A 57,671-nucleotide genomic window follows, 5' to 3' on the forward strand; every position below is an offset into this window, starting at 1 on the left:
TCACTCCCCCACTCCCCCCACCCCACCCACCCCCCCCCACCCTCCTCCCCCCCGCCCCCCCACCCCCCCATAGCCAGGAGGCGGGCGGAGCGTGTCACGCGTGCTCTCCGCCGCCCAGGTGATGCACCCGGACCATGTTCGTGGTGCCCGGGACGCCGGGGGGCGAGCCGGCCGTGATGACCATCGTGTCGCCCTCGCTGTAGCGCTGGAGCTTCAGCAGCTCCGCGTCGACGATGTCGACCATCGCGTCCGTGGTCTCCACGAACGGGACGAGGAAGGACTCCACGCCCCAGCTCAGCGTCAGCTGGTTGCGGGTGGACTCGTCCGTGGTGAAGGCCAGGATCGGCTGGATCGTGCGGTAGCGCGAGAGGCGGCGCGCGGTGTCGCCGGACTGGGTGAAGGCGATCAGCGCCTTGCCGCCCAGGAAGTCCGCGATCTCGCAGGCCGCACGGGCCACCGAACCGCCCTGCGTGCGCGGCTTCTTGCCCGGCACGAGCGGCTGCAGGCCCTTGGAGAGCAGCTCCTCCTCGGCCGCGGCGACGATCTTCGACATCGTCTTCACGGTCTCGATCGGGTAGGCGCCCACGGAGGACTCGGCCGAGAGCATGACCGCGTCCGCGCCGTCCAGGATCGCGTTGGCCACGTCGGAGGCCTCGGCGCGCGTGGGGCGGGAGTTGGTGATCATCGACTCCATCATCTGGGTGGCGACGATGACCGGCTTGGCGTTGCGACGGCACATCTCCACGAGGCGCTTCTGCACCATCGGGACCTTCTCCAGCGGGTACTCCACGGCGAGGTCGCCACGGGCCACCATGACGGCGTCGAAGGCGGCGACCACGTCCGCCATGTTCTCCACCGCCTGCGGCTTCTCCACCTTGGCGATGACCGGGACTCGGCGGCCCTCCTCGTCCATCACCTTGTGGACGTCCTTGACGTCGTCGGCGTTGCGGACGAAGGAGAGGGCGACCATGTCGCAGCCCATGCGGAGCGCGAAGCGGAGGTCCTCGACGTCCTTCTCGGACAGGGCCGGGACGTTGACCGCCGCACCGGGCAGGTTGATGCCCTTGTGGTCGGAGATGACACCGCCCTCGATGACCACGGTCTTGACCCGCGAGCCCTCGACCTCGACCACGCGCAGCTCGACGTTGCCGTCGTTGATCAGGACCTGGTCGCCCTTGGAGACGTCACCCGGCAGACCCTTGTACGTGGTGCCGCAGATGGACTTGTCACCGGGGACGTCCTCGGTGGTGATGGTGAACTCGTCACCGCGCACCAGCTCGACGGGACCCTCCGCGAAGGTCTCCAGACGGATCTTGGGGCCCTGGAGGTCGGCGAGCACGCCCACGGCGCGGCCGGTGTCCGCCACCGCCCTGCGGAGACGGTCGTACCGCTCCTGGTGCTCTGCCTGGGTCCCGTGGCTCATGTTGAATCGGGCCACGTTCATACCGGCCTCGATGAGAGCCTTCAGCTGCTCATACGAGTCGACGGCGGGGCCCAGCGTGCAGACGATTTTGGAACGGCGCATGAGGCGGATCCTATCGGTTTGTTTCACTGCGGAATATTCCGTCTGGTGGAAAGTACAAATGGGCGCGAGGGCGCTCAGGCGTTCACTCCTCCGAGCGGTTCCCCGCACACCAGAGCGAAGGTCTGACGGGCGATCTCCAGCTCCTCGTCCGTCGGCACCACCGCCACCGCCACCCGCGCGTACTCCGGCGAGACGATCCGCGCCTCGTCGGACCGTACGGCGTTCAGATCGGCGTCCACCGTCAGACCCAGCTCCTCCAGACCGGCGATCGCAGCTTCCCGCACCGGAGCCGCGTTCTCGCCGACACCCGCCGTGAACGCCACCGCGTCCACCCTCCCGAGTACCGCGTAGTACGCCCCGATGTACTTCTTCAGCCGGTGGATGTAGATGTCGAAGGCGAGCGCGGCCCGCTCGTCACCCTCGTCGATCCGGCGGCGGATCTCCCGCATGTCGTTGTCGCCGCAGAGCCCGACCAGCCCCGACTTCTTGTTGAGCAGGACGTCGATCTCGTTCTCGTCCATCCCCGCCACCCGCTTGAGATGGAACGTCACCGCCGGGTCGATGTCGCCCGAGCGGGTCCCCATGACCAGGCCCTCCAGCGGCGTCAGCCCCATCGAGGTGTCCACGCACCGCCCGCCCCGGACGGCCGAGGCGGAGGCCCCGTTGCCCAGGTGCAGCACGATCACGTTCACCTCCTCGGGCGCCTTGCCGAGCAGCCTCGCCGTCTCGCGCGACACATAGGCATGCGAGGTGCCGTGGAAGCCGTACCGCCGGATCCGGTGCGCGTCCGCGGTCTCGACGTCGATCGCGTACCGGGCCGCCGACTCCGGCATCGTCGTGTGGAAGGCGGTGTCGAAGACCGCGACCTGCGGAAGGTCGGGGCGCAGCGCCATCGCCGTACGGATGCCGGTGAGGTTCGCCGGGTTGTGCAGCGGCGCGACCGGGACGAGCCGCTCGATCTCGGCGAGCACCTCGTCGTCGATCACGGTCGGGGCGGTGAACCGCAGCCCGCCGTGCACCACCCGGTGGCCGATCGCGGCCAGTTCGGGGGAGTCCAGGCCGAGCCCGTCCGCCGCCAGCTCCTCGGACACCGCCTTCAGCGCGGCCGCGTGATCGGCGATCGGGGCGACCTTCTCGCGCTTGACCCCGCCGCCTCCTTGCAGCGGCGTGTGGACCAGCCGCGAGGTCTCCTCGCCGATCCGCTCCACCAGACCGACCGCGAGCCGGGAGTGCTCCTTCATGTCGAGGAGCTGGTACTTCACCGACGAGGAGCCGGAGTTGAGGACGAGGACGCGCGTGGCGGTGGCGGTGCCGGTCATGCGGGGAGCTCCTGAGCCTGGGACTGGATCGCCGTAATGGCGACCGTGTTGACGATGTCGCTGACGAGCGCGCCGCGCGAGAGGTCGTTCACCGGCTTGCGCAGACCCTGCAGCACCGGGCCCACGGCCACGGCGCCGGCCGAACGCTGCACGGCCTTGTAGGTGTTGTTGCCGGTGTTGAGGTCCGGGAAGATCAGTACGGTCGCCTGCCCGGCCACCTCCGAACCCGGCAGCTTCGTCGCGGCGACGGACGGCTCGACGGCCGCGTCGTACTGGATGGGCCCCTCGATCCGCAGCTCCGGGTGCGACTCCCGTACCAGCTTCGTCGCCTCGCGGACCTTGTCGACGTCCGCGCCCGAGCCCGAGGTGCCGGTGGAGTACGACAGCATCGCGATCCGCGGCTCGACACCGAAGCGCGCCGCGGTGGCCGCCGACTGCACGGCGATGTCCGCGAGCTGCTCGGCGTTCGGGTCCGGGTTGACCGCGCAGTCGCCGTACACCAGCACCTTGTCGGCCAGGCACATGAAGAAGACCGAGGAGACGATCGACGCGTCCGGCTTCGTCTTGATGATCTCGAAGGCCGGGCGGATCGTCGCGGCGGTGGAGTGCACCGAACCGGAGACCATGCCGTCGGCCAGGCCCTCCTGCACCATCAGCGTCCCGAAGTAGTTCACGTCCGAGACGACGTCGTACGCCAGCTCCACCGTCACGCCCTTGTGGGCCCGCAGCTCCGCGTACTTCTCCGCGAACGAGTCGCGCAGCTCCGAGCTCTGCGGGTCGATCAGCTGGGTCGACGGAGAGGACAGGTCGATGCCGAGATCGGCGGCCCTCTTCCGGATGGTCTCGACGTCACCGAGCAGCGTCAGGTCGCAGACGTCGCGGCGCAGCAGGACGTCGGCGGCGCGCAGCACGCGCTCCTCGGTGCCCTCGGGCAGGACCACGCGGCGGCGGTCGGCGCGGGCCTGCTCCAGGAGGTCGTGCTCGAACATCATCGGGGTGACCCGGCCGGTGCGCGCCACCGAGATCCGCTTCAGCAGATCGGCGGTGTCCACGTGCCGCTCGAAGAGACCGAGGGCGGTCTCCGCCTTGCGGGGCGTCGCCGCGTTCAACTTCCCTTCGACGGAGAACAGTTCGGTCGCCGTGGTGAAGCTGTTGCCGGGGACCGACAGCACCGGCGTGCCGGGCGCGAGGCGGTGGGCCAGGGTCAGGATCTCCTCGCTGGGGCGCTCGTTCAGCGTGAGCAGGACGCCGGCGATGGGCGGGGTGCCGGCGGAGTGGGCCGCGAGCGCGCCCACCACCAGGTCGGCGCGGTCCCCGGGGGTGACCACCATGCAGCCGGGAGTCAGCGCGTTGAGGAAGTTCGGCAGCATCGCGCCGCCGAAGACGAAGTCCAGGGCGTTGCGGGCCAGACCCGAGTCGTCTCCCAGGACGACCGAGGCGCCGAGCGTGTGGGCGATCTGGGCGACGGTGGGGGCGGCGAGGGAGGCGTCGTCGGGGACGACGTAACAGGGCACGGGCAGCCGGGCCGTGAGCCGTTCGGCGATGGCCTCGCGGTCCTCGCCCGCCACCCGGTTGACCACCATCGCGAGGACGTCGCAGCCGAGCCCGTCGTACGCCCGGAACGCGTTGCGCGCCTCCGCCCGTACGGACTCGGCGGGCTGGCCCTTGCCGCCGACGACCGGTATCACCGAGGCGCCGAACTCGTTGGCGAGACGCGCGTTGAGCGCCAACTCGTCGGGGAGCTGGGTGGCCGAGTAGTCCGTACCCAGAACGAGTACGACTTCGTAGTCGCGGGCCACCGTGTGGAAGCGGTCGACGAGCCGGGAGACCAGCTCGTCGGTGCCCTGCTCGGCCTGGAGCGCGGAGGCCTCGTGGTAGTCCATGCCGTAGACGGTCGACGCGTCCTGGGAGAGCCGGTACCGGGCCCGCAGAAGATCGAAGAGACGGTCGGGGCCGTCGTGCACCAGGGGCCGGAACACCCCCACCCGGTCCACCTGGCGGGTCAGGAGCTCCATGACTCCCAGCTCGACGACCTGCCGGCCGTCCCCGCGGTCGATCCCGGTCACGTACACGCTGCGCGTCACGCCGTGGTCTCCTGTCCAGTCCTGTCCGCCCGGTCTCGTCAACCGAGTGCGTTCAAAAAACCCCGCAAGGGTGGCAATGCCCTCTTGACAATACCTCTGAGGGTGGGTAGGACGCCCGCCGGGCGAAGGGCCTGGAAAGGCGGGACGAAAGGCCCCTGGGGCCGGGCCGCGGAGTAGCAGGGAGCGCGGGGGTACTGCCGGGCGTGGGAGAATCGACAGAGCTCACATGTACCACTCACCGAGCAGGAGACACAGCACGATGCGCATCGGAGTTCTCACCGCAGGCGGCGACTGTCCCGGCCTGAACGCAGTGATCCGGTCGGTCGTGCACCGGGCCCTGACCGGCCACGGCGACGAAGTCATCGGCTTCGAGGACGGGTTCAAGGGTCTCCTCGACGGGCACTACCGGCCCCTCGACCTCAACGCGGTGAGCGGCATCCTCGCCCGCGGCGGCACCATCCTCGGCTCCGCCCGCCTCGAGCGCAACCGGCTGGCCGAAGCCGCCGAATCCGCCCAGGAGTTGGCGAAGCTGCACGGCATCGACGTGCTCATCCCGATCGGCGGCGAGGGCACACTGACCGCCGCCCGGATGCTCGCCGACGCCGGGATGCCCGTGGTGGGCGTCCCGAAGACGATCGACAACGACATCTCCTCCACCGACCGCACCTTCGGCTTCGACACCGCCGTGGGCGTGGCGACGGAGGCCATAGACCGTCTCAAGACCACCGCCGAGTCCCACCAGCGCGTGATGGTCGTCGAGGTGATGGGCCGGCACGCCGGCTGGATCGCGCTGGAGTCCGGCATGGCCGGCGGCGCGCACGGCATCTGCCTGCCCGAACGCCCCTTCCAGGTAGACGACCTCGTCAAGATGGTCGAGGAGCGCTTCGCCCGCGGCAAGAAGTTCGCCGTCATCTGCGTCGCCGAGGGCGCCCACCCCGCCGAGGGCTCCATGGAGTACGCGAAGGGCGCGATCGACCAGTACGGCCACGAGCGCTTCCAGGGCATCGGCAACCGGCTCGCGGTCGAGCTGGAGCGGCGCCTCGGCAAGGAGGCGCGGCCGGTCATTCTCGGGCACGTCCAGCGCGGCGGCACGCCGACGGCGTACGACCGGGTGCTCGCGACCCGCTTCGGCTGGCACGCGGTGGAGGCCGCGCACCGGGGCGAGTTCGGGAAGATGACGGCGCTGCGCGGCACGAACGTCGAGATGGTGCCGCTGGCCGAGGCCGTGACGCAGCTGAAGACCGTCCCGGAGAGCCGGATGTCCGAGGCCGAGTCGGTCTTCTGAGAGCCGGTCTTCCGGCCCGAGCGGCCGGGACCTCGGTCCCGACTTCGTCCCGACCGAGGGTTACGCCGGCGGGCGCAGCGCGCCCGACCCGCGAGAGGCCACCGACGCCGCCTCGTTCATCGCGCAGCTCCAGGCGCTCAAGGACTGGTCCGGGCTGACCTACCGGGATCTGTCGGCCCGCGCCGCCGCACTCGGCGACGTCCTGCCCCGCTCGACCGTGGCCAACATGCTCGCGCGCTCGACCGTCCCCCGCGAGGAGCTCCTGACCTCCTTCGTCCGCGCCTGCGGGGTGGACCCCGCAGCCCTGGAGAGCTGGCAGACGGTCCGCAAGGAGCTGGCGGCACGGGGCGTGTACGAGCCCTACGGGACCGACGCCACCGCAACGGACGACGAGACCTCCACCCTGTGGCCCACCGCGCCCGCGCCCGCTCCCGATCCCGCCGACGAGCTCCCACGCCCCCGGTCGCGCACGTACCGGACACTCGTCGGGGCCGTCGCCTTCACCGGACTCGTCCTCGCCGCGGTCAGCGTGGTCGTCGCCCTCGTCCAGGAAGGAGACGGCGACGGCGGTAGCAGGACGGAGAAGGGCATCCCGATCGCGCCCGCCGCCGGGGACATACAGATACGGGTGATCGGCTCGGACCTCTGCCTGAACGAGCGAAGGGGCGGCCGCAGCGGCCAGATCCACCAGCGGACGTGCGAGGGCGCCGACGTCCCCCGCTACTCCCTCATGGATCTCGGGGCCGGCACCTGGCGGATCGTCTCCGACCACCCCGACTACGGCCCCGGCTGCTCCGGCATCCCCACCGGCGGCCGTATCGCGGACGCCGCGTTCGAGGACTCGGAGTGCGGCGACCCGACCCGTGTCGAAAGGTTTCGCCTGGAGCCCCACGGCAGCCCCGTCGCGGGCTACCGCATCGTCCCCGTGGACTCGGCGACAGCCGGCTCCTGCGTGACCGTGACGGGCGACCGCACGGCGGAGTGGGCGAAGCTCGCCCAGGCACCCTGCCGCCCGGACGCCCAGGGCCAGCTCTTCAGCTTCGACCGCCGGACCTAGCGGACCCCGGCCGGTTGACCACCCGTACGGCCTAGGCGCCCGCCGGCTCCACCAGGCGCCGGCGGAGGGTCTCCACCACCGCCGGATCCAGGCCCACGTGCCCGGTGACGTACGCGTACACCGATCCGTACTGCGCCCTCAGGTCCGCGAGGAAGAGCCGCATGATCTCCGCGGGCGCCCGGCCGTACCCCGGCCAGCGCAGTTCCCGCCCCGGGTTGGCGGCGCGCCAGTCGGCGATCAGCCGCTCCGTGGCCAGTTCGGTCAGTGCGAAGTCGTCGAGGATCTGCTCGTCGGAGACGTCGAGGAGGGAGAGGACCACGGCGGCGAGCAGACCCGTACGGTCCTTCCCCGAGGCGCAGTGGAAGACGAGCGGCCCCTCCGCGGACGCGATCACCTCCAGGGCCTCGCGCAGCTCCACCGCTCCGTCGGCCGCGACCTCGGCGAACCGGTCGGCGAGATAGCGCCACGGGTCGATGCCCGGGTCGATCTCCGCTTGGTCGTACGGCCGGTGCTCGATGCTCAGGTTGTGCCAGATGATGCCGTCGGTCTCCGGTGAATCCGGCATACGGCCCTTGGCCGAGATCTCCCACGGGTAGCGCAGGTCGATCACGGCGGCCACGCCGAGCTCCTGGAAGCGGTCCAGGTCGGGACCGCGCAACTTGGCGAGGGAGTCGGAACGGTAGAGGACGTCCCAGCGGACGGTTCCTCCGTCGGCGGTCCGATAGCCGCCCAGGTCACGGAAGTTGTGGAGGTTCTCGAAGGCTATGTGTCGTCTCACGACAGCACCCTACGACCCGACCAACTCCCAGAAGCGCTCGACGATTCCGTCGAGGTAGGCGCGGCCCGAGTCCCCGCTGTCACCCGAGGCGCCCCAGCTGCTCGTCGCCGCCATCTTCGCGTGGTAGTCGGTGTGCAGCCGCTGGAGCGCGAACTCCAGCGTCCGCTTCTGTATCGGCAGCAGCTTCACGACCGGGCGCACGTACGCCTGCCAGCGGGTCGTGGCCGCGTCCCGCAGCAGCTGGGCCAGGTCGTCGTTCCTGCCCGTCACCGTGAGCAGGGCGCGCGGCCCGAGGCCGAGGGTCTCGGCGAGGGCGGCGGTCTGGCGTTCGTTGCCGCGCCAGCGGCCCGACTCCTCCATCCGCAGATAGCCGGGGGCGTCGAGGCCCAACCGCCGCGCCAGGTCGTCCGGGGCGAGGCCACGGGCCATCCGGTGCTCGCGCAGGGTGGTGGCGGCCGCGATCAGCTCGCCGGGTGCGCACCAGAGGACGCCCGCGAGCGCGGTGAGCTCCTGGGCGGTCGGGGCGAGCCGGCCGCGTTCCCAGGCGATGACGGTGTCGGGGGTGATCGCGAGGCCGTACTGCGCGCGGAGACCGTAGGCGACATGGCCCGGAGCCATGCCGAGGCCTTCGCGCAATCGGCGCGCGGCGAGGGCGTTGAAGGGTGGGGAGAGAGGGGAGGGTTGCACCCTGACACGGTAGATGCGGAACGTGACCATTGGCTACGGTGTGTTCACCCAAGGCCAGAGTCCGTAGAAACGTCGGAACCGGTCGGTAACAATCCGTATCGATCACGGTCGCGTTCGGTGACAGGTGGACGGTGTCCGATGGTCGGTACCCGATGGTCGGGCACGGTTCCCGCTCAGCGGCCGATCGTCGTGATCCACCGGTACTGGAGCTCCGGCCGGCCGATCTGCCCGTACTGCGGGGCCCGCGCGGCCCTCCCGTCCGTGACCAGGTGTTCCAGATAGCGGCGCGCGGTGATCCGGGAGATCCCGACGGCCGTCGCGGCCTCGGCCGCGGTCAGACCGTCAGGGGAGTCCCGGAGGGTACGGGTGACGGCCTCCAGGGTGGGGGCGCTCAGCCCCTTGGGCAGCGAGGCGGGTTGAGGGGTGCGCAGGGTCGCCAGGGCCCGGTCCACCTCGTCCTGCCCGGACGCCTCCCCGGCGGTGGCCCGGAACTCGGCGTACCGGGTGAGCCGGTCCCGCAGGGTCGCGAAGGTGAACGGCTTGAGGACGTACTGCACGACCCCGAGCGACACGCCTTCGCGGACGATCGCGAGATCGCGGGCGGAGGTGACGGCGATGACGTCGGCGGAGTGCCCGCCGGCGCGCAGCGACCGCAGCAGCTGCAGCCCGTGGCCGTCGGGGAGGTACAGGTCGAGCAGGATCAGGTCGACGGGCAGGCGGTCGAGGACGCGCATGGCGGCGGCCCGCGAGTGCGAGACCCCGACGACGACGAACCCGGGCACCCGCCCGGCGTAGAGCGCGTGCGCGTCGGCGGCGACGGGGTCGTCCTCGACGACCAGCACGCGGATGTCCTGGCTCATGCGGACACCTCCGCACCGGCGGAGCCGGTCGCAGCCGCCGAGCCCGAGCCGGAAGCGTCTTGCGGACCGGTCGCGGGGACCCGGGCGGTCGCGGGGGCCGGGTCGGGGGCGAGGGCCGGGGCGGACGCGGGCGCCGACGGGACCGGCTCCGGGGGCGCTCCCGCGGCCGGGCTCGGGCCGGGTGAGGGGACCGGAAGCACCGGACCCGGAGGCTCCGCCGCCCGTCCCTCCTCCGCCGTCAACGGCAGTCGTACGGTGAACTCCGCGCCCCCCTCCGGGGCCCGGGCCAGGATCACCGTGCCCGCGGCCCGCGTCGTCGCCTGACGGACCAGGGCGAGACCGAGGCCCCGGCCGGGCCCTCGGGTGGACCAGCCGCGGTCGAAGACCGCGTCCGGGTCGCCCGTGTCGATCCCCGGGCCGGTGTCGGAGACCCTGAGGAGGAGCTCCCCGTCGTGGGTGCGGGCCGTGACCGTGACCCGCCCCTGCGGCGTACCGCTCGCCGCCTCGACCGCGTTGTCGATCAGGTTGCCGAGGATCGTGACCAGGTCCCGGGACGGAAGCGCCGGCGGCAGCAGCCCGTCGTCGATGCGGCTGTCCTCGGTCAGGACCAGCTCCACCCCCGACTCGTTGGCCTGCGCCGCCTTGCCGAGCAGCAGCGCCGCCAGGACCGGCTCGCCGACCGCGTCGACCACCCGGTCGGTGAGCGCCTGCGCCAGCTCCAGTTCGGCCGTCGCGAAGCCCACGGCCTCGTCCACCCGCCCCAGTTCGATCAGCGAGACGACCGTGTGGAGGCGGTTCGCCGCCTCGTGCGCCTGCGAGCGGAGCGCCTGCGTGAACCCCCGCTCGGAGGTCAACTCGCCCGACAGCGCCTGGAGTTCCGTACGGTCCCGCAGCGTGACGACCGTACCCCGGCGCTCCCCGCCCACCACCGGACGGGTGTTGACCACGAGCACCCGCTCGGCCGTCAGATGCAGCTCGTCCACCCGCGGCTCCGAGGCCAGCAACGCACTCGTGAGCGACACCGGCAGACCCAGGTCCGCCGCCGACCGGCCCACCACCTCGGCGTCGAGACCGAGCAACTCCCGCGCGCCGTCGTTGATGAGCGCGATCCGTCGCCGCCCGTCCAGCATCACGAGCCCCTCGGACACCGCGTGCAGCGCGGCCTCGTGGTAGTCGTGCATCCGGCTCAGCTCGGACGCGTTCATGCCGTGCGTGTGCCGCCGCAGCCGGGCGTTGATGACGTACGTACCGATACCGCCGAGCGCCAGCGCCGCCCCGGCCATCCCGAGCAGGGCCGTCACCTGCTCCCGTACCTGCTCGCTGATCTTCTCGATCGTGATGCCCGCGCTGACCAGACCCACGACCCGGCCGTCGTCGAAGACCGGCGCGACCGCGCGGACCGAGCGGCCGAGCGTGCCCATGTGGGTCTCGGAGAAGGTCGTCCCCTTCAGGGCCGGCTCGATGTGACCGAGGTACGTACGGCCGATCTGGTCCGGCTCCGGATGCGTCCAGCGGGTGCCGTCCGGGGCCATGATCACCACGAAGGCGACCCCTGAGTGCCGCCGCAGCGACTCGGCGTACGGCTGGAGGCGCGCGCTCGGGTCCGTGGAGCCCGCGGCCTCCACCACCGAGGGGGACTCGGCGACGGCCGTCGCGAGCGCGGTGACCTGGCGGGTCGCGGTCTCCTCGGCCTGGGCACGGTCCGTGATGTACGCGAAGACGGCGCACCCGGCCACGATCGCGGCCACGAGCACGACCTGCATCGCGAAGAGCTGGCCGGCGAGGCTGCGGGGTCGGGGGAACGGTACGCGCATGTCGGTAAGTGTGCCCCGCCGGATTTGCGGCGGGGAATCCCGTTCCCGAATCGTTCTCCGTCACAGGGTTCGGTCGTGAACGAAAGGAACGTAAGGGTGACCCGGGTCACAGGCTGATGGATATTCGCTGAGATCCACCGGGACGTGGACACCCATCAGCACGAGGAGGACCCCGTGGCCGCAGCACAACGGGACCGTACCCACTACCTGTATCTCGCAGTCATCGCCGCCGTCGTACTCGGCATCACGGTCGGGTTCGTGGCGCCGGGCGTCGCCGTCGAGCTCAAGCCCCTGGGCACCGGCTTCGTGAACCTGATCAAGATGATGATCTCGCCGATCATCTTCTGCACGATCGTCCTCGGCGTCGGCTCGGTCCGGAAGGCCGCGAAGGTCGGCGCCGTCGGCGGACTCGCGCTCGGGTACTTCCTCGTGATGTCGACCGTGGCCCTCGCCATCGGCCTTCTCGTGGGCAACATCCTGGACCCCGGCTCCAGCCTCCACCTCACCAAGGAGGTCGCCGAGGCCGGCGCCAAGCAGGCCGACGGGGCGAGCGAGTCCACCGCGGACTTCCTCCTCGGGATCATCCCCAAGACCCTGGTCTCCGCCTTCACCGAGGGCGAGGTCCTGCAGACCCTCCTCGTCGCCCTCCTCGCGGGCTTCGCGCTCCAGGCGATGGGCAAGACCGGTGAGCCGGTCCTGCGCGGCATCGGGCACATCCAGCGGCTGGTCTTCCGCATCCTCGCCATGATCATGTGGGCGGCCCCTATCGGCGCCTTCGGCGCCATCGCGGCGGTCGTCGGCGCGACCGGCATCGACGCGCTGAAGTCGCTCGCGGTCATCATGATCGGCTTCTACGTGACCTGCGCGCTCTTCGTCTTCGTGGTGCTCGGCGCGCTGCTGCGGGTGGTCGCCGGGGTCAACATCCTCGCGCTGCTGAAGTACCTGGGCCGCGAGTTCCTGCTGATCCTCTCCACCTCGTCCTCCGAGTCGGCCCTGCCGCGGCTCATCGCCAAGATGGAGCACCTGGGCATCAGCAAGCCCGTCGTCGGCATCACCGTGCCGACCGGCTACTCCTTCAACCTGGACGGCACGGCGATCTACCTGACGATGGCCTCGCTCTTCGTCGCCGAGGCGATGGGCAACCCGCTCTCGCTCGCCGAGCAGGTCAGCCTGCTGGTCTTCATGATCATCGCGTCGAAGGGCGCGGCGGGCGTCACCGGCGCCGGGCTCGCGACCCTCGCCGGCGGCCTCCAGTCGCACCGGCCCGAGCTGGTCGACGGCGTCGGTCTGATCGTCGGCATCGACCGCTTCATGAGCGAGGCGCGCGCCCTGACGAACTTCGCCGGCAACGCGGTCGCGACCGTCCTCGTCGGCACCTGGACCAAGGAGATCGACAAGGCCCGGGTCTCCGAGGTCCTGGCCGGCCGGGTCCCGTTCGACGAGAAGACCCTGGTCGACGACCACGCCCCGGCGGACACCGTGCCCGACCAGCGGGCCGACGGCCCCGGGGAGGGCGTGGAGAAGGCGCGCGCCGGCGTCTGAGACTTCCCGAGTCCCGGGCCTTGAGCCGGATCCGGGCCTCGGGGAAAGGGACGACCCCGGCCGCCCGCGCGGCCGGGGTCGTCCTGTTCATCGCTTCTCAGGCCGCAGGGGCCATGGGGGTCGCTGGGGTCACGACAGTCGCCGGGGTCATGAGAGCCGCTGGGGTCACGAGAGCTGCCGGGTCACGGCAGTCGCCGGGGTCACGAGAACGGGATCCTGACCACCGACTGGTTGCCGACGCCGACCGTGCTCGGCCCGTTCCCGATCGCGTTCCACACCTCGATCCGGACCCGTCCGTTCACCAGGTTCCCGTGGCTGCCGGTCGCCGACCGCAGCCCCCTCGCCTGGGTGTAGTGCTCGTAGCCCGGTACGGGATCGGTCGCGAAGTACTGGTACGTCTCCACGCGCTCCCAGCTCCCGTCGCCCGTACGGTCGTAACTCACCCGCACCTGCTGCCCGTTGGCGACCACGGACCCGGCGTCCACGAACAGGTCGAACTCTGTCGACCCGCCGTTGTACGTCCGGGTGATCGGGCCCGAGGTGAAGACCTGCGCGTTTGCCGGGCTGCCGTCGTGATTGGCGCCGCCCGCCGAGGCCAGAGTCGCGGCGGAGGCGGCCGACTGGGCGTCGCCCGCGCCCGAGCCCGTCCGCAGGTAGAGCTGCGAGGAGCCCGAGGGCGGGGGAGTCGTCGGCGGGGTCGTGCCGGCGCCCTTCGTCCACACCGCCACATAGTCGACGAGCATCGGCCGCCCGGACACCGTCGCCGCCGTCGGCGTCTTCCCGGCCAGCGCGTCCGGGAAGGCTCCGCCCATCGCCACGTTCAGCAGGATGAAGTAGCCCGCGTGGCTGGTCATGTCGGCCCACGCCTGGGCCCCGACCCGGGTCTCGTTCACACTGTGGAAGAGCTGGTCGTCCACGTACCAGCGCAGCTCGTTGGGGGAGACCGAGCGGTCCCACTCGAAGCGGTACGTGTGGAAGGCCGACTGGCAGCTCGCGTCGGGGCAGGTACGGCTGGCGCCGATGCCGGTGGTCTCCCCGCAGGGGCCGCCCGGGTTCACCCCGCAGTGCAGCACGCCCCAGACCGAGTTGAGGCCGTTGACGTTCTCCATGATGTCGAACTCGCCGATGGCCGGCCAGTTCCAGTAGTTGCCCCGGTACGGCGCGCCGAGCGCCCAGAACGCGGGCCAGTAGCCGAGGGCCGCGTCGCCCGTCACGTTCGGCATCTGGACCCGGCCCTCGATGCGCAGGGTCCCGCCCTCGGGGGCCTTGAAGTCGGCGCGCTTCGTCTCGATCCGGGCCGAGGTCCAGTTGCCCGCGCCGTCCTTGAGCGGGGTGATCCGCAGGTTGCCGGTGCCGTCGAGGCGCAGGTTGTCGGGGCTCGAGGTGTAGTTCTGGATCTCTCCGGTGCCCCAGTTGGCGGGGCCGCCCGGGTAGCCGTGACCGGTGTCGATCTGCCAGTCGGCGGCGTTCGGCAGGGCGCGGTCGGGGCCGTTGAAGTCGTCGCTCCACTGGAGCGACCAGCCGGGCGCCGGGGGCGGAACGGCGCCGCTGGCGGTGCCGGCCCCGCTCAGGCCGAGCAGGGCGCCTGTGGCGAGGGCGGCGGCGAGGAGCGAGGCGAGCAGGGGGGTACGTCGGACGCGGCTCAAGGAGAACACCTCCGGTGGGGATGAGCGCCTGAGAGCGCTCTCAGGAGGCTTTTGTAGTTGGAGACACCGGCCCCGTCAATGGGTCCGGTGCCTTCGGCTACTGAACGTCCAGCTCGGCCAACTCACGTGCATCCAGCACGAGTTCGGCGGCGGCCGCCGAGTCCCGTACCGTCTCCGGACGACTCGCCCCCGGGATCGGGAGCACCGTCTCCGACCGGGCGAGCAGCCAGGCGAGCGCCACCCGCTGCGGACTCACCCCACGCGCCCGCGCCACCCGGTGGAACCCCCCGAACGCGGGGTCCGCCTCCAGGGCCGACGCCCCGTCCAGCGAGCTGCGCGAGATCCCGCCCAGTGGACTCCACGGCATGAAGGCCAGACCGAGCTCCGCGCAGAGCCGCAGCTCCGCCTCGGAGTTCCGTACGGCGGGGGAGTATTGGTTCTGTACGGAGACCAGCCGGTCGCCCAGGATCTCCCGCGCGAGCCGGATCTGCGCCACGTCCACATTGGAGATCCCGGCCAGCCGGATCGTGCCCGCATCCAGCAACTCCCGTAGCGCGCCGAGTGATTCGGCGTACGGGACGGCCGGGTCCGGCTTGTGCAGCTGGTACAGCCCGATCGCCTCCACCCCGAGCCGTCGTGCGGACGCCTCGGCCGCCCGCCGCAGGTGGGCCGGCCTGCCGTCGATGGTCCAGTCGCCGTCGGCCGTCCGCCCTCGACCGCCCTTCGTGGCCACGAGCACCCCGTCCGTACCGCTCCCGCCCTGGCCACGACCCCCGTACGTGGCCAGGGCTCGCGCCACCAGAAGCTCGCCCTCGCCCGGCTCGCCGTCCGGCGGGTAGTACGAATCCGCCGTGTCGAGCAGCGTCACGCCCGCGTCGAGCGCCGCGTGGACGGTGGCGAGGGCGCGGGCCTCGTCGGGGCGGCCCTCGATCGACAGCGGCATCGCGCCGAGACCGATCGCGCCGACGCGTACGTCTCCGAGCATCCGGTAGCGCATCAGCGCGCCCCCAGCGTCTCGGAGAGGGCCTGTGCCAGCCACTGCGCGGAATGCGAGAAGGAGAAGCCGAGAGCCGTCGCGCGGGAGTTGTCCATGCCGTACGAGCGGGCGAAGGAGAAAGGTGACACCTCGCCGACCTCCACCTCCTGGAGAACGGTCCTTCCGCCCACCTGTCTCTCGATCTCGGCGCAGATGTCGGCGGTGGTGAGCGGACCATGGGAATGGGCGTTGACCGGTCCGGTGAATTCCGTCTCCACCGCCCATGCCAGGAATTCCGCTATCTCCTCGACGTACACATAGGTGGCCGGGTGGTTCACCGCCGGTACGGCGATCGGCTCGCCCGCCCGCACGCGGCGCGCGTAGTGCTCGACCCGCCCGGTGAAGTCGTCCTCACCGCCCAGCACATGGGCGACCCGGACCGCCGCGTACGGGAAGGGCGGCTCGGCCGCGAACACGGCCTCGGCCTGCCGCTTCCCCTCGCCGTAGTGCGCGTCGAGGAACTCACCGTCGTCCCAGGGAAGGTCGGGATCGACGGTGACCGTACGCGGATCGACCGCCTCCTCCCGTACGGGCGTGGCGGAGTCCTCGTACTCGTACACCTCCACCGTCGACGTCATCACATAGCGTCCCGTGCGCGGCCCGAACACCCGCCGGGCAATGGCGGCCTGGCGCGGGGTGTAGCAGACCTGGTCGACGACGACATCGAAAGTCCGGTCGCCGAGCGCGAATTCCAGAGCGGCCTCGTCGTTCCGGTCGGCGAGGATATGGGCGACCCTGTTGGGAACGCCGGCCGGGACATCGTCCGAAACGCCGGCAGGAACGCGGGAGGAACCCCGGTTCAGAATCGTCACGGCGTGTCCGGATTCCAGGAGACGGGCCGTCAACCGCTTTCCGAAATAGCGGTTCCCGCCGATGATCAGAATGTTCATGCGACCAGTGTTACGTTGTGCGCTCGCTGTCTGAAGGGGGAAACATGGGAGTACCGACCGCCGCACCGAAGGAACCACGGCATCTGCGCCCCGCCGCCGACGAAACCTCGGGAGGCGCCTTCGACCCCATCGACCGGCAGATCCTGGACCTCGTCCAGACCGACGGTCGCATCAAGCTCAGCGAGCTCGGCCGGCGCGTCCGACTGAGCCCCGCGGCCGTCACCGAGCGGGTGCGCCGACTGGAGGCCTGCGGGGCGATCACCGGATACGGAGCCCACGTCTCCCCGTCCCGGCTCGGCTACGGCATCCAGGCATTCATCCGCGTCAACCCGCACGGCGGCTACACGCTCAAGCACCCGCGGACCCTGGAGCTCACCGCCCGGCCCGAGATCCGCGAGGTCCACCACGTGGTGGGCGAGGACTGCTGGATCCTCAAGGTCGCCGTCACCGACACGATCCATCTCGAAGAGATCCTGGAGCAGACCTCGGCGCTCGGCCGGACGACGACCTCGATCGTCCTGTCGTCCCCCGTGGAGCGCAAACCGCTCCTTCCTCCACGCGCCGGAAACGGGTCTTGACGAGGTGGTGGCGGGGCCCGGCTTGGCGGCTGCCGGCCGGTGGGTTGCTGGGACTCATGCCCCGCTGGTCACTCCCGGACTTCCGTCCGGGGCGAATGAGTGGTGGAAGGTGAAGGCGTGCGGCGCGGAGCCGTGGTCGTGGAGGTGTTCCAGCCTGGAAACACCGTCCTGCCAGGTGGGTATCACGCCGTCGGAGACCCACCAGCACACGTAATTCGGGTGTCCTGTCCGCTCGAACCAGTCGTAACGCCTGCTCAGCGCCTCACGGTGCAGACCGGTGTAGACGGCGTCGACGGCGGGGCGCAGGTCGGTCCAGAGCGAGAGTGTCGCGGCCAGGGCGGTGGTTTCCACCGTACGGCCCTTGCCGTACCAGGTCGGTACGGCGAACTCTCCCCATGCGCACCAGTCCGCCTCGAAGAGCATGCCCCGGTCACCGTCTGGCGTTTCAGCACGCGCGAGGTATCCGGGGTGCTGACTGATCTCCGGGTAAACGGCCTCACCACTGTCGTCCGCTCTTTGTGGAGGCGGCGGCTGGGCGAGGCCGAACGGCGGCTGTCTGCCGCCAAGTCGGGCCCCGCCGCCCCATTCAACGACCGCGCAATCCCACCCACGCGCCCGCAGGCGCCGATCCCTGCCCAGGGGCGATCCAGCTCCCCGCGTGGCCACGCCCCCGCCCCTACCCCAGCCTCAGCTCCTCCACCCTCGGTGGTTCCGACGTGAAGTCGCTGTACCGCGCCCAGCGCGGGCGTACCCGCACATGGGTGATTCCCGGCCACGCGAGGCGGTCGCGGCCGTCCGGGTACGCCGTGAAGTAGCACTCCCGGAGCCGTTCCCGTTCCGGGCCGTGCGGGATGTCCGCGACGCCCTCGATCTGGGCGGTGATCTCGCCCCAGCCGATGACCAGCGCGATCCGCGGGTCGGCGACCAGGTTCTCGTACTTACGGGTCGTCTCCACGGTGTCGAAGACGATCTCCAGGTCGTCCGTGACCGCGTAGCCGACGACCGCCGCCTGCGGCGCCCCGTCCCGGGCCACGGACGCCTCGACGGCGAGCCGGTGCCCGCGGAGGAACCGCAGCAGTTCGTCGTGGTCCATGAGTCCTCCCTAGCACGGACCGGCACGGCCCGCGCCCCCGTCCGCTTGCCTTGACGTCGGCGTCAAGGCTTACGTTCGACCCATGCGAATCGGCGAGCTGGCCGAGCGGGCCGGAACGACCACGCGGACTCTGCGCTACTACGAGTCCCGTGGCCTTCTGGCCGCCCGGCGGACGGAGAACGGCTACCGCACGTACGGCGAGGACGACCTGCGGCTCCTCCAGCAGATCAGGACCCTGCAGGACTTCGGGTTCGAGCTGGAGGAGACCCGGCCGTTCGTCGACTGCCTGCGGGCGGGGCACCCGGCGGGGGACGCCTGCCCGGCCTCGCTCGACGTGTACCGGCGCAAGCTCGCGGAGCTGGACGGACTCGTCGAGCAGCTTCAGGCGGTACGCGCCCAGGTCGCCGCGCAGCTGCTGCGGGCCGAGGCGGAGCTGCCCGGCGGCCCGGAACCCACATGCGAACTCGGAGGATGACGGAATGATCCGGACAGACGGTGTCACCGAGGTGACGGACGCCGACTTCGACGCCGAGGTCCTCGGCGCGGAGCTGCCCGTCCTGGTGAAGTTCACCGCGGACTGGTGCGGCCCCTGCCGCCAGCTGGGGCCGGTGCTCGGCGCGATCGCCGCGGAGGAGGCGGACCGGCTGAGGATCGTCCAGCTGGACGTGGACAGGAACCCGGAGATCACGGTGCGGTACGGAGTCCTCGCGACGCCGACGCTGATGGTGTTCCGGGCGGGCGAACCCGTGAAGTCGATGGTGGGTGCCCGCCCGAAGCGCCGCCTCCTGGAGGAACTCGAAGACGTGCTGGTCTAGGAGGCGTTGTCCAGGGGGCGTCGGTCGGGGGACTTCGGCCGAAGGCTGTCCCACAGCTCGGTGCTGTACGCCCCGACCAGCGCGCCCACCCGTTCGAGGATGTCGTCCGAGGGCAGTGGGTCGAGCCGTCGGCCGTCCCGCAGTCGCAGCGCCACAAGGCCGTCGGCCGCCTCCCTCGCGCCGACGACCGCCTGGTACGGGACGAGGCGTGCCTCCCGGATGCGGGCGCCCAGGGTGCCGCGCTCCGGGCCCACGACCTCGGCCCGCAGGCCGCGTTCGGCGCACCGGGAGGCCAGTGCGTCGGCGGCCGGCAGCTCGGAATCCGAGACCGGCAGGACGACCAGCTGGACGGGGGCCAGCCAGGCCGGGAAGGCGCCGCCGTGGTGTTCGAGGAGATGGGCGACGGCCCGTTCCACGCTGCCGACGACGCTGCGGTGGATCATGACGGGCCGGTGCTTGGCGCCGTCCGCCCCGATGTAGTGCAGACCGAAGCGCTCGGGCTGGTGGAAGTCGATCTGCACGGTCGACAGGGTCGACTCCCGCCCGGCTCCGTCCGCGACCTGCACGTCGATCTTGGGCCCGTAGAAGGCGGCCTCGCCCTCGGCGGCCTCGTACGCGAGCCCGGAGGCGTCGAGCACTTCGCGCAGCAGCGCGGTGGACCGCTCCCACAGCTCGGGCGCGGCGACGTACTTGCCGCCGGGCCCGGGGAGCGAGAGCCGGTACCGGGCCGGCGCGATGCCCATCGCCTCGTACGCCCGCCCGATCAGGCCCAGGGCCGCCGCGGCCTCCTCGGCGACCTGGTCCAGGGTGCAGAAGATGTGCGCGTCGTTCAGCTGGATGGCCCGGACCCGGGTCAACCCGCCGAGGACGCCGGAGAGTTCGGAGCGGTACATGCCGCCGAGCTCGGCCATCCGCAGGGGCAGCTCGCGGTAGCTGTGCGCGCGGGAGCGGTAGATCACCGCGTGGTGCGGGCAGAGGCTCGGCCGCAGGACGACCTGCTCGCCGCCGAGCTCCATCGGCGGGAACATGTCGTCGCTGTAGTGGGCCCAGTGCCCGGAGATCTCGTACAGCTCCCGTTTCCCGAGGACGGGCGAGTACACGTGCCGGTACCCGGCCCGTCGCTCCGCCTCCCGGACGTACTCCTCCAGGGTGTGCCGTACGACGGCTCCGTCGGGCAGCCAGTACGGCAGCCCCGAGCCGATCAGCGGGTCGGTGTCGAACAGGTCCAGCTCGCGGCCGAGCCTGCGGTGGTCGTGGTGCATGGCGTCCTCCTGGGGTGCTCGCCCGGGACGAGCGGCCGGAGGAACGACGAAGCCCCGGGGCGCTCGGCCCCGGGGCTTCGTGACGTAAAGACAGCGGTCAGCGCGCCGGGACACTCTCCGGCGTCGTCGTGATGACCGCGGCACGCTTCATACGGGTGACGGTAGCGGGACCACCCTCGGCCCGCACGGGATTATTCGTGGAGCCTGAGCCCGAGGCGGCGCGTGACGAGGTTGACGGCGGTGACCTCGACGGCGAGCTCGTCGCCCTCGCCCGGGGCACGGTCCCCGAGGTCGTCCTTGTGCAGGACGCCCTGGACACCAGGCGCCACCTCGACGAGGACCCCGAAGGACACGACACGGGTGACCGTCGCGCTGCGGACCCCGTCGAACCCGGCGCGGGCGAACGCGGCCATCGGGTCGGGCTCCAGGGCCTTGAGCGAGAGGGACACCCGCTCCCGGTCCATGTCCACGTCGAGCACCTCGAAGGCGTGCTCCTCGCCTTCGGCGATGACGTCGGCGGGGGTGTCGACGGGGCGCCAGGACACCTCCGGGATGTTCATCGTCGCCTCCACCCCGCCCAGTTCCACGAAGGTCACGCCGAAGCTCGCGATCAACGCGACGACACCGGTGACGACATCGCCCCGCTCCAGCCCCCGCAGGAACGCCGCCCGCTCCTCGCCCTCCAGTCTCAGAAGCCCGCGCGCGTCCTTGAACGCCGTCTCGCTCAGCAGGGTCCGCCAGCGGGTGAACAGCTTCAGCAGACCGCCTCCGTGGCGGTCCCAGAGCTCGCGGTTCTCCTTCAGCACGTCCAGTTCGTTCGCCGCCGTCAGTTCCGCGAAGTCCGCCCGCTGCTCCCGCGTCGGCGTGAACGCCTCCCCGGTGAAGCGGTCCCGGAAGAGTCCGTCCTCCCGCCCGATGGCGGGGTACGAGAATTCCCGGTCGCAGCTCGCGTAGAAGTACACGATCTCCTCCGCCTCCGCGCCGATCGCCGCCGCCAGTACATCGCGGCGTTCCAACGGCAGCAGCCGCTCGGCGAAGCCGTCCGTGCCGTAGAAGGCGTGGCACAGGCCGGCGAGTCGGAGGGCGTCCCGTGCGCCCCAGGCGGTCAGTCGGGCCTCGACCCGGTCCAGGTGGGCGAGCAGGGTGCCGCCCGGGTGGTCCAGCGTGTCCGCGCCGTGGGCGATCGACAGATCGCGGGCTTCGTCTCTCCCCATGAGACATGAAAATACCCCGACTAGAATTGCAGTCGGGGCTGTTTCTCGCGTATATTCATGGATTCCGTGTCTGCGCACAACGAAAGACGCGGAGAAGTTCAATAAACGCACTGTATCGCGCCGGGAGTCGAATTGTCAACCGAGGAATTTCGGAATGAGCAGCAATTCATCACTGAGCTCTACGCACGACTCGACGACCTGAGGGACCGGGCCGAGGCCGACGTCGGCCGGGCGCTCAAGGCGCCGTGGGTCGGCAACCAGGGCCGGCTGGAGCGTGACGTGATGGTCGCCGAGCAGTCCGGGCTGCTCGCCGCCTTCAACGCGGGGGAGACCGGGCTCTGTTTCGGGCGGCTCGTCTTCAGGGACGGACGCGACCACCACATCGGCCGCATCGGCATCCGGAAGGACGACCCGGACCGCACCCCCCTCGTCGTCGACTGGCGCGCCGAGGCCGCCCGCCCCTTCTACCTCGCCACCGGGTACGAGCCCATGGGGCTCAGCCGCCGCCGGCACATCACCACCCACGGCCGCGACGTGACCGCCCTCCACGACGAGGTCCTCGACCTCGCCGACGGGACCCGCACCGGGCACGAGAACAGCGACGCCGACGAGGTGCTGCTCGCCGCGCTCGACGCCGCCCGCACCGGACGGATGCACGACATCGTGCAGACCATCCAGGCCGAGCAGGACCGCATCATCCGCTCCCCGCACCGCGGCGTCCTCGTCGTCGAGGGCGGCCCCGGCACCGGCAAGACCGCCGTGGCCCTGCACCGGGCCGCGTACCTCCTCTACGCGCACCGCGAGCAGCTCGCCCGGCGCGCCGTCCTCATCGTCGGCCCCAACCCGGCCTTCCTCGGCTACATCGGCAACGTCCTGCCCTCCCTCGGCGAGACAGGCGTCCTGCTCGCCACCCCCGGCGAACTCTTCCCCGGCGTCCGCGCCACCGGTACGGACACCCCGCGCGCCGCCGCCGTCAAGGGCGCGGCCGCCATGGCCGAGGCCCTCGCCCACGCGGTACGGGACCGGCAGCAGGTCCCCGAGCGCGGCGAGCCCCTGATCGTGCCGCACGACGACGGCGACCTGATCATCGACTGGGACATGGCGCTCGAAGCCCGCCACAAGGCCCGCGAGACCCACCTGCCGCACAACCTGGCCCGGCCCTACTTCGTCTTCCACCTCCTCGACGCGCTCGCCGAACAGCTGGCCGACCGCATCGGCGCCGACCCCTACGGCGGGCCCAACTTCCTCGGCCCCGACGACATCGCCCTGCTCGCCAAGTCCATCGCCGCCAGCGCCGATGTCCACGCCGCCATCGACACCCTGTGGCCGCCCCTCACCCCCGAGTCCTTCCTCGCCGACTACCTCGCCGAGCCGACCCACCTCACCGAGGAGGACGCGGCCGCGATCCGGCGCGAGGACGGCCTCTGGACCCCCGCCGACGTCCCGCTCCTCGACGAGGCCGCCGAACTCCTCGGCGAGGACGACTCGGCCGCCCGGGCCGCGGCCGAGGCCGAGCGGGAGAAGCAGATCCAGTACGCACAGGGCGTCCTCGACGTCTCGTACGCCTCGCGCACCTACGAGTTCGAGGACAAGGAGGAGCAGGACAAGGACGCCGCCGAGGTCCTCGCCGCGCACGACATCATCGACGCCGAGCGGTTCGCCGAGCGCCACGAGGAGGCCGACCACCGCAGCGCCGCCGAACGCGCCGCCGCCGACCGCACCTGGGCCTTCGGCCACATCATCGTCGACGAGGCGCAGGAACTCTCCGCGATGGCCTGGCGCCTCCTGATGCGCCGCAGCCCGACCCGCTCGATGACCCTGGTCGGCGACCCGGCGCAGACCGGTGACGCGGCGGGCGTCGGCTCGTGGGAGGACATCCTCACGCCGTACGTGGAGGACCGCTGGGAGCTCGTGCGGCTCGGGGTCAACTACCGCACCCCCGCCGAGATCATGGCGGTCGCCGCCGACGTCCGGCGCGAGGCCGACCCGGGGTTCGAGCCGCCCCGCTCGGTCCGCTCCACCGGGGTCGAACCCTGGCGGCGGACCGTCGAGGACCCGGTGAAGGAGACCGCCGACGCGGTCGCCGCCGAGGCGCACCAGGAGGGCCGCCTCGCGGTGATCGCCCCGTCGGAGCTCCACCCGGCGCTGACGGCCGCGCTCCCGGAGGCCTCGTACGGACCGACGCCCGACCTGACCCGGCCGGTGGTCCTCCTCGACCCGCGCCAGGCCAAGGGCCTGGAGTTCGACACGGTCCTCGTCGTCGACCCGGACGGCATCCGGGCCGGCGCCACGCACGGCATCAACGACCTGTACGTGGCGCTGACCCGGGCCACTCAGCGGCTGGGGGTCATCAGGCGGGCCTGAGTCAGGCGGGCCTGAGCCAGACCGTCGCCAGAGGCGGCAGCGTCATCCGCACGCTGGCCGAACGGCCGTGGGACGGCACCGACTCGGTCTTCACCGGGTCGGTGCTCACCACGTCGCCACCGCCGTACCGCGCCGCGTCCGTGTTCAGGACCTCCGCCCAGGCCGCGAACGCGTCCGGGACCCCGAGCCGGAAGTCGTGCCGCACGACGGGGGAGAAGTTGCAGACCGCGAGCAGCGGCGAGCCCTCGGCGTCGTAGCGGAGGAACGCGAAGACGTTGTCCTCGGCCGCGTCGCCCACCACCCACTGGAAGCCCTCCGGGACGGTGTCCCGCTCCCACAGCGCCGGGGTCGCCCCGTACACGGTGTTCAGGTCGCGCACCAGGTCCCGTACGCCCCGGTGGTCCGCCTCCGCGCCGTACGACGGGTCGAGCAGCCACCAGTCCGGGCCGTGCTCGGCGGACCACTCCGCACCCTGGGCGAACTCCTGTCCCATGAAGAGGAGTTGCTTGCCCGGATGGGCCCACATGAAGCCGAGGTACGCCCGGTGGTTGGCGCGCTGCTGCCACCAGTCGCCGGGCATCTTCGAGACCAGGGCCTGCTTGCCGTGCACGACCTCGTCGTGGGAGATCGGCAGGATGTAGTTCTCGCTGTACGCGTACACCATCGAGAACGTCATCTCGTTGTGGTGGTACTTGCGGTGCACCGGCTCCTTCTCGACGTAGCCGAGGGAGTCGTGCATCCAGCCCATGTTCCACTTCATGCCGAAGCCGAGACCGCCGAAGCCGCCGGGGCCGACCTGGTCCGTCGCCCGGGTGACACCGTCCCAGGCCGTCGACTCCTCGGCGAAGGTGATGATCCCCGGGCAGCGCCGGTACACCGTCGCGTTCATCTCCTGGAGGAAGGCGACCGCGTCCGGGTTCTCCCGCCCGCCGAACTCGTTCGGCAGCCACTCGCCGTGCTCGCGCGAGTAGTCGAGGTAGAGCATCGAGGCGACCGCGTCCACCCGCAGACCGTCGAGGTGGAACTCCTCGCACCAGTACACCGCGTTGGCGACCAGGAAGTTCCGTACCTCCTTGCGGCCGTAGTCGAACTCCAGCGTGCCCCAGTCGGGGTGCGCGGAGCGGCGCGGGTCCTCGTGCTCGTACAGCGGCCGGCCGTCGAACTCCGCCAGCGCCCAGTCGTCGCGCGGGAAGTGCGCGGGCACCCAGTCCATCAGCACGCCGATCCCGGCCCGGTGCAGGGCGTCGATCAGGTACTTGAAGTCGTCGGGGGTGCCCATGCGGGCGGTCGGCGCGTAGAAGCCGGTGACCTGGTAGCCCCAGGAACCGCTGAAGGGGTGCTCGGCGACGGCCATGAACTCCACGTGCGTGAAGCCGAGATCGCGGACGTAGTCGGGCAGCTGCTCGGCGAGCTGCCGGTACGTCAGACCCGGGCGCCAGGAGGGCAGGTGGACCTCGTAGACCGAGAGCGGCGCCTCGTGGTGCGGGCGGGCGCCGCGGCTCGCCATCCACCGGCCGTCGCTCCACTCGTGGTACGAGTCGGTGACGATCGAGGCGGTGTTCGGGGGGCACTCGGTGCGGCGGGCCATCGGGTCGGCGCGGAGCGTGTGGGAGCCGTCGGGGCGGGTGATGTCGTACTTGTAGACCGCGCCCTCGCCGATCCCGGGCACGAACAGCTCCCAGACGCCGGTCGCGCCGAGGGAGCGCATCGGCAGACCGGTGCCGTCCCAGTGGTTGAACTCGCCGGTGACGCGGACGCCGCGGGCGTTGGGCGCCCAGACCGTGAAGCGGGTGCCGGTCACCCCCTGGTGGGTCGTGATCCGCGACCCGAGCGCCTTCCACAGCTCCTCGTGCCGGCCCTCGCCGATGAGGTGGAGGTCGAGGTCGCCGAGGGAGGGCAGGAAGCGGTACGGGTCGTGGACGGCGAGCTCGTCGCCGTCGTAGCGCACGCGCAGCTCGTACTCGGGGACCTTGCGGAGCAGCGGCAGGATCCCGGAGAAGAAGCCGTCCCCTTCGTCGTGCAGGGTGGTGCGCTTCCCCTTGGCGAGGACGGCGACCTCACGGGCGTACGGGCGCAGGACCCGGATCGCGACGCCGCCGCGGACGGGGTGGGCGCCGAGGTGGGCGTGCGGGTCGTGGTGCTCCCCGGCGAGCAGCCGCGCCCGGTCCCCCGCGTCGAGTGGCGGCGCCTTCCGCACCTTCCGTACGGGATCCTGGGCCGCCCGGGGCGCGGGCGTCTTCGCCGGGGGCACTGCCGTCTTTCGAGCGGATCGGGCGGTCACGGGGATGCCTCCTGCAAGGGGGGGTCGAAGGATGGGGTGGGGGAGATGCGCCGGTTCCCACGCAACCGCAACGGCGCGGGGCCCGCACAGGACACTCGGCCGAATGGGCCCCGCGGCACGCCGTGCGCGGGTCGACGGCTCCGGCGCGGGCGCGGGGCGGCGGTCAACCGGGATGGGCCCCTTCACTCCGCTCCCGCCAGGCGTTCGATCGCGGACATGGGGACCGGGAGCCAGTCCGGCCGGTGGCGGGCCTCGTAGACGACCTCGTAGACCGCCTTGTCCGTCTCGTAGGCCCGCAGCAGCGCCGGGTCCGTGCGCGGGTCCGTGCCCGACGCCTCGGCGTAGCCGGTGCAGTAGGCCGCGCGGCAGCGGGCCGCCCACTCGGCGTTCCACGGGCGGTGTGTGCGCGCCGCGTAGTCGAAGGAGCGGAGCATCCCCGCGACATCGCGGACCGCCGGCTGCGGACGGCACCGCTCGGCGAGCGGCTTCGCGGGCTCGCCCTCGAAGTCGATCACCGTCCAGCCGCCGTCGTCCGCGGCCCGCAGCGTCTGCCCGAGGTGCAGATCGCCGTGGACCCGCTGGAGCAGACCGGAGCCGACCGCGCCGCCCGCCGCCGCGAAGACGGCGCGCAGCCCGGGGACGTACGGAAGCAGCGCGGGGACCGCCTGCGCCGCCGCGTGCAGTCGCTGGTCCATCTCCCCGGCCAGGTGCTCCGTCTGCGTCCGGTGCAGCCGCTCGGTCGGCAGCGCCGTCGCCAGCGCGAGGTGCACCTCGGCCGTGGCCCGGCCCAGGGCGTGCGCCTCGTCGGTGAACTCCCGTCCGTCCGCCAGCGCGTCGAGGGCGAGTCGCCAGCCGTCCCGGGAGTCCCGTAGATACGGCTGGAGGACGCCGAGCGTGCTGGCGCCCGACTCGAACCAGGCCACCGGCGCCGGCACCCGCGAGCAGCCCGCGCGCGCGAGCGCGAGCGGCAGCTCCAGGTCGGGGTTGGCGCCGGGGCTGACCCGGCGGAAGATCTTCAGGATGTACGCATCGCCGTACACGAGCGAGGAGTTGGACTGCTCGGCGTCCAGCATCCGGGGCGCGAGCGAGGGCGGCAGATCGACCGTGCGGTGGAAGCCGAGCGGGCCGATCCGGCCCGGTGTGCGCAGCCGTTCGTAGAGCAGCCCGGCGAGCCGCGGATCGCGCAGCCCTTCGTAGACCGCCCGGCCGGCCAGCGGTCCCTGCCGGATCCGCCCGATCAGGGCGGGGGCGAGGCGGGGCGGCAGCTGGGTCCGTACGCCCAGGAGCAGTTGATAGCAGTCGGCGGGCGTACCGGCCGGGCGGCCCGGCTGTTCCACCCGTACGAGCAGGTGCAGCAGCCCGGGTCCCGCGCCGTCCAGCGGCAGCAGCTCGGTGGCCGCTTCCAGCGTGAATCCGATGACCCGGCGGCCCTTGCCCGCGAACCAGCGCTGCCGGGGCAGCCATTCATGGAGCAGGGGAGCGAGTGACGGGAGGAGGGCGGCCGGGGCCCGGGTGGTGGATGCGGTCTCCGGCATGGCATCGCGTCCTTTCCCCGGGGGGCGCAGATTCGAGTTCGTGTGAATCGAGTTCAAATGCGCAAAGTGTCCCGGATGGCGGCTTCGACTGTCCGGATGTGCGGGACGTGTCGGGAGGGGAAGATCCGTACGGGCCCGACAAGAAGGCCCGTATGGACCTGAATCGACCGTGTGTGGGACACAGTGCCCAGGGTGGCGCGGGGGAAACCCGCTCCACCCCGGGCAGTTGGCCGTTCTTCGGTCGGATCTTCGGTCGGTTCGTCCGTCAGTGGTTCGGTCGGTTCGTGGCCGACCGGGCCTTCAGGCGGAACCAGTAGAAGCCGTGACCCGCCAGGGTGAGCAGGTACGGCCACTGTCCGATCGCGGGGAACCGCACCTGGCCGATCAGCTCGACCGGGCTCATCCCGTCGAACTGCCGCAGGTCCAGCTCCGTCGGCTGCGCGAACCGCGAGAAGTTGTTCACGCAGAGCACCAGATCGTCGCCGTCCTCCCGGAGGAAGGCGAGCACCGCCGGATTGGACGAGGGCAGTTCCGTGTACGAGCCGAGTCCGAAGGCCCGGTTCTGCTTACGGATCTCGATCATCCGCTTCGTCCAGTGCAGCAGCGAGGACGGCGAGGCCATCCCCGACTCGACATTGGTGACCTGGTAGCCGTGGACCGGGTCCATGATGGCCGGCAGGGTGAGCCGGCCCGGGTCGCAGGAGGAGAAGCCCGCGTTCCGGTCCGGCGTCCACTGCATCGGGGTCCGCACCCCGTCCCGGTCGCCCAGCCAGATGTTGTCGCCCATCCCGATCTCGTCGCCGTAGTACAGCACCGGCGAACCGGGCAGCGAGAAGAGCAGCGCGGTGAACAGCTCCATCTGCTTGCGGTCGTTGTCGAGCAGCGGGGCCAGCCGCCGCCGGATGCCGATGTTGGCCCGCATCCGGGGATCCTTGGCGTACTCCGCGTACATGTAGTCGCGCTCTTCGTCCGTGACCATCTCGAGCGTCAGCTCGTCGTGGTTGCGCAGGAAGATGCCCCACTGGCAGTGGGCCGGGATCGCCGGGGTCTTGGCCAGGATCTCGGAGACCGGGTGGCGCGACTCGCGCCGTACCGCCATGAAGATCCGTGGCATCACCGGGAAGTGGAACGCCATGTGGCACTCGTCGCCGCCCGAGGCGAAGTCCCCGAAGTAGTCGACCACGTCCTCGGGCCACTGGTTCGCCTCGGCGAGCAGCACGGTGTCCGGGTAGTGGTCGTCGATCTCCTTGCGGACCTGCTTGAGGAAGGCGTGGGTGGCGGGGAGGTTCTCGCAGTTGGTCCCCTCCTGCTGGTACAGGTACGGCACGGCGTCCAGCCGGAAGCCGTCGATGCCGAGGTCCAGCCAGAACTTCAGCGCCGAGAGGATCTCCTCCTGCACGGCCGGGTTCTCGTAGTTGAGATCCGGCTGGTGCGAGAAGAAGCGGTGCCAGTAGTACTGCTTGCGCACCGGATCGAAGGTCCAGTTCGACGTCTCCGTGTCCACGAAGATGATCCGGGCGTCCGGGAACTGCTTGTCGTCGTCGGCCCAGACGTAGTAGTCGCCGTACGGCCCGTCGGGGTTGGCGCGCGACTCCAGGAACCACGGGTGCTGGTCGCTCGTGTGGTTCATGACGAAGTCGATGATCACGCGCATCCCGCGCTGGTGCGCCGCGTCCACGAACTCCACGAAGTCGGCGAGATCGCCGAACTCCGGCAGCACCGAGGTGTAGTCGGCGACGTCATAGCCGCCGTCCCGCAGCGGGGACTTGAAGAACGGCGGCAGCCAGAGGCAGTCGACGCCCAGCCACTGCAGATAGTCCAGCTTGGACGTGATGCCCTTGAGATCGCCTACGCCGTCCCCGTTGCTGTCCTGGAAGGACCTGACGAGCACTTCGTAGAACACGGCCCTCTTGAACCAGTCCGGGTCACGGTCCTTGGCGGGCGTGTCCTCGAACGTGTCGGGGACGGGTTCGTTGACAGTCATGATGTGGGTGACCCTCCGGTCTGCGGGGACGGTCGCAGGGTGAGGATGTGCGCGGGCGTGATGCCCGGCTCGAGGCGCACATAGTTGGCCCTGCCCCAGTGATAGGTCTCTCCGGTGAGCTCGTCGCGCACCGGAACGGTCTCGGGCCAGTCGAGGCCGAGTTCCGGCATGTTCAACGAGACCGTGGCCTCCTGGGTGTGGTGAGGATCGAGGTTGGCGACCACCAGAACGGTGTTCGAGCCCGACCGCTTGCTGTACGCGATCACCGCGTCGTTGTCCGTCGTGTGGAAGGTCAGGTTCCGCAGTCGGCGCAGGGCCGGATGACGGCGCCTGACCCGGTTGAGCGTGGTGATGAGCGGGGCGATCGAGGCTCCCGAGCGCTCGGCCGACTCCCAGTCCCGGGGCCGCAGTTGGTACTTCTCCGAGTCGAGGTACTCCTCGCTGCCGTCCCGCAGCGGCGTGCCCTCGCAGAGCTCGTAGCCGGCGTACACGCCCCAGGTGGGCGAGAGGGTGGCGGCGAGCACCGCGCGCACCTCGAAGGCCGGCCGGCCGCCCTGCTGGAGGTAGGCATGCAGGATGTCGGGGGTGTTCACGAAGAAGTTCGGCCGCATCTGCGCCGCCACGTCCCCGGACAGCTCCGTGAGGTACTCCGTCAGCTCCGCCTTGGTGTTGCGCCAGGTGAAGTACGTGTACGACTGCTGGAAGCCGATCGCGCCGAGCGTGCGCATCATCGCGGGCCGGGTGAACGCCTCCGCCAGGAAGATCACGTCCGGGTCGGCCCGGTTGATCTCGCCGATCACCCGCTCCCAGAACACCACGGGCTTCGTGTGCGGGTTGTCGACGCGGAAGATCCGTACCCCGTGGTCCATCCAGTGCCGCAGGACCCGCACCGTCTCGGCGACGATGCCGTCCATGTCCTTGTCGAACGCCACGGGATAGATGTCCTGGTACTTCTTCGGCGGGTTCTCGGCGTAGGCGATCGAGCCGTCCGGGCGGTGGTGGAACCACTCCGGGTGCTTCTCCACCCACGGGTGGTCCGGGGAGCACTGGAGCGCGAAGTCCAGCGCGATCTCCAGGCGCAGCTCGCGGGCGCGCGCCACGAAGGCGTCGAAGTCCTCGATCGTGCCCAGGTCCGGGTGGACCGCGTCGTGACCGCCCTCGGGCGAGCCGATCGCCCACGGGACCCCGACGTCGTTCGGGCTCGCCGAGAGTGCGTTGTTGGGGCCCTTGCGGTGGGTGGTGCCGATGGGGTGGATGGGCGGGAGATAGACGACGTCGAACCCCATCGCGGCAATGGCCGGAAGCCGCTTCGCCGCGGTACGGAAGGTCCCCGGGACCGTCCTGCCGCGGACCTTCTTCACGCCCTCCGAGCGCGGGAAGAACTCGTACCAGGAGCCGAACAGCGCCCGCTCGCGCTCCACCTGGAGGTGCAACGCGGGCGAGGAGCTGACCAGTTCGCGCAGCGGGTGCCGGTCCAGGGCCTCCGTCACCCGCGGGGCGAGCGCCGCCGCGAGCCGGGCGGCGGTGGACCGGTTCTCGTCGCGCAGGGCGTCCGCGGCCGCCAGCACGGCCTCGCGGCCACCGCCCTTCTTCGGGACGCCCTTCGCCGCCCGCTCGTGGAGCTCGGCGCCCTCGGCGAGGACGAGTTCGGAGTCGATCCCCGCCGGGATCTTGATTTTGGCGGCATGCCGCCAGGTGGCGAGGGGGTCGCTCCACGCTTCGACCGTGTACGTCCACCGGCCCTCGACGTCCGGTGTGACCTCGGCACCCCACCGGTCGGTACCGGGGGCCAGTTCACGCATCGGGATCCAGGGGCCGGGCCGTCCTGACGGGCGACGCAGCACGACGTTGGCGGCGACGGCGTCGTGGCCCTCGCGGAAGACGGTGGCCGTCACCTCGAAGGTCTCACCGGCCACCGCCTTCGCGGGGCGGCGGCCGCAGTCGACCAGCGGGCGGACGTCCAGTACGGGAATACGTCCCATGAGCGGATTCACAGCATCACCTGAGGGTTTACGGGGGTGCGGGTGGTGGTGCGCTCTTTGTAGCTCCGTCGACGGCTGGCGGGTTGCGGGCATGGCCGCTCCTGTCCGCGTTCACTCGGATGGCGGGTCTACGGGGGTGTACCGGGGGAGCCTTCCACCGACTTCCGGTGGCCAATCCGGCGCTTTGTTAACTACTAGGACGTAGGCGTACGGACAAGCACACGGCACCCACAAGATTCCGGCCCCGTCCTTGTGGGACGGGGCCGGTTCACGAACGGGCGTACGGATGGGGCCTGTCGACGCGCCGTGTTGATCGGGGGCGGGACGAGCGCCGTCGGACGTCTCGATCGCGTCGCCCGTTCCGTCGCGATCAACCCTGCGCGGACGGCGACTGCTCCTCCGCGTCGCCGGCCCACACCTGCCACGGCTGACGGGTCACCCACTCGTCCACCGGCGTCGCGCGCACCCCGAGGACCTCGGCCGAGACACCGTCGTCGGCCGCGAGGAGCAGCGGGTCGGCGCCCGTCGCCATGTAGTGGTAGATCCCGGCGACGCCGGCGGCCGTCTCCGCGCCGAGGAGCCGGGTCAGGCCGCGCTGGAAGACCGCGGGCGGGAGCTGGACGTACTGCACCGTCCGGCCGAGCCCGCGGCCGAACGCGGCCGCCAGCTCCGCGCCGGTCAGCGAGTGCGTCCCGCCGATGTCGAAGGTGCGGCCGTCGAGGCCGTCCACGGTCAGCGCCGCGTACACGGCCTCCGCCAGGTCCCGGTGCGACAGCCACGCCGTCGGCGTGGACGGGGGCAGCGGATAGGCGAGGACGCCCTCGTCGACGAGGGCCGGGCCGTTCCACGGCGAGAAGAGGTTGTCCAGATAGACCGGAGGCCGTACGACGACCAGCGGCACGCCGCTGTCGCGCAGCACCTCCTCGGCGAACCGCCGGGTCTCGAACGCGGGCACTGTCGTCGGGCCCTGCGGGACACGGGTGTTGGCGTTGAGGACCAGGCGCACGACACCGGCGTCCAGGGCCGCGAGGGCGATGTTGCGGGCGTACAGCCGTACCCGCTCCGGCTCGTAGACCAGCGGCAGCGTCACCACGGCATGGGTCGTCCCCTCGAAGAGCCGCCGGACGTCCTCCGCGCGCGCCAGGTCCCCGGCGACGAAGGAGGCGCCGGGCAGCGGCGGGCGGTCGGCCGCGGGGCGGCGGGTGAGCGTGCGCACCCGGTGGTGCCGCTCGTCGAGCAGACGTGCCACCGCGCCGCCCTGGAAGCCGGTCGCTCCCACGACCGCCACCCGCATCGGTATCTCACTGGACATGTGTGGTCGAGGCCCTTCGATAGGCTGTCGCTGTTGCCGTGACGGCTCTCTCAGGCTGGCGGCGGCGGCTTCGTCCGTTCAATTAACAAACCGGGGCGGAAGTTGAAGGATCGTCCATGGACATGGTGGGAACCGACCGTGACGACCGGCACGGGGGCGAGCACGACGACCTCCTGAGCGAGCTGCTCCAACCGCTCCGCCTCACCGGCGTCTTCGACAGCCGCTGGCACGTCCGCGCGCCCTGGGCCATCGAGGGGGACGCCGAACAGAGCTGCGCCGTGCTGCACTACATCGTCGAGGGCGGGTGCTGGATCACCGGCGAGGGCCGGCCGCCGCTGGAGCTGCGCGCAGGCGACCTGATCGTCTTCCCGACCGGCACGGCCCACCGGCTGGCCGACCGGCCGGACCGCAAGGGGGTACCCCTCAAGGCCGTGCTGCCCGAGCGCCGGCCGGGCACGTCCGGCGAGATCGTCATCGACGGCACGGGCCCGGAGAGCCGGCTGCTGTGCGCCGGACTCCACTACGACCTCAGCGCGGCGACGGGCCTCTACACCTCGCTGCCCTGGGCCCTCGTCCTCGACGGCGCCCAGGTCGACCGTGAACCGCTGCTCCGCGACACCCTCCGTCTCCTGGCCTCACCCGACCGCCCCGTGGGCCCGGGGGACCGGCTGATCACCCTGCGCGCGTTCGAGATGGCGTTGGTCCTCGCCCTGCGCCCGCTCCTGCGCGAACTCGCCGACAATCCGACGTCACTGCCGATGCTCCGCCACCCGGGCATCAGCCGCGCCCTGGTGGTGATCGCCACACGCTTCGCCGAACCGTGGACGATCGACTCCCTCGCCCGGGAGGTCGGCATGTCCCGCTCCGCCTTCACGGCCGCCTTCCGCGCCCTGGTCGGCGAGTCTCCGGCCCGCCACCTCACCAGCCGCCGCATGCAGGAGGCGGCCCGCCTCCTCACGGAGACCTCGGTCCCCCAGTCGGCGGTCCCGGCGCGGGTGGGCTACCAGAGCGCGGTCGGCTTCCACCTGGCGTTCCGCAAGTGGTTCGGGGTGACACCGGGTGAGCACCGGACGGGGGCGGAACGGGCGGCGTGAGGACGGGGGCCGGGGCGACAACGTGGTTGTCGCCCTCGGGCCACGCAGAGCTCAGCTTCCTTTTGTCGGACAGTCGTTCGTACGAGTGCTGACCGAGGTAGCGCCCACAGACCAATGAGTACGTCAACCGGAAGCGATTCACCCAAGCGCAATGGCTGGTGTGGCTTTCTGGCCGTTGGAGAGGAATGCGGCGTGACGATCTTCACTTGGTGATCACGAAATAGCCACATATCTTGCTCGCTGCCTCCATTCACGGATGTACTGCGCCTCTCTTGATCGTGCTCTGAGGGGGGCTCCGTGCGTTTCGTGCGGCCTGTGTCTTTTGCTGTCGCCTTTGTCATGGCGAGCCTTGTCGGCTCTGAAGGGGCGGTCGCCGCACAGACCTTCGAGCAGACACCTGTTCTTGCGGCAGATGCTCCGGATCAGCGCTGGGGATCGGCCGCTGGGCGTTCGCACAGGTCAGCGGGAGGACAGACATCGGCAGAGGCACCCGGCGGGCGAGGGGGCCATCGGCCCGCGCAAGGGGAGCTGCCGCCCGACGCGGGAGGCTCTACGTCGGTCATTGGTTCGCCCACGGTGAGTGTTCCTCCCGTGAGTGCGACCCCCGTCTCGGTCGAATCTGCAGAGCCCCAGGGGTTCGATCCCGAGACGAGTCGCGAGGTGGTCGCTGAACGCGAGCGTACGGCCCGCACGTTCCAGAACGCGGACGGAACGCTCACCACGCGATTCTTCGATGAGCCGGTCAACTTCCAAGACCAAAGCGGAAACTGGAATGAGATCGACACGACGCTCAAGCCGCTTCCTCACAGTGGCCGGCTTGGTCGGGCGGCGAGCACTTCCAGCGACGGCTGGAGCATCACCGCGGGAGATACCGAGACCACGTTTGCCGGCCATGGTGACGGCGCTCCGCTGGTCTCCCTGAACGTTGGTGCAGGGGCTTCGGTCGGCTTCGCCCTGCAGGGCGCCGCCCATGTGCCGGGCGAGGCCGAGGAGAGCACGATCACCTACCGCGCTGTGCGGCCCGATGCGGACGTCCGGTTCGTGGCCGGTGGTACGTCCGTCAAGGAAGTTCTGGTCCTCAACAGCGCGAACGCGCCGACGGAGTGGGTCTTCCCCCTGCACCTGGACGGAGTGACCGCACGCCTCGACACAACGGGCGCCGTGGTCTTCCCCGATACCTCGGGTGCGGTACGTGCGCGGATCCCGACTGGTTGGATGGAAGACTCCGACCTCGCCCCGAACTCCAACCAGGGCGAGATCTCCAACGGCGTCGGATACGAACTCATCGATGTCGACGGTGGCCAGGCGCTGAAGGTCTCCCTCGACGTCGAGTGGCTGCGCGATTCGAACCGTGTGTTCCCCGTCAAGGTCGATCCGACCGTCGTCACGACGACGGCGGTCACCTCATCCTCCGGTACGTACGTCCAGTCCCCGTACAACGTGAACTTCGCGGGCGACACCAACATCAAGGTCGGCACCTACGACGCGGGTGGCCACAAGGCGGCCGGATTTCTTCACTTCGCCGGCGTCGAGAACACGCTGAAGAACGCCTGGGTCCTGGGCGCCAACCTCGCCCTGTACAACACCTGGTCTTACTCGTGCACCAAAAAGCCGGTCACGATCCACCCGGTCACCTCCAACTGGTCGGAATCGACGACGTCGACCTACCCGGGCCCGGCGACCGGTCCGGCGCTTGCGTCGAAGAGCTTCGCCCACGGCTGGCGCCCTGATGGGCAGACGGCGTACCCATGCGGCGGCGGCGCATGGGAAGCCATCAACCTGGGGTCGGCGGGGCGTCAGCTTGTTGACGACTGGACTCACGGGCGCAAGAAGAACTACGGCCTTGCCGTGAAGGCGTCGACCACTGATTCCTATGGGTGGAAGAACTTCGGTTCTGACGACTACCCGAGCGGCAAGCCGTCGCTGGACGTCACCTGGACCAAGTACGGAGCCACCTTCCAGCTCGGTTCACTTGTCACGCCGATGACCGCCACCACCGAAGGCACCCTCAAGGCCACTGTCACCAATAGGGGGCAGGAGACTTGGCTCAAGAACGGCAAGTACCTGTTGGGCTACGTTCTGTATGACGCGACGGGCAAGGAAATCCCCGACATTGCGAAGATCCGCTGGTCGCCCATGCCGAAAGACGTTCCTCCGGGAGCCAGCGTCACTGTCGATGCCAAGATCGCGCCACTGACTCCCGGCACGTACACGCTCGCATGGACGATGAAGGAGAACAACGTCTCCAACTTCGCCAACGCGGGCATACCCACGGCGGCTCTCAAGATCTCCGCATTGAACATCCCGCCGACTCTCACCGGCCTTGCGCCGGCCAGCGGAGTGGTAGTCGACACTCTGACGCCCACTCTGTGGGCCTCCGGCACAGACAGAGACCGTCACCCGAAGGCTTTGCAGTACCAGTTCGAGGTCTGCGAGGTGGAGGGCAACAACAATCGCAAGAACTGCAGGAAGGGCCCGCTGGGCGCGGCTCAGTGGATTGTTCCCGCGGGATGGCTTTCGTGGGCCAAGACTTATGCGTGGTACGGCTACGCCTATGACGGAACCGCCACGTCCGCTCTGCCGATGCCGTCCCTGCTGACGACACAGGTTCCGCAGCCTCCGATCACCGGCCACCTCGCCGGATCCGACGGCAGTGCGGGCTTCGGTGAACGGTCCGGGAACTACACCACCTCCGCCACGGACGCCGCCGTCTCCACGCTGGGTCCCGAACTCTCCGTAACCCGCACCTACAACTCCCAGGACCCGCGCCAGAAGAGTTCCTTCGGTACGGGTTGGGCTACCCGCTGGGACATGCATGCCGTAGAGGAGGGCAACGGCAGCGTCCTCATCACGCTGTCGAGCGGAGCTCAGGTCCGCTTCGGCCGCAACATCGATGGCAGCTACGCCGCGCCATCGGGCTCGATCGGTGTCCTCAAGAAGGAGACGGGCGGAGGTGGAGTGACCCCCTAAATTCCGACACCTGGGCACTGGATGTTTCGTCATCCAGGGGAAGTGATCCAAGGTGGCAAAGCGGAAGAACTACCCCGAAGAGTTCAAGCGTGACGCGGTGGACCTGGTGCGTTCCTCGCCGGACCGTTCCCTCACCGACATCGCTCACGGCCTGGGCATCCATCTGGAGACCCTGCGCAAGTGGGTCCGCGAGGACCGGACCCGCGCCCAGACGGCGGACGGCGGGGGTGACGCCGGCATGACCCCTGACGAGAAGGAAGAGCTCAAGCGCCTGCGGCGGGAGAACGCCCGGCTGAAGGAGGACAACGAGATCCTCCGGAAGGCCGCCGCTTATTTCGCACGGGAGACGACACGGTGATCCGCTTCCGTTTCGTCGACGAGCACCGGAACGCCCACAGGGTGAAGCGGATGTGTGACGTTCTCGGATGGGACCGCTCCGGCTACTACGCCTGGCACCAGAACAAGGAGGCGCGGCAGGAGAAGGCCGATGCGGAAGAGGGCCTGGCCTGCCGTATCCGGGCGATCCACACCGATTCCCGGGGAGCCTACGGGGCCCTGCGGATCACCCGGAAACTCCGGGACCAGGGGCACGTGGTGAACCGCAAGCGTGTCGCTCGGATCATGCGGGAGCGTGAGATCGTCGGGATAACGCGACGGAAGTCGCGGTCGCTGACGAGACGGGACCGCACGGCGCCGCCGGCGCCGGATCTGATTCTGCGGGACTTCACCGCGCCGCTGCCGGGTCTGAAATTCGTCGGGGACATCACCTGCCTGCCGACGGCCGAGGGATGGCTGTATCTGGCGACGGTGATCGATCTGTGCACGCGGGAGGTCGTGGGCTGGTCGATGGCCGACCACATGCGCACCGAACTGGTCGCAGACGCCATCCGGATGGCCCATGCGGGTGGACACACGGCAGGAAACGCGATCTTTCACTCGGATCGCGGGTCGCAATACACGTCCCATCAATTCCGCGCCCTACTGGCGGAGTTGGATATCCGGCAGAGCGCCGGACGCACCGGTTCGTGCTTCGACAACGCCGCCGCGGAGAGCTTCTTCGCCGTCCTGAAAGCAGAGATCGGCACGACCGTCTGGGAAACCCGGGCGCAGGCTCGGCAGGACGTTTTCCGGTGGATCGCGGAACATTACAACCGGGAGCGGATCCACTCGACCATCGGCTACATCACGCCGTACCAGGCGAGGGTCCGCTGCCATCAACGGCTGGACCTCGCGGCATAAAACGGAAGTGTCGGGACCCGAGGGGTCACTTCATCAGCCGAAGACCCCGAAGTCGACGACCCCGAGTACGACTGCGAGAGGTTGCTCGTACCGCGGTACCTGCGGTGGGACTAGCACGAAGCCACCGACCACCGGCCGCGGAATGAACCCATCCGGAAGTCAGGGAAAGACGCCGAACCCGGGTACCACGCGTCCTCCTCGAAATGTAGAGCCCAAGAACCCGAACACCGGGAAGAACCCGAGACCGGCACCCTCGCGGCCGGCGCCGAAGCCTCAGATCAATACAGCCCGCATACAGCAGCAGTCACAGCAGTACGCCAACCAGGTCGGCGACGTCATCGATCGCGCTGTGGTGGAGGCCATGCAGCCGCTCACTCCCGAACACGTTGTTGATGCGCTGGAAGGTCAGTCGGGCCCGTCCGGTGGAGACAACAGCGATCGCAGTAACGGCGTTGACTGTACGGAATCTCTTGGCAAGAAGCGCGTCGTAGACCGTGGAATGTCGGGTCCGGTGTGCTTCAGGGCGCCGACAGCGGCCACCCCCGGGCAGATTGAGGAGCTTAAGGATCACGTTGCGGCCCTGAACGCGATCCCGGAGTACTGGTCGCCAACTGGTCGCGTATCGCCTAAGAGGGAATTTATGGGGAGCGGGGTCACCCTAGATGAAGCTGCGAGGCAGTATGTACAACTACATAAGAAGGAGCTGGATGGAACTCCCTACGAGTACGCCGGAAAATCTCCGGGGCACCTGCCGGACACCACCTGGTCCGGTAAGTGGAGTCCATACTGCTGGCACCAGCAGGACAAAGATGTGAACAGGCAAGTCGGTTCGTACGCGAACAAGTACCCAGTCGGTTACCGCCCTACCGGCTTCTACTATGCTGGGGTGCGGGGAAACCCGAGTACCTACACGACTGAGCGAGTTTCAGGCTCGGTTAGTCGAGGTGCGTACGGAATCTGTCAGATTTCGCGTCCGTGAGGAGTGGGCTGTGAGAATGCAGGAGCTTGTGTCTCAGGTGTTCATAAAGGCGGCGAGGCAGTATTTCGCCGATTCCCCCATGGGGATGTCATCGATTCCGGCTGTGCATCCACCTGCTCAAGGTCGTGAGCTGGGGGAGCTGGAGCGCCGTATCGGAGAGCCTCTTGAGCCCTCGTATCGAGACTTTCTTCGAGTCACCGATGGAATGGATGGATTCTCGGTTGTCATTCTTGGGTGTCATGACTGGGAACCGGGCGGTCTCGGTGGAGAGGCGGCAGTCTATCTCGCGGACCTGGTGGATATTGGTGTACCAGGAGATGTGGGTATTCCGGACGGTGTTTCACTCTTCCCTGTAGCGTTCAGTCGGGATGCTAGCGAGGCGATCTTCATGGCGGATTTCGGCCTAGGGATTAGCCCACGGTTCTGGTGGGCGGGTGAGGGAGACAGTCTGTTCTTCGATGACTTTTATGTCCTGCTGAAGTACATGAGTGACCCGGCAAGTTATGATCCAATCGAATCGCTCAACTATTAGCCCAGCAGTACCCAGTCGAATTTATATGTACGCTGTGGGGAATGGTGGGGCTCGGATTGCACCGTATATAACAGGCCGACCGGCGGTGTAAGTTGCAGGCAGAGGAGTAGTGGTGGACCTCTCGCGGTTCCGTAGGCTCTTGGGGAATCCCCTCGTTAACGGTGATTCCAATCGAGACTGGTCTGACCTGGAGGCGCGCATTGAAGTTGAGCTTCCAGAGGACTATAAGGAGTTCATTTCGGCCTATGGAGCGGGGTGTCTAAACGATCAAATGCTGCTGTTTCACCCCAAGGGTGACCCCGTTGATGGCCTGAGGCTCGAAGTCCTGATGAAGTCCGCACATTCGGCTTACTCGATGCTCAGGGAGCGGAGTCCAGAGCTGTACCCCTATCCCATCCATCCTGATGATGGGGGGTGTATTGCTATTGGGCGATCATACGGGGGGAATCATCTCTTCCTTTCTCCTCCTGGTCCCGAATCGGGCCAGTGGGGAATCGTGGTCGAAATGGGCGAGTGGGCCGTTTTCGACCTATCCTTCACGGACTTCCTGTGGCAGGCGCTAAATGGTGAAATTTTCCTACCCGTGATTTATGGGGAACCCTCATTCGAGCCCATAAGTGCAATGAGTGAGTAGAGGGCTACTTTAAGTTGCAATGCAGGCGGCGATGAAAGGTCGGTTCCTCGCAGTCGAGGCAGCCGGTCGGGACTATCAACCCCAGATCACCGAAGAGGTGAAAGTGTGCGTGCAATCGCAGGGTTCGCCCGCGGTCAGTACTTCAAGGGCTACTGAGACCAGTGCCACCGGTTTGTACGAGGACTTCGGTAAGTGCTCTGCCGTGAGGGTTCAGGCAGGCGAGGACCCGAGCCTGCCGGGCGGGGGCTCGCCGGTCGAGGCGTCCGGGGCAGCGGCGACTGCCGGTGATCACTGCTCGTCTCCTTCCCGTCTGCGCCAGCCGGTTGTGAGCAGGTCGAGCGCGTCCGGCAGGGGAGGGAAGTGTGGTGCGCAGGTGGGGCAGGCGTAGACGTTGAAGCCTGGGCCGGAGGCCTGGTGGACCTCGGAGACGGTGATCGGGGTTGTGGTGACCCGCGCGCAGCGGACGCACATGCGGACCGGTTTGCGGGGGCTGGGTGGTGGGGTGGTGGCTGAGCACCGGTGGCAGATCTGGTGCCTGCCGTTGCCGGTCGTCGTGACCGTGATCAACGGGCCTTCGGCCGTACCGCACACCTCGCATGCGTCCTCCATCAGGCCACCCCCAGCCCGTGCATGTCCCGTGTGTCCAGGTCGATGCCGAAGTCCGCAGCCAGTACCAGGGTGAGCCGTCGCTGGAGTTGGCGCGCCCGTCGTTCGTGTGCGAGGAGGTATGGCCGGACCATGGCCGTTTCGTCGGCGTCCAGCGGCTCGTCGAGCCCGTACGGGGAGCGGGTAGTGGAAGGGCGCGCCCGACCCAGGGGCTGGGGCGTGGCAGCCGTGGGCTGCGCGGGGCGGAATGCGGACGTGCGTGGTTGATGCCGGTCGCTGGGACTCGGTGCGAGCAGCAGCCTCGCCCAAAGGATGAGGGCGCGGATAAGGTCTTTCACGTCGGTCTGCTCCATTCGGATCGGCCGTGCCCCGGGAGGTCTAGCCACCTCGCCGGGGTTCCTCTGTGCTGGGGAGCGTACACCAGTGAGCTATAGCATACTAGGTATGGGATCTCTCGCCTGACGTGCGATGGTCTGCCTAGCGTGGCGATCGTGATGGAATTTGCCCCCGACCAGCCCCGATGGCGCCAGGTTGCCGCCGTGCTCCGGCAGCGCGTAGCCGATGGCACGTACGCAGCCGGGACGCGTATTCCCTCGGTGATCCAGCTCCAGGAGGAGTTCGGCATCGCCGGCGCCACCGGCCAGAAAGTGCACCGCGCGCTCCGCGAGGAGGGGCTGATCTACACCGAGCCCGGCCTGGGGTCGTTCGTCGCGAAGTCGCCCGAGGGCGGCAGCCCCACCGGGTAGCGCGCCTCCGAAGTCCGCGAACCCCTCGTGAACGGGAGTTGGCTGGACGGTTCTTAAGGAGCGCTGGACGGACGTTCATTGCCTCCCACCGGCCTCGCGATGAAGGCTCGGGACGGTGCCCGCCCTACGGGTGCGGTCGTGGTTCGCGAGGAGAGGCGAGGCTGACGTGACGAGGTCCGGGCAGGAGTATCTGGAGGCGCTGCGCGACGGGCGGGAGGTCTGGCTCGACGGGGAGCGGATCAAGGATGTCACCACGCATCCCGCCTTCCGGGCCACCGCCGCCTCCTTCGCCCGGCTCTTCGACCTCGCCCACGACTCGCCGCACGCCCCCGCGCTCGTTCAGGGCGGGGTGCACCGCGCTTACGCCGTGCCCCGGTCGTACGAGGACCTGGTCGCGCGGCGAGGGGCGTACAAGGTGTGGGCCGAGGCGAGTCACGGGTTCCTGGGGCGGACACCCGACTACATGGCCTCCGGCGCCGCCGGGTTCGCCGCCGCGCCCGAGGTGTTCGACACCGAGTGTTTCGGCGGGGCCGAGAACGCGCTCGCGTACCACCGGCGGCTCGCCGAGGGCGGGCTGCACTGCGCGTTCACGCTCACGAACCCGGCCGGCGAGAGCGTGCGGGTCGTCGAGGACCGCGCAGACGGGATCGTCGTGCGCGGCGCCAAGACCATCGGCACCGGCGCCGTCTTCGCCGACGAGATCCTGGTCGGGACCATCGAGCCGCTCGCCGCCGGGGACTTCGACCGTGCGCTGACGTTCTCCTTACGGGTGGACACACCCGGGCTCAAGCTCATCTCGCGGGTCTCGTACGAAGGGCAGGCCCGGTCCGTCTTCGACCAGCCGCTCTCCTCCCGCTACGACGAGAACGACGCGCTGCTCGTCTGCGACGACGTCTTCGTGCCGTGGGAGCGCGTGCTGACCTACCGCGATCCCGTCGCGACCGCCGCGATGTGGTGGGACACCCCCGCCTATCTGAACCTCGTGCACCAGTCCGCCACCCGCTTCTGGACCAAGCTGGAGTTCCTCACCGGACTCGCCATCCTGATCGCCCGGTCGAACGGCACGGACACGCTGCCGGCCGTCACCCAGGCGATCGGGCGGCTGCTCGGGATGGTCGCGCAGGCCAAGGCCTTCGTGCTGGCCGCCGAGGCGTCGTGGGAGCCGGTCGACGGCGGACGGGGCGGGGTGCGGCCGGGGCGGGACATCTCCTTCGCGCAGCGCATCATGGCCGGCGAGCTGTACCCCCGGGCCGTCCAGGACATCAAGCTGCTCGCGGGCGGCGCGCTCGTCCAGACCCCGGCGAGCGGCCGCGACCTGCTCCACCCCGAGCTGGGGGGACTCGTACGGCAGTACTTCCGTACACCCGGACATCCCGCCGAGGACCGCATCAAGCTCCTCAAGCTCGTCTGGGACGCGCTCGGTTCGGAGTTCGCCGGCCGGCACGAGCAGTACGAGCGCTTCTACCACGGCGCCCCGCACGTCTCTCTGACCATGCAGACCTGGGCGGGAGCCGCGGACCACTGCGAGGGCCTGGCCCAGGCCTGTCTGGACGGGTACGACCTGGGGACCGTCCGGTGACAGGGCCCCAGGCGGCCGATTCACCCGACGCGGTCGCGACGGCCGGGGCCGCCCCCGAAGAGACCGGACTCGCCTCCGGGTCGGCCGACACGAGTCGGCAGTCCGGCTCGGTCCTCGGCCCTCGCCGTCCTCGTGGCCGTCGCCACCACCCGTACCGAATCAGCCACCGCGGCCGCCCGGACCGACGGCTTCCGGGCCGCTCTGCTCGTCGGAGGGGCGTTCGCCGCCGTCGCCACGTCGATCTCCGTACGCTTGCGCCTGCCCATGCCCACCCCGGCGCCGCCACGCCGCGGGCGAGTGGCCGAACCACGGTGACCACGTAGACCCCGGCGAGTGAGCCGAAGGGGAGCGCGGCCGTTCGACGCGTGCCCCCGAGGCGAACGCGCCCCGACCGGAAGGGGCATTCCGTTGGCCCTGTACGACCTTGTAGCCCCCCGACTCGACGAACTCGGCGACCCTCGCTACTGCTTAGCCGACATACGCGCCGCCGACCCTCTCGGCGCCGACGCCGTCCTCGCCGCGTTACCCGCGATGAACGGCGAAGCCGACGGGCCCGCGCTCACGGTGGCCCTGCGCACCCTCGTCCCCGACCCCGACCTGGCCGCCGAGTGGAGCGTCGTCGACGCGCTCGCCGCCATGCGCGACCTCGGCATCCTGCTCGGCTCGCTCAAACGCCACGGCATCCAGCCCGTGGCCGCCGTCCCCGAAGTCCTCCCCGTGCTCGAACTCCTCGGCCGCCGCACCGACATGGTGCCCCGCGACACCGTGCACCACTACACGACCTGGAACCCGTCGGGCCCCCGTCGGCGGACGTACACCGGCCACCCCATGGAGGCCCATCTCCAGGAGGCCGTCCGGATGGTCTTCCCCGGTCTCGTGGCCGCCCTCGACACCTGCTCCCGGCTCGCCCGGCTCGAACCGTACGACCCCGGGTTCGCCGGCGCCCTCGACCGCATGGGCCGGCACCTCCAGGCGATGGTCGACTCCGTCGACCACACGGCCGCCCATGTCAGCCCGGAGTTCTTCGCGCTCACCCTGCGCCCCTACTTCGAGGAGGTCGACGTCGCGGGACGCGACTACCTCGGCCCCGCCGCCGCCCAGGTCCCGCTCTGGCTGGTCGATCTGACGCTCTGGCAGTGCGACCGCTCGAACCCGGCCTACGACGCGTTCCTCGCCGGCTCCCTGCAGTACGGCCTGCCGTCCTGGCGGGACTTCCACGCCCGGCACGCCGACGGCGTCTCCGCCGTCAGCAAGCTCTCCGCGGCCGTCAGCTGGGAGAGCGTCGAGCGGCTGCCCCCGCAACTGGCCGCCTCCGCGCACGCCCTCGGCCGGGTGCTCCGCATCCTCAAGACCTTCCGGGCCCGCCACCTGTGCGTCGCCCGCAAGGCGTACGCGGACGACCTGCGGCTCTACGACGAGGGGAGCGGCGGCGCCCCGATCACCCTGCTGCGCTCGATCCTCGAACTGACCCGGGACAACGAGACGATGGCGCGCCACGCGACCGGAGCCCGCCCGGGCCGCGCGGCCCTCGGCCGCTCGGGCAGCCGCCCCGGCCGAGCGTCCGGTGCCCGTTCCGGCGGCTCGTCGTGTTGAGGGAGGGCCCGGTGATCCACGGCAGCCCGTACGAGCCCTTCCTGCCGGACGGCGGGCGCGATCTGCCCGGCAGCGGGCTTCTGCACGTCGTCGTCGCCGGAGGCGGCATCGCCGGGCTCACCACGGCCCTTGCCCTGCATGCCGCCGGATTCGACCGTGTCACCGTCGTCGAGTCCGCCAGGGAGAGCCGTCCGGTCGGCGCCGGTCTCAACCTCCTGCCGCCCGCCGTCCGCGAGCTCGACGCGCTCGGGCTGCTCCCGCGCCTCGAAGCCGGTGCCCTGCGGACCCGCGAACTGCGCTACTACCACCGTTCCGGCGGTCTGATCTCCCGCGAGCCGCGCGGGCTCGGAGCCGGCTACCGCTGGCCGCAGCTCTCGATCCACCGTGCCCACCTCCAGCGGGTCCTCGCCGAGGCGGTACGGGAACGGCTCGGCGCGGCCGCCCTGGTCACCGGGGTCCGGGTCACCCGGGTGGAGCCGCTGCCCGACGGCCGTCCCCGCGTCCAGCTGGAGCACCGCGACGGCGCCCGGCGCGGCAGGGCCTCTCTGGAACCGGATGTGCTCGTCGGCGCGGACGGCATCCGCTCCGCCGTCAGGGCCGCGCTGAACCCGGGTGAGGGCAGCCCGCCGTGGAACGGGCAGCTGGTGTGGCGCGGCGTCTCGCGGATGCCGGCCCGCGCCGTCGGCTCGTTCATGTTCATCGCGGGGGACGACCGGCAGAAGGCCGTGGTCTATCCGATGCTCCGGTCGGGGAACGACGTCGTGGTGAACTGGGCGCTCGCCCGGCCCGCCGACGCCACGGACGAGGAGTGTCGGGGGGACTGGAACCGTCCCGTCCCTGTAGAAACGTTCCTGCACCATTACGAGGGGTGGGAGTTCGACGGCGTCAGCGTGCCCGAGGTGCTGAGGACCGCCGACACCGCCCACGAGTACCCGATGGTCGACCGCGAACCCCTCGACCGGTGGAGTCACGGCCGCACCACCCTGATCGGCGACGCGGCCCACGCGATGTACCCGATCGGCTCCAACGGTGCCACCCAGTCCGTCGTCGACGCCCGGGCCCTCGCCCACGCCCTCGCCCTCCACCGTGATCCGGCGAAGGCCCTCGCCGCGTACGAGCGCGACCGCAGGCCCGCCACCACCGCACTCCAGCTCGCCAACCGGCGGCTCGGCCCCGAGGTCGTCATCGATCTGGCGCACCAGCGGGCCCCGCACGGGTTCACCGACATCCACGAGGTGATCCCCGCCGCCGAGCTGGCCGCGATCGCCGCCCGCTATGCGGCCACCGGCGCCTGCGAACCGACCGCCGTCAACCAGGGATCGCCCTACACCGTGCCGCTCGGCGCGCTGCCCTGACATCGCGCCGCCCCGGCACCGCGCGCTCCCCCGACACCGCGCCAGCGCCCGTGCCACGGCGCGCGACCCCCGCGCGCCGTGGTCCGGGAGGGCGAGGTGGCCTACCGTCAGGGGGATGCTCAGTCGGCTGCACAGCGTGGTGCGTCCGCTCCGCTCCGTACTCCCCTGCGAAGGTGGAACGCGTGAAGGCAATCCGTCGATTCACCGTGCGTCCCGTCCTCCCCGACACCCTTCGACCCCTCACCGAACTGGCGCGCAACCTGCGCTGGTCCTGGCACGAGCCCACCCGTGAACTCTTCGACTCCCTCGACCCCGTCACCGCCTCCCCCGACGACACCGACCGCGCCGGTCGGCCGGGGGTCCGCTGCGGCGAGGACGTCGACCCGGTTCAGCTGCTCAGCTCCGTCTCCGCCGACCGCCTCGCCGTACTCGCCGCCGACCAGGACTTCCTGGCCCGGCTGCGCGCCGCCGCCGAGGACCTCGACCACTATCTGCACGCCCCCCGCTGGTACCAGGAGCAGAACGGCGGGCTGCCCGCCTCCGTCGCGTACTTCTCACCCGAGTTCGGAGTCACCGCCGCCCTGCCGCAGTACTCCGGCGGCCTCGGCATCCTGGCCGGCGACCACCTCAAGGCCGCCAGCGACCTCGGCGTCCCCCTCGTCGGCGTCGGTCTGCTCTACCGGCACGGCTACTTCCGGCAGTCCCTCTCCCGCGAGGGCTGGCAGCAGGAGCACTACCCCGTCCTCGACCCCGGCGAGCTGCCCGTCGCACTGCTCCGCGAGAACGACGGCACGCCCGCCCGGGTCACCCTCGCCCTGCCCGGCGGCCGCAGTCTGCACGCCCACATCTGGACGGCGCAGGTCGGCCGGGTCCCGCTGCTGATGCTCGACTCCGACGTCGAGGAGAACGCGCCCGCCGAACGCGAGGTCACCGACCGGCTGTACGGCGGCGGCAGCGAGCACCGGCTGCTCCAGGAGATGCTCCTCGGCATCGGCGGCGTCCGCGCCGTCCGCACGTACTGCCGGCTCACCGGCACCCCCGCGCCCGAGGTGTTCCACACCAACGAGGGCCACGCCGGCTTCCTCGGCCTCGAACGCATCCGCGAACTGGCGGGCGAGGGACTCGACTTCGACGCGGCCCTGGAGACCGTCCGCGCGGGAACGGTCTTCACCACCCACACGCCCGTCCCCGCCGGCATCGACCGCTTCGAGCGCGGTCTCGTCGCCCGCCACCTCGGCGAGGACGGCGAGCTGCCCGGCGTCGACGTGGGCCGCATCCTCGCCCTCGGCGACGAGACCCCGCTCGGTGGCGAGCACGGGCTCTTCAACATGGCCGCCATGGGCCTGCGGCTCGCTCAGCGCGCCAACGGCGTCTCCACCCTCCACGGTGCCGTCAGCCGCGGGATGTTCGCCGGTCTGTGGCCCGGCTTCGACCCGCAGGAGGTGCCGATCGGCTCGATCACCAACGGGGTCCACGCGCCGACGTGGACCGCGCCCGAGGTCGGCCGCTGTTCGGCGGGGGCCGACGACCGGGAGCTGTGGGAGCTGCGCAGGACCCTGCGCGAACAGCTCGTGACCGAGGTACGGGAACGGCTGCGGGCCTCCTGGCGGCAGCGGTGCGCCGCGGCCGCCGAGCTCGGCTGGACGGACTCCGTCCTCGACCCCGACGTGCTCACCATCGGCTTCGCGCGCCGGGTCCCCTCGTACAAGCGGCTCACGCTGATGCTGCGCGACCCCGACCGGCTGCGGGCCCTGCTCCTGCACCCGGAGCGGCCGGTGCAGCTCGTCGTCGCGGGCAAGGCCCACCCGGCCGACCACGGCGGCAAGCGGCTGGTGCAGGAGCTGGTGCGGTTCGCCGACGACCCGCGGGTGCGGCACCGGATCGTCTTCCTGCCCGACTACGGCATGGCCATGGCCCGCAAGCTGTACCCGGGCTGCGACGTCTGGCTCAACAATCCGCTGCGCCCCCTGGAGGCCTGCGGGACCAGCGGGATGAAGGCCGCCCTGAACGGCTGTCTCAACCTGTCGGTCCTGGACGGCTGGTGGGACGAGTGGTTCGAGCCCGACTTCGGCTGGGCGATCCCCACTGCCGACGGGGCGGCGGCGCAGGACGAGGAGCGCCGTGACGACCTGGAGGCGGCCGCGCTCTACGAGCTGATCGAGCGGCGTGTCGCCCCGCGCTTCTACGACCGGGGCGCGGACGGGGTGCCGGCCCGGTGGACGGAGATGGTCCGCAGGACGCTGGGCGACCTCGGCCCGAAGGTGCTCGCCGACCGGATGGTGCGCGAGTACGTGGAGAAGCTGTACGCCCCCGCGGCCCTGGCCCACCGGGCCCTCCCGGCGCGTACCGCCGGGGACCTGGCCGACTGGAAGGGGCGGGTGCGCGGCGCCTGGCCCAAGGTCGCCCTCGACCACGTCGAGATCGGCGAGGTCGGCGAGGACCTGGCCGACGCGGAGCTCGGTGCGACGACGGCGGTACGGGTCCGGGTGGCGCTCGGCGAACTGCGCCCGGACGACGTGGAGGTCCAGGCGGTCGCCGGTCGGGTCACCCCCGACGACGCGCTCGTCGACACCCGGGTGTGTGCGCTGAAGCCCGCGGGCGGCCCGGACCTGGAGGGCCGGGTGCCGTACGAGGGTTCGCTCGTCCTGGACCGTACCGGCCCCTTCGGCTGCACGGTCCGGGTGCTGCCCTCCCATCCGTTGCTCGCCTCGCCGGCGGAGCTGGGTCTGGTGGCCCTGCCGACGGAGACGACGGGGGAGGGGGCGGGCGTTCTGCTGCGCTGACTGGTATGGACCAAGGTCTTGACGTGTCCATGGGCGGCCTCTAGGTTCCACGCTCGACGCGGAGTTCATTCACCCGCTCGACGTTCACATACAGGAACGAAAGGCACCCCCCACATGCGCCTCAAAGCCCTGGTCCCCGCACTCGCCACCGCACTGGCGGCGGCCGTCGCCGTGACACTCGCGCCGACGGCCGCCGCCGGACCCGAACGGGCCGCGGCGGCCCCGGCCGCCCCGGCCCAGGCGGCCGCCCCCGCGACCTTCACCCACCCCGGGGTCGTCGTGTCCCGGCCCCAACTCGACTTCGTGCGCTCGAAGGTGCAGGCCGGCGCGCAGCCCTGGAAGGCCGCCTACGACCAGATGATGGCGAGCTCCTACGCCTCTCTGACGCGCGCGCCCAAGCCACGCGCCGTCGTCGAGTGCGGCTCGTCGTCCAACCCCAACCACGGCTGCACGGACGAGCGGCAGGACGCGGTCGCCGCCTACACCCAGGCGCTCGCCTGGTACATCACCCGGGACGACCGCCACGCCCGCAAGGCGATCGAGATCATGGACGCCTGGTCGGCCGTGATCACGGACCACACCAACTCCAACGCCCCGCTCCAGACCGGCTGGGCCGGCTCCTCCTGGCCGCGGGCCGCCGAGATCATCAAGCACACCTACACCGGCGGGTGGGCGAACTCCGGCCGCTTCGCGACCATGCTCCGCACCGTCTATCTCCCCGAGATCATCAACGGCGCCGCCACCAAGAACGGCAACTGGGAACTCATCATGACCGAGGCCGCCCTCGGCATCGCCGTCCACCTGGAGGACCGCGCGGCCTACGACAAGGCCGTGAAGACCTATCTCGGCCGGGTCCCCGCGTACGTCTACCTCTCCACCGACGGCGCCACGCCCAAGCCGCCGCCGAACAGCAGCATCGACACCCGCGACGAGATCGTGAAGTACTGGCAGGGCCAGTCCACTTTCGCCGACGGCCTCTCCCAGGAGACCTGCCGGGACTTCGGCCACACCGGCTGGGGCCTCGCCGCCGCCGTCCACACCGCCGAGACCAGCCGCATCCAGGGCGCGGACCTCTACCCCCAGGTCTCCGAACGGCTGCGGCACGCGCTCGGCTTCCACACCAAGTACGAGAACGGTACGGCGGTCCCGTCCTGGCTCTGCGGCGGCACGGTGAAGCCCGGCCTGGGCCGGGTGACGGAGGTCGGCTTCAACGCCCTCAACGGCCGGATGGGCATCTCCATGACCAACACGCAGATCTACACCGAGTCGCACCGGCCCTCGGGCACCGACAACTACTTCGTCTCCTGGGAGACCCTGACGCACGCGGGGAACCCGAACTGACGCCGGCTCAACCCACGAGTGCCTTGCCGGCGAGCCGCCCGTCGACGAGGCACAGGCGGTAGACGGGCACCGCGGCCGTCATCGTCGCCCGGTAGTACAGGCACCGGTCCATGCCGGGCGGCTCCGGCGGGGCGTCGGCGGTCGGTCCGTCCAACGGGTGCGGCGGGAGGCGTTCGGCGTCGGCGGAGAGCGGATCGCCGACGCGCAGCGAGACGTAGTCGTCCCGGTCCAGGAAGGACCGGGACTGCGTCCACAGCCCGAAGAGCAGCATCACGAGACCGAGCGCGGCGACCAGCGCGAGCGGGATCCAGATCGCCTGCGCGAGCCCGCGCCGCACCTCCCGCCGGGCCAAGGCCCGTTCCCGTACGGAGGCGGGCGCGGCGGGCGCGGCAGGCTGCGCGGCGGCACCGGGCTCCAGCGGCAGCACCGCCCGGACGGCGAACCCGCCGGCCCCGTCCGGACCGTGGCTCAGCCGCCCCCCGGCCAGCCGCACCCGCTCGTCGAGCCCGACGAGCCCGGTGCCGCCGGAGACGCCACCGGCGGGGCCGTCTCCAGCGCACCCGGACACGCCACCGGCCCGCGCCGCCCGCTCCGTACGGGCACGGCCCGACACGAAGCCGGCCGTGCCCGTACGGCTCCGCCGGCAGCCGGTCGCCCCGGTGGCCGGGCCGTTGGACACCGCCACGGTCAGCGCGCCGTCCGCGCGCTCCAGCGCGACCCGGATCGGGGCGCCCGGCGCATGCTTGGCCGCGTTCGTGAGGGACTCCACCACCAGCCGGTGGGCCGCCCGGTCGACCATCGGCGGTGTCTCACCGCCCGGACCGGTCACCGTCAGCTCCACCCGCAGCCCGGACGCGGCCGCCCGCGCCACGACCTCCTCGACCGTCTCCCCGACCGGGGTCGTCGGGGCGCCGCCCGGCTCCTCCTCGTCGTCCGTCCGCAGGACACCGATGATGTCCCGCAGCCGGGCCGTCGCGTCGGCGGCCGCCACGCGCAACTCCCCGGCCGCGGCCTGCCGCCCGGCGCCGAGCCCCGGATCGACCTCCAGCGCGGCGGCGCGCAGCGCGATCAGTGCGAGGTCGTGACCGAGCGAGTCGTGCATGTCGCCCGCGATCCGGGAGCGTTCGCGCAGCCGCTCCCGGTCGGCGACGGCCGCCTGCTCGCGCTCCATACGCGCGGCGAGCTCCCAGCCGGCCCGGACGAGCCGGGCGTACTGGCGCACGTACCGGCCCGTCAGCCAGGGCGCGACGATCGCCAGGGCGAGGACCAGGACGACGGTGAACCCCTGGGAGACGTTTCCGTCCGAGAGCGGGACGAGCGCGAAGCCGAGCACCGCGACCGCGGCGAACAGGGCCGGCGCGGCGCGGGTGTGCTGCTGCCGCCGTCCGGCGAGATAGCCGAAGACGACGAGCGCGAGCGCGTACGGCGCGGTGAACAGCTCCGGGGAGGTGGCGAGACTCAGCGCGACCGCGAGGGCGAGCGAGACCAGCGGCAGCGGCCGGCAACACGCCACGGCCACGCCGAGCACGACGAGCCCCACGACGACCTGCCCCCAGGAGCCGCCGTCGTTGGGGTCGAGCCGCAGCAGCACGGGCGTGCCGAGCAGCCCCCAGAGACCCAGGTCGAGCAGAAGATCCCGAAGCCGTTCACGACGCATCCCCCCAGCTTGCCGGAGGGACGGCACCGGGACCCCTGACGAAAGTCAGTGGTCCCGGCCCTCCAGGAGATCCACCAGCCCCGCCTCGTACGCCAGGATCGCCAGTTGTACCCGGTTCTTCAGGCCGAGGCGGGCGAGGACCGCGCTCACGTGGGCCTTCACGGTGCCCTCCACGACGTACAGCCGGGACGCGATCTCCCCGTTCGACAGGCCGGCGCCCACCAGGGCCACCACCTCCCGCTCCCGTGCCGTCAGCGGCTCCAGACGCTCGCGGGCCTCCGCCGCGCGGGAGAGCCGGCCGGTCGGCAGGTGCGCGATGACGCGTCGGGTGACCTCCGGGGAGAGGAACGCGGCCCCGGCGGCCACCGCCCGTACGCCCGCGAGCAGTTCCCTCGGGTCGCCGGACTTCAGCAGGAAGCCGGCGGCGCCCGAGCCGAGGGCCTGGGCGATGTACTCGTCCTCGGAGAACGTCGTCAGCATCACGACCGCCGCCTCCGGCACCGCGCGGCGCAGCTCCTCCGCGGCCCCGAGGCCGTCGAGCCCGGGCATCCGGATGTCGAGGAGGACCACGTCGGGCAGGTGACGGCGGGCGAGTTCGACGGCCTCGCGCCCGTCGGCCGCCTCCGCGACCACCTCGATCCCCGGGTCGGCGGCGAGGATCGCCTTCACCCCGGCCCGGATCATCGCCTCGTCGTCCGCGAGCAGCACCCTGATCATGCCCACCAGCCTAGGCACGAACGCGCGGACGCCCGGAGGGAACGAGCCCTCCGGGCGTCCGTCACTCACCCGGTGTTACGGGAAGGTGAGCTTGAAGCTGTTGATGTAGCCGGTGTCGATCGCGGCCCGGTCCTGGACGCGGAGCTTCCAGGCGCCGTTGGCGACCTCCGAGGAGGCGTTCACGGTGTAGGTCTGGACGATGTTGTCGGCGCTGCCGCCGGAGCGGTTGTGCAGGTTGTAGACCGAGCCGTCGGGGGCGACGAGGTCGACGATCAGGTCACCGCGGTAGGTGTGGACGATGTCCACGTCCACCTTGAGGGCGGCCGGCGCGTTGCCGGTGATGCCCGTGACGTTGACCGTCGAGGTCACCGCGGCGCCGTTGTCCGGGATGGACACGTCGGCCGCGTTCTCGAAGACCTTGCCGCCCGGGTTGCCGCCGCCGGGGCGCGAGCCCACGTTGATGCCGGCCCAGGCGTGCTCGACGGCCAGGACCTCGGGGCTGCCGGCGCCGTACAGCTCGGTGGCGACCGCGACCGTACCCGTACGGGCACCCGCGTAGTTCGTGTTGGAGCTGAACTTCGTGGTGAGGGCCTTGAACCAGATCAGCGCGGCCTTGTCCCGGCCGATGCCGGTGACGGGCAGGCCGTCGGAGGTCGGCGAGTCGTAGTTGACGCCGTTGACGGTCTTCGCGCCGCTGCCCTCGGAGAGCAGGTAGAACCAGTGGTTCGCCGGGCCCGAGGAGTAGTGGACGTCGATGCCGCCGATGCCCGAGTACCAGGCGTCCTTGGACGAGCCGTCCTTGCTCGGCTTGTCCATGTAGCGCAGCGGGGTGCCGTTGCCGCGGATGTCGATCTTCTCGCCGACGAGGTAGTCGCCCTTGTCCGAGGCGTTGTTGGCGTAGAACTCGACGGCCGCCGCGAAGATGTCGGAGGTGGCCTCGTTCAGACCGCCGGACTCCCCGCTGTAGACCAGACCGGCGGTGTTCGAGGTGACGCCGTGCGACATCTCGTGCGCGGCCACGTCGATCGAGGTGAGCGGCTTGGTGTTGCCCGCGCCGTCGCCGTACGTCATGCAGAAGCAGGAGTCCTGCCAGAAGGCGTTGACGTACGCGTTGCCGTAGTGGACCCGGGAGTACGCGCCGACGCCGTCACCGCGGATGCCGGAGCGGCCGTGCACGTTCTTGAAGTAGTCCCAGGTGACCCCGGCGCCGAAGTGCGCGTCCGCGCCGGCGGTCTCCGCGTTCTGCGGGGTGCCGTCGCCCCAGATGTCGTCGGAACCGGAGAAGAGCGTTCCGGTGCCGGACGTACCCCGGTTGAGGTTGTACGTCTTGTGGTTGCCGCGGCCGGTGTCGGTCAGCGTGTACGAGGGCGCGGTGCCCAGCGTCACCTGGCCGCTGTACTGCGTGTTGCCGGTGCCGGTGTGGACCGCCTGCCACTCGTACAGCTTCGCGCCGGTGGTGGCGTCGGTGACGACGTGGAGCTCGTTCGGGGTGCCGTCGTGCTGGAGGCCGCCGACGACGGTCTCGTACGCGAGGACGGGCGAACCCTGCGCCATCCAGACGACCTTGCGCGGGGCGCGCTCGGCGGCGGTCTTCTTCGAGCCCTCCGCGGCGGCGGCGCCGAGCGCCTGCTTCTCGGCGGCGGCCGGGGCGACGTCGGCGGTCGTGTCGACGTTCTTCAGCTCGGCACGGGAAGCCTTGGTGACGCCCTGGGTGACGCCGGCCTTGGTCTCCTGGACGACCAGGTCGCCGCCGAGGACGGGGAGTCCGGCGTAGGTGCGCTCGTAGCGCGTGTGGGTCGTTCCGTCGCGGTCCTGGACGACGTCGCGGACGACGAGCTTCTCCTGGGCGCCGAGGCCGAGGGACTTGGCGGTCGCCGCCTTGTCGGCGTCGGCGGCGCGTATCAGCGCGGTGCGCTGGGCGGGGGACAGGTCGGCCGGCAGCTTGCCGGGGTTGGCCTGGCCCGCGGCCTGGGCCTTCGGGGCGACGGTCCACTGGTCGTCCGCCGCGGTGGCGGAACCCGACTGGACGCCGACGGCGATCATGGCCGCGGCAGCGATCAGAGCGCCGGTCGCGGTGGCGCGGCGGCTGGGCGTGGATCTCACGCAGACTCCTTTTGCGAGGGGGGTACCGGACCACTGGGTGGGTCGGTCCGGGCAGAGCAAACAGAGCTGTGGAGCACGTACCTGTGAAGCGCGAACTCTCTTACGAGTCGGGGAGAGATTGGCAGCAGTGACGTGCGTCTGTCAGGAGCGCGTCAACAAGTTGGCCGGAAATCGTCCGGTGCCCGAAAGGTCGTGTTCGTTAACCGGACGTTTCGTCGATCATGGCCGCGACGCCGTCCAGCGTTCTCCGGAGCCCGAATTCGAAGAGGGACTCCAGGTCCACCTCGAAGTCCGCGCCCGCCGAGAGCGCGTCGAGCAGGGGGTAGGAACCCCCGGCCGAAATCGCGTCGAACCGTGGCTCGTTCTGGTCCATCCACTCACCGTCCGACATCCCGGTGTCCTGCCGCGCCCGCTCCTCCAGATCGTCGGCCATCGCCAGACCCTGGATGTAGGCGAAGATCGCCAGATGGGTGTGGAGCTTCTCGAACGGTGTCAGCGGCGTGCCGCGCAGGACTCCCAGGATCCACTCCAGATAGGCCATCGCGTTCGGTGAGGCGACGGGCCGGGTGAAGGAGGCCATCGCCTGCGCCATCCAGCGGTGCCGGGTGTACACCCCGCGCAGCCAGCGCGCCCCGTGCCCCAGTCCCGTACGCCAGTCCGCCGGCACCGGCCCCAGCGGCACCTCCCCGCACACCGCGTCCGTCATCAGCCGCACCAGCTCGCCCTTGCCCGGCACATGCCGGTACAGCGCCATGGTCGAGGTCGAGAGGGAGGTGGCCAGCCGGCGCATCGTCAGCGCCGGAAGCCCCTCGGCGTCGGCCAGTTCGATCGCGGCACGGACGATCCGCTCGCGGGTCGGCGCCGTCGCGGGCACGGGGGCCGCCGGTGTGGAGACGACCGTGCCGACGCCCGGCTCGGGGTGGACGAGACCCTCCTGGCGCAGCGCCGCGCAAGCTGCTCCTCGGCGGCGCCGCGCTCTTCGGTCTCGCGTCGGCCGCCGCCGCCTATGCCCACAGCCCGGGCACTCTGATCGCCGCCCGTGCGCTGCTCGGGGTCGCCGGGGCCTGCCTGATGCCGTCCACGCTCGCCCTGATCCGCACCCTCTTCCGCGACGAGGCCCAGCGGGCCAAGGCGGTCACGCTGTGGACGACCGTGATGGCGAGCGGGATCTCGCTCGGCCCGGTCGTCAGCGGCGCGCTCGTCGAACACTTCTGGTGGGGCTCGGTCTTCCTCGTCAACCTGCCCGCGATGGCCCTCCTCCTCATCCTCGGACCCGTACTCCTTCCCGAGTCCACGGGCGCGGCGGCGGGCGGGCGGTTCTGCTGGACCAGCGCGCTGCTGTCGCTCGCCGCGCTGCTGCCGCTGATCCACGGCATCAAGGAGCTCGCCAAGGACGGCTGGCGTCCGCTGCCGGCGCTCGCGGTCACGGCGGGCCTGCTGATCGCCCTGGTGTTCCTGCGCCGTCAGAGCCGGCTCGCGGAACCGATGGTGGACCTCGCGCTGCTGCGCAAGCGGGCCTACGGGGGCTCGGTGCTGGTGAACCTGCTCGCCATGGTCGCGACCGTCGGCTTCGCCGTCTTCCTCACCCAGTACCTGCAGTCCGTCCTCGGCCAGAGCCCGTTGGAGGCGGCGCTGTGGAGCCTGGCGCCGTCGGTGGGCGTCATGATCGCCGCGCCCGTGGCCGCGGTGCTCGCGGGGCGGGTGGACCGGGCGTACGTGATGACCGGCGGCTTCCTGCTCTCGGCGGTCGGCTTCGCGGCGCTGACCCTCATCGACGCCGACATTCCGCTGTGGGTCGTCCTCGTCGGAGCCACGGTGTACGCCTCCGGTCTCGTCTCGGCGATGACCCTCGCCAACGAGAGCGCGCTCGGCGCGGCCCCGCCGGAGCGGGCGGGCGCTGCGGCGGCGGTCATGGAGTCGGGCACGGAGCTGGGTGGGGCGCTCGGGATGGCGGTCCTCGGCTCGATCGGAGCCGCGGTCTACACGGCCGAGATGCCGGCTTCGGCGCCGGCGGCGGCGCGGGAGACGCTGGGCGGGGCGATGGGCTTTCCCGGGGAGGTGCTGGACGCGGCGCGTGCGGCGTTCACGTCCGCGCTGAACGGGGCGGCGTACGGGGCGGCGGGGGCGATGCTTCTGGCGGCGGCGCTGTGTGCGGCGCTGCTGCGGGGACGCAGGGCCTGACGGGGGCCGAGGCCGGGGCCTTGGGCGAGGCGGGGCGCGCGGGGTCTGCGTCGGCGCCCGGCCTCCGGGGGTCGGAGCGGACGCGCCCCGCCGGGCGCCGCCCCGTCGTGCCCCCCGGACGGAGTCCGGGGGGATGGTCCACAACGGGGGAGGGGCTAGCCCACCAGGCTGTCTCGCCAGGCGCGGTGGAGGGTTGCGAAGCGGCCCTCGCCGCCTACCAGGTCCGACGGGTGGCCGTCCTCGACGATTCGGCCGTGCTCCATCACCAGGACGCGGTCCGCGATCTCCACCGTCGACAGACGGTGGGCGATCACCACCGCCGTCCGACCGGCGAGCACCGTGTCCATCGCCAGCTGCACCGCCCGTTCCCCCGGCACGTCCAGCGAGCTCGTCGCCTCGTCCAGGATGAGGACCGCCGGGTCCGCGAGGAGCGCGCGGGCGAAGGCGACCAACTGCCGCTGGCCCGCGGAGATCCGCCCGCCCCGCTTCCGTACGTCCGTGTCGTACCCGTCCGGAAGCCCCGCGATGAACTCGTGCGCGCCGATCGCCTTCGCGGCCTGCTCGATCTCCGCCCGGGTCGCCTCCGGCCGCCCGATCGCGATGTTCTCGGCGACCGTCC

The 57,671-nt window shown here is 70.8% G+C and carries 47 protein-coding genes and 1 pseudogene (1 of these 48 running past the window's edge); 20 read left to right on the forward strand and 28 right to left on the reverse strand.

The window, feature by feature from the left end:
- Positions 1-94: 94 nt before the first annotated feature.
- The 3 genes from pyk to pta form a co-directional block, all read right to left on the reverse strand.
- Positions 95-1,525, reverse strand: a complete 1,431-nt coding sequence (pyk, locus tag ACFVZW_RS11995) for a pyruvate kinase (protein WP_384519989.1) — start codon at positions 1,523-1,525, stop codon at positions 95-97.
- Positions 1,526-1,599: 74 nt separating this feature from the next.
- Positions 1,600-2,844, reverse strand: a complete 1,245-nt coding sequence (locus ACFVZW_RS12000; protein ID WP_384519991.1) for an acetate kinase — start codon at positions 2,842-2,844, stop codon at positions 1,600-1,602.
- Entirely contained in the window at positions 2,841-4,928 is a 2,088-nt protein-coding gene (pta, locus tag ACFVZW_RS12005; RefSeq protein WP_384519993.1) for a phosphate acetyltransferase, read from the reverse strand. Before pta ends, ACFVZW_RS12000 begins: the two co-directional genes overlap by 4 nt.
- Before the next feature lie 259 nt (positions 4,929-5,187).
- Between pta and ACFVZW_RS12010 the strand changes: the two genes are divergently transcribed.
- Entirely contained in the window at positions 5,188-6,213 is a 1,026-nt protein-coding gene (locus ACFVZW_RS12010) for an ATP-dependent 6-phosphofructokinase (protein WP_384519995.1), read from the forward strand.
- Positions 6,214-6,331: 118 nt separating this feature from the next.
- Positions 6,332-7,270 (forward strand): RICIN domain-containing protein, encoded by a 939-nt coding sequence (locus ACFVZW_RS12015; protein WP_384520100.1) that lies wholly within the window; start codon positions 6,332-6,334, stop codon positions 7,268-7,270.
- Between the two features lie 31 nt (positions 7,271-7,301).
- On the opposite strand, the gene ACFVZW_RS12020 is transcribed toward ACFVZW_RS12015, so the two are convergent.
- The 4 genes from ACFVZW_RS12020 to ACFVZW_RS12035 form a co-directional block, all read right to left on the reverse strand.
- Entirely contained in the window at positions 7,302-8,048 is a 747-nt protein-coding gene (locus tag ACFVZW_RS12020; RefSeq protein ID WP_384519997.1) for a tyrosine-protein phosphatase, read from the reverse strand.
- Positions 8,049-8,057: 9 nt separating this feature from the next.
- On the reverse strand, positions 8,058-8,666 hold the full coding sequence (locus ACFVZW_RS12025; protein ID WP_384520101.1) for a helix-turn-helix domain-containing protein: 609 nt from the start codon (positions 8,664-8,666) through the stop codon (positions 8,058-8,060).
- Between the two features lie 242 nt (positions 8,667-8,908).
- On the reverse strand, positions 8,909-9,595 hold the full coding sequence (locus tag ACFVZW_RS12030; protein ID WP_384519999.1) for a response regulator: 687 nt from the start codon (positions 9,593-9,595) through the stop codon (positions 8,909-8,911).
- Positions 9,592-11,409 carry an ATP-binding protein gene (locus ACFVZW_RS12035; protein WP_384520000.1) on the reverse strand — a complete coding sequence of 606 codons (1,818 nt, stop codon included), beginning with the start codon at positions 11,407-11,409 and terminating at the stop codon, positions 9,592-9,594. Before ACFVZW_RS12035 ends, ACFVZW_RS12030 begins: the two co-directional genes overlap by 4 nt.
- 174 nt (positions 11,410-11,583) lie before the next feature.
- Here ACFVZW_RS12035 and ACFVZW_RS12040 point away from each other — a divergent pair, with 174 nt between their 5' ends.
- Positions 11,584-12,951 carry a cation:dicarboxylate symporter family transporter gene (locus ACFVZW_RS12040; RefSeq protein WP_384520002.1) on the forward strand — a complete coding sequence of 456 codons (1,368 nt, stop codon included), beginning with the start codon at positions 11,584-11,586 and terminating at the stop codon, positions 12,949-12,951.
- Positions 12,952-13,151: 200 nt separating this feature from the next.
- Here the strand turns inward: ACFVZW_RS12040 and ACFVZW_RS12045 are convergent, their stop codons facing one another.
- The 3 genes from ACFVZW_RS12045 to ACFVZW_RS12055 form a co-directional block, all read right to left on the reverse strand.
- The gene (locus ACFVZW_RS12045; protein WP_384520004.1) at positions 13,152-14,597 is read right to left on the reverse strand and encodes a glycoside hydrolase family 16 protein; all 1,446 of its coding nucleotides are present in this window, start codon (positions 14,595-14,597) and stop codon (positions 13,152-13,154) included.
- A gap of 97 nt (positions 14,598-14,694) precedes the next feature.
- A complete protein-coding gene (locus ACFVZW_RS12050; RefSeq protein ID WP_384520006.1) occupies positions 14,695-15,594 on the reverse strand; it encodes an aldo/keto reductase in 900 nt (299 codons plus the stop codon).
- Positions 15,594-16,523, reverse strand: coding sequence for an NAD-dependent epimerase/dehydratase family protein (locus ACFVZW_RS12055; protein WP_384520007.1), 930 nt, complete (start codon positions 16,521-16,523; stop codon positions 15,594-15,596). Before ACFVZW_RS12055 ends, ACFVZW_RS12050 begins: the two co-directional genes overlap by 1 nt.
- A 44-nt stretch (positions 16,524-16,567) precedes the next feature.
- On the opposite strand from ACFVZW_RS12055, the gene ACFVZW_RS12060 reads away from it, so the two are divergent.
- A complete protein-coding gene (locus ACFVZW_RS12060) occupies positions 16,568-17,101 on the forward strand; it encodes an Lrp/AsnC family transcriptional regulator (RefSeq protein ID WP_384520009.1) in 534 nt (177 codons plus the stop codon).
- A gap of 54 nt (positions 17,102-17,155) precedes the next feature.
- On the opposite strand, the pseudogene ACFVZW_RS12065 reads toward ACFVZW_RS12060, so the two are convergent.
- Both ACFVZW_RS12065 and ACFVZW_RS12070 read right to left on the reverse strand, forming a co-directional pair.
- Positions 17,156-17,641 (reverse strand): annotated as a pseudogene (locus ACFVZW_RS12065) (DUF3291 domain-containing protein); the annotation flags it as partial.
- Between the two features lie 136 nt (positions 17,642-17,777).
- A complete protein-coding gene (locus ACFVZW_RS12070; protein ID WP_384520011.1) occupies positions 17,778-18,194 on the reverse strand; it encodes a pyridoxamine 5'-phosphate oxidase family protein in 417 nt (138 codons plus the stop codon).
- Between the two features lie 82 nt (positions 18,195-18,276).
- On the opposite strand from ACFVZW_RS12070, the gene ACFVZW_RS12075 reads away from it, so the two are divergent.
- On the forward strand, positions 18,277-18,669 hold the full coding sequence (locus ACFVZW_RS12075) for a MerR family transcriptional regulator (protein ID WP_384520012.1): 393 nt from the start codon (positions 18,277-18,279) through the stop codon (positions 18,667-18,669).
- Between the two features lie 4 nt (positions 18,670-18,673).
- On the forward strand, positions 18,674-19,009 hold the full coding sequence (locus tag ACFVZW_RS12080; protein WP_384520014.1) for a thioredoxin family protein: 336 nt from the start codon (positions 18,674-18,676) through the stop codon (positions 19,007-19,009).
- On the opposite strand, the gene thrS is transcribed toward ACFVZW_RS12080, so the two are convergent.
- Both thrS and ACFVZW_RS12090 read right to left on the reverse strand, forming a co-directional pair.
- Complete coding sequence (thrS, locus tag ACFVZW_RS12085; protein WP_384520016.1) at positions 19,006-20,271, reverse strand: threonine--tRNA ligase; 1,266 nt, start codon at positions 20,269-20,271, stop codon at positions 19,006-19,008. The genes ACFVZW_RS12080 and thrS overlap by 4 nt on opposite strands.
- Before the next feature lie 191 nt (positions 20,272-20,462).
- Positions 20,463-21,485: a DUF6817 domain-containing protein gene (locus ACFVZW_RS12090; RefSeq protein WP_384520018.1), complete on the reverse strand. Its 1,023-nt coding sequence runs from the start codon at positions 21,483-21,485 to the stop codon at positions 20,463-20,465.
- Between the two features lie 132 nt (positions 21,486-21,617).
- Here ACFVZW_RS12090 and ACFVZW_RS12095 point away from each other — a divergent pair, with 132 nt between their 5' ends.
- Complete coding sequence (locus ACFVZW_RS12095) at positions 21,618-23,849, forward strand: HelD family protein (RefSeq protein ID WP_384520020.1); 2,232 nt, start codon at positions 21,618-21,620, stop codon at positions 23,847-23,849.
- 1 nt (position 23,850) lies between these two features.
- On the opposite strand, the gene glgB is transcribed toward ACFVZW_RS12095, so the two are convergent.
- The 5 genes from glgB to ACFVZW_RS12120 form a co-directional block, all read right to left on the reverse strand.
- The gene (gene glgB / locus ACFVZW_RS12100; RefSeq protein WP_384520022.1) at positions 23,851-26,130 is read right to left on the reverse strand and encodes a 1,4-alpha-glucan branching enzyme; all 2,280 of its coding nucleotides are present in this window, start codon (positions 26,128-26,130) and stop codon (positions 23,851-23,853) included.
- 182 nt (positions 26,131-26,312) lie between these two features.
- Positions 26,313-27,665 carry a phosphotransferase gene (locus tag ACFVZW_RS12105; protein ID WP_384520024.1) on the reverse strand — a complete coding sequence of 451 codons (1,353 nt, stop codon included), beginning with the start codon at positions 27,663-27,665 and terminating at the stop codon, positions 26,313-26,315.
- Between the two features lie 265 nt (positions 27,666-27,930).
- Entirely contained in the window at positions 27,931-29,649 is a 1,719-nt protein-coding gene (gene treS / locus ACFVZW_RS12110) for a maltose alpha-D-glucosyltransferase (RefSeq protein WP_384520025.1), read from the reverse strand.
- The gene (locus ACFVZW_RS12115) at positions 29,646-31,631 is read right to left on the reverse strand and encodes an alpha-1,4-glucan--maltose-1-phosphate maltosyltransferase (protein ID WP_384520027.1); all 1,986 of its coding nucleotides are present in this window, start codon (positions 31,629-31,631) and stop codon (positions 29,646-29,648) included. Before ACFVZW_RS12115 ends, treS begins: the two co-directional genes overlap by 4 nt.
- Before the next feature lie 370 nt (positions 31,632-32,001).
- Positions 32,002-32,943, reverse strand: a complete 942-nt coding sequence (locus ACFVZW_RS12120; RefSeq protein WP_384520029.1) for an SDR family oxidoreductase — start codon at positions 32,941-32,943, stop codon at positions 32,002-32,004.
- 116 nt (positions 32,944-33,059) lie between these two features.
- Here ACFVZW_RS12120 and ACFVZW_RS12125 point away from each other — a divergent pair, with 116 nt between their 5' ends.
- From ACFVZW_RS12125 to ACFVZW_RS12140, 4 genes are all read left to right on the forward strand, one after another.
- Positions 33,060-34,037: an AraC family transcriptional regulator gene (locus ACFVZW_RS12125; protein WP_384520030.1), complete on the forward strand. Its 978-nt coding sequence runs from the start codon at positions 33,060-33,062 to the stop codon at positions 34,035-34,037.
- 591 nt (positions 34,038-34,628) lie between these two features.
- On the forward strand, positions 34,629-37,007 hold the full coding sequence (locus ACFVZW_RS12130; RefSeq protein WP_384520032.1) for a DNRLRE domain-containing protein: 2,379 nt from the start codon (positions 34,629-34,631) through the stop codon (positions 37,005-37,007).
- 52 nt (positions 37,008-37,059) lie between these two features.
- Positions 37,060-37,365: a transposase gene (locus ACFVZW_RS12135; RefSeq protein ID WP_384520034.1), complete on the forward strand. Its 306-nt coding sequence runs from the start codon at positions 37,060-37,062 to the stop codon at positions 37,363-37,365.
- On the forward strand, positions 37,362-38,246 hold the full coding sequence (locus tag ACFVZW_RS12140) for an IS3 family transposase (RefSeq protein ID WP_384520036.1): 885 nt from the start codon (positions 37,362-37,364) through the stop codon (positions 38,244-38,246). The genes ACFVZW_RS12135 and ACFVZW_RS12140 overlap by 4 nt, the downstream gene beginning before the upstream one ends.
- Positions 38,247-38,550: 304 nt before the next feature.
- Here the strand turns inward: ACFVZW_RS12140 and ACFVZW_RS12145 are convergent, their stop codons facing one another.
- Complete coding sequence (locus ACFVZW_RS12145; protein ID WP_384520038.1) at positions 38,551-38,817, reverse strand: hypothetical protein; 267 nt, start codon at positions 38,815-38,817, stop codon at positions 38,551-38,553.
- 418 nt (positions 38,818-39,235) lie between these two features.
- Between ACFVZW_RS12145 and ACFVZW_RS12150 the strand changes: the two genes are divergently transcribed.
- Entirely contained in the window at positions 39,236-39,757 is a 522-nt protein-coding gene (locus ACFVZW_RS12150) for a hypothetical protein (RefSeq protein ID WP_384520040.1), read from the forward strand.
- A 112-nt stretch (positions 39,758-39,869) separates the two neighbouring features.
- On the forward strand, positions 39,870-40,391 hold the full coding sequence (locus ACFVZW_RS12155) for an SMI1/KNR4 family protein (protein WP_384520042.1): 522 nt from the start codon (positions 39,870-39,872) through the stop codon (positions 40,389-40,391).
- Between the two features lie 288 nt (positions 40,392-40,679).
- On the opposite strand, the gene ACFVZW_RS12160 is transcribed toward ACFVZW_RS12155, so the two are convergent.
- Together ACFVZW_RS12160 and ACFVZW_RS12165 are read right to left on the reverse strand one after the other, a co-directional pair.
- Positions 40,680-41,000, reverse strand: a complete 321-nt coding sequence (locus ACFVZW_RS12160) for a hypothetical protein (RefSeq protein WP_384520044.1) — start codon at positions 40,998-41,000, stop codon at positions 40,680-40,682.
- Positions 41,000-41,131 (reverse strand): hypothetical protein, encoded by a 132-nt coding sequence (locus ACFVZW_RS12165; protein ID WP_384520045.1) that lies wholly within the window; start codon positions 41,129-41,131, stop codon positions 41,000-41,002. Before ACFVZW_RS12165 ends, ACFVZW_RS12160 begins: the two co-directional genes overlap by 1 nt.
- A gap of 360 nt (positions 41,132-41,491) precedes the next feature.
- Between ACFVZW_RS12165 and ACFVZW_RS12170 the strand changes: the two genes are divergently transcribed.
- Together ACFVZW_RS12170 and ACFVZW_RS12175 are read left to right on the forward strand one after the other, a co-directional pair.
- Entirely contained in the window at positions 41,492-41,743 is a 252-nt protein-coding gene (locus tag ACFVZW_RS12170) for a GntR family transcriptional regulator (protein ID WP_384520103.1), read from the forward strand.
- 166 nt (positions 41,744-41,909) lie between these two features.
- Positions 41,910-43,322 carry a 4-hydroxyphenylacetate 3-hydroxylase family protein gene (locus ACFVZW_RS12175; RefSeq protein ID WP_384520047.1) on the forward strand — a complete coding sequence of 471 codons (1,413 nt, stop codon included), beginning with the start codon at positions 41,910-41,912 and terminating at the stop codon, positions 43,320-43,322.
- A gap of 20 nt (positions 43,323-43,342) precedes the next feature.
- On the opposite strand, the gene ACFVZW_RS12180 is transcribed toward ACFVZW_RS12175, so the two are convergent.
- The gene (locus tag ACFVZW_RS12180; RefSeq protein WP_384520048.1) at positions 43,343-43,588 is read right to left on the reverse strand and encodes a hypothetical protein; all 246 of its coding nucleotides are present in this window, start codon (positions 43,586-43,588) and stop codon (positions 43,343-43,345) included.
- Positions 43,589-43,730: 142 nt separating this feature from the next.
- On the opposite strand from ACFVZW_RS12180, the gene ACFVZW_RS12185 reads away from it, so the two are divergent.
- From ACFVZW_RS12185 to ACFVZW_RS12200, 4 genes are all read left to right on the forward strand, one after another.
- A complete protein-coding gene (locus ACFVZW_RS12185) occupies positions 43,731-44,915 on the forward strand; it encodes a monodechloroaminopyrrolnitrin synthase PrnB family protein (protein WP_384520049.1) in 1,185 nt (394 codons plus the stop codon).
- A gap of 80 nt (positions 44,916-44,995) precedes the next feature.
- Entirely contained in the window at positions 44,996-46,270 is a 1,275-nt protein-coding gene (locus ACFVZW_RS12190) for an FAD-dependent monooxygenase (protein WP_384520104.1), read from the forward strand.
- Positions 46,271-46,452: 182 nt separating this feature from the next.
- A complete protein-coding gene (gene glgP / locus ACFVZW_RS12195) occupies positions 46,453-49,053 on the forward strand; it encodes an alpha-glucan family phosphorylase (RefSeq protein WP_384520051.1) in 2,601 nt (866 codons plus the stop codon).
- 114 nt (positions 49,054-49,167) lie between these two features.
- On the forward strand, positions 49,168-50,394 hold the full coding sequence (locus tag ACFVZW_RS12200) for an alginate lyase family protein (RefSeq protein ID WP_384520052.1): 1,227 nt from the start codon (positions 49,168-49,170) through the stop codon (positions 50,392-50,394).
- A gap of 7 nt (positions 50,395-50,401) precedes the next feature.
- Here the strand turns inward: ACFVZW_RS12200 and ACFVZW_RS12205 are convergent, their stop codons facing one another.
- From ACFVZW_RS12205 to ACFVZW_RS12220, 4 genes are all read right to left on the reverse strand, one after another.
- On the reverse strand, positions 50,402-52,051 hold the full coding sequence (locus tag ACFVZW_RS12205; RefSeq protein WP_384520053.1) for a sensor histidine kinase: 1,650 nt from the start codon (positions 52,049-52,051) through the stop codon (positions 50,402-50,404).
- Between the two features lie 45 nt (positions 52,052-52,096).
- Positions 52,097-52,768, reverse strand: a complete 672-nt coding sequence (locus ACFVZW_RS12210; RefSeq protein ID WP_384520055.1) for a response regulator — start codon at positions 52,766-52,768, stop codon at positions 52,097-52,099.
- 75 nt (positions 52,769-52,843) lie between these two features.
- On the reverse strand, positions 52,844-54,871 hold the full coding sequence (locus tag ACFVZW_RS12215) for a M4 family metallopeptidase (protein WP_384520056.1): 2,028 nt from the start codon (positions 54,869-54,871) through the stop codon (positions 52,844-52,846).
- A gap of 199 nt (positions 54,872-55,070) precedes the next feature.
- On the reverse strand, positions 55,071-55,745 hold the full coding sequence (locus ACFVZW_RS12220) for a TetR/AcrR family transcriptional regulator C-terminal domain-containing protein (protein ID WP_384520058.1): 675 nt from the start codon (positions 55,743-55,745) through the stop codon (positions 55,071-55,073).
- 11 nt (positions 55,746-55,756) lie between these two features.
- Here ACFVZW_RS12220 and ACFVZW_RS12225 point away from each other — a divergent pair, with 11 nt between their 5' ends.
- On the forward strand, positions 55,757-57,052 hold the full coding sequence (locus ACFVZW_RS12225; RefSeq protein WP_384520059.1) for an MFS transporter: 1,296 nt from the start codon (positions 55,757-55,759) through the stop codon (positions 57,050-57,052).
- A 155-nt stretch (positions 57,053-57,207) separates the two neighbouring features.
- Here ACFVZW_RS12225 and ACFVZW_RS12230 read toward each other — a convergent pair whose 3' ends face one another.
- Positions 57,208-57,671, reverse strand: the 3' end of a protein-coding gene (locus ACFVZW_RS12230) for an ABC transporter ATP-binding protein (protein WP_384520106.1). Its footprint extends 1,390 nt past the window's final position; 464 of the gene's 1,854 nt are visible here — the last part of the coding sequence; its start codon lies off the right edge, out of view; its stop codon occupies positions 57,208-57,210.

It is taken from the genome of Streptomyces sp. NPDC059567 (assembly GCF_042735655.1).
Lineage (GTDB): Bacteria > Actinomycetota > Actinomycetes > Streptomycetales > Streptomycetaceae > Streptomyces.

Bases quoted from the DNA above. Each gene is read 5' to 3' on its own strand.
- pyk (WP_384519989.1), bottom strand. From the start codon at position 1,525: ATGCGCCGTTCCAAAATCGTCTGCACGCTGGGCCCCGCCGTCGACTCG.
- ACFVZW_RS12000 (WP_384519991.1), bottom strand. From the start codon at position 2,844: ATGACCGGCACCGCCACCGCCACGCGCGTCCTCGTCCTCAACTCCGGC.
- ACFVZW_RS12010 (WP_384519995.1), top strand. From the start codon at position 5,188: ATGCGCATCGGAGTTCTCACCGCAGGCGGCGACTGTCCCGGCCTGAAC.
- ACFVZW_RS12025 (WP_384520101.1), bottom strand. From the start codon at position 8,666: ATGGCTCCGGGCCATGTCGCCTACGGTCTCCGCGCGCAGTACGGCCTC.
- ACFVZW_RS12030 (WP_384519999.1), bottom strand. From the start codon at position 9,595: ATGAGCCAGGACATCCGCGTGCTGGTCGTCGAGGACGACCCCGTCGCC.
- ACFVZW_RS12035 (WP_384520000.1), bottom strand. From the start codon at position 11,409: ATGCGCGTACCGTTCCCCCGACCCCGCAGCCTCGCCGGCCAGCTCTTC.
- ACFVZW_RS12050 (WP_384520006.1), bottom strand. From the start codon at position 15,594: ATGCGCTACCGGATGCTCGGAGACGTACGCGTCGGCGCGATCGGTCTC.
- ACFVZW_RS12055 (WP_384520007.1), bottom strand. From the start codon at position 16,523: ATGAACATTCTGATCATCGGCGGGAACCGCTATTTCGGAAAGCGGTTG.
- ACFVZW_RS12060 (WP_384520009.1), top strand. From the start codon at position 16,568: ATGGGAGTACCGACCGCCGCACCGAAGGAACCACGGCATCTGCGCCCC.
- ACFVZW_RS12070 (WP_384520011.1), bottom strand. From the start codon at position 18,194: ATGGACCACGACGAACTGCTGCGGTTCCTCCGCGGGCACCGGCTCGCC.
- ACFVZW_RS12075 (WP_384520012.1), top strand. From the start codon at position 18,277: ATGCGAATCGGCGAGCTGGCCGAGCGGGCCGGAACGACCACGCGGACT.
- ACFVZW_RS12080 (WP_384520014.1), top strand. From the start codon at position 18,674: ATGATCCGGACAGACGGTGTCACCGAGGTGACGGACGCCGACTTCGAC.
- thrS (WP_384520016.1), bottom strand. From the start codon at position 20,271: ATGCACCACGACCACCGCAGGCTCGGCCGCGAGCTGGACCTGTTCGAC.
- ACFVZW_RS12090 (WP_384520018.1), bottom strand. From the start codon at position 21,485: ATGGGGAGAGACGAAGCCCGCGATCTGTCGATCGCCCACGGCGCGGAC.
- ACFVZW_RS12105 (WP_384520024.1), bottom strand. From the start codon at position 27,665: ATGCCGGAGACCGCATCCACCACCCGGGCCCCGGCCGCCCTCCTCCCG.
- treS (WP_384520025.1), bottom strand. From the start codon at position 29,649: ATGACTGTCAACGAACCCGTCCCCGACACGTTCGAGGACACGCCCGCC.
- ACFVZW_RS12115 (WP_384520027.1), bottom strand. From the start codon at position 31,631: ATGGGACGTATTCCCGTACTGGACGTCCGCCCGCTGGTCGACTGCGGC.
- ACFVZW_RS12120 (WP_384520029.1), bottom strand. From the start codon at position 32,943: ATGTCCAGTGAGATACCGATGCGGGTGGCGGTCGTGGGAGCGACCGGC.
- ACFVZW_RS12125 (WP_384520030.1), top strand. From the start codon at position 33,060: ATGGACATGGTGGGAACCGACCGTGACGACCGGCACGGGGGCGAGCAC.
- ACFVZW_RS12160 (WP_384520044.1), bottom strand. From the start codon at position 41,000: ATGGAGGACGCATGCGAGGTGTGCGGTACGGCCGAAGGCCCGTTGATC.
- ACFVZW_RS12165 (WP_384520045.1), bottom strand. From the start codon at position 41,131: ATGGTCCGGCCATACCTCCTCGCACACGAACGACGGGCGCGCCAACTC.
- ACFVZW_RS12170 (WP_384520103.1), top strand. From the start codon at position 41,492: ATGGAATTTGCCCCCGACCAGCCCCGATGGCGCCAGGTTGCCGCCGTG.
- ACFVZW_RS12180 (WP_384520048.1), bottom strand. From the start codon at position 43,588: ATGGGCAGGCGCAAGCGTACGGAGATCGACGTGGCGACGGCGGCGAAC.
- ACFVZW_RS12200 (WP_384520052.1), top strand. From the start codon at position 49,168: ATGCGCCTCAAAGCCCTGGTCCCCGCACTCGCCACCGCACTGGCGGCG.
- ACFVZW_RS12205 (WP_384520053.1), bottom strand. From the start codon at position 52,051: ATGCGTCGTGAACGGCTTCGGGATCTTCTGCTCGACCTGGGTCTCTGG.
- ACFVZW_RS12210 (WP_384520055.1), bottom strand. From the start codon at position 52,768: ATGATCAGGGTGCTGCTCGCGGACGACGAGGCGATGATCCGGGCCGGG.